General features: G+C 47.3%; 47 protein-coding genes and 2 tRNA genes (1 of these 49 running past the window's edge). 33 read left to right on the forward strand and 16 right to left on the reverse strand.

Annotated elements, in window-relative coordinates; all coding sequences use genetic code 11:
• The 9 genes from NTZ10_06660 to fmt form a co-directional block, all read left to right on the forward strand.
• Positions 1–428, forward strand: a 428-nt coding sequence (locus tag NTZ10_06660; protein MCX5749902.1) for an SUMF1/EgtB/PvdO family nonheme iron enzyme, incomplete at its 5' end; no start/stop codon positions are given.
• A 141-nt stretch (positions 429–569) separates the two neighbouring features.
• Entirely contained in the window at positions 570–1,193 is a 624-nt protein-coding gene (gmk, locus tag NTZ10_06665; protein MCX5749903.1) for a guanylate kinase, read from the forward strand.
• Positions 1,190–1,498: a DNA-directed RNA polymerase subunit omega gene (locus NTZ10_06670; GenBank protein ID MCX5749904.1), complete on the forward strand. Its 309-nt coding sequence runs from the start codon at positions 1,190–1,192 to the stop codon at positions 1,496–1,498. Before gmk ends, NTZ10_06670 begins: the two co-directional genes overlap by 4 nt.
• Before the next feature lie 27 nt (positions 1,499–1,525).
• Entirely contained in the window at positions 1,526–2,731 is a 1,206-nt protein-coding gene (gene coaBC / locus NTZ10_06675) for a bifunctional phosphopantothenoylcysteine decarboxylase/phosphopantothenate--cysteine ligase CoaBC (protein MCX5749905.1), read from the forward strand.
• A gap of 70 nt (positions 2,732–2,801) precedes the next feature.
• The gene (priA, locus tag NTZ10_06680) at positions 2,802–4,808 is read left to right on the forward strand and encodes a primosomal protein N' (protein MCX5749906.1); all 2,007 of its coding nucleotides are present in this window, start codon (positions 2,802–2,804) and stop codon (positions 4,806–4,808) included.
• A gap of 38 nt (positions 4,809–4,846) precedes the next feature.
• Positions 4,847–5,332, forward strand: a complete 486-nt coding sequence (gene def, locus NTZ10_06685) for a peptide deformylase (GenBank protein ID MCX5749907.1) — start codon at positions 4,847–4,849, stop codon at positions 5,330–5,332.
• 38 nt (positions 5,333–5,370) lie between these two features.
• Positions 5,371–5,712: a DUF5674 family protein gene (locus tag NTZ10_06690; GenBank protein ID MCX5749908.1), complete on the forward strand. Its 342-nt coding sequence runs from the start codon at positions 5,371–5,373 to the stop codon at positions 5,710–5,712.
• On the forward strand, positions 5,709–6,041 hold the full coding sequence (locus NTZ10_06695) for a hypothetical protein (protein MCX5749909.1): 333 nt from the start codon (positions 5,709–5,711) through the stop codon (positions 6,039–6,041). Before NTZ10_06690 ends, NTZ10_06695 begins: the two co-directional genes overlap by 4 nt.
• Positions 6,038–6,973: a methionyl-tRNA formyltransferase gene (fmt, locus tag NTZ10_06700; protein MCX5749910.1), complete on the forward strand. Its 936-nt coding sequence runs from the start codon at positions 6,038–6,040 to the stop codon at positions 6,971–6,973. The genes NTZ10_06695 and fmt overlap by 4 nt, the downstream gene beginning before the upstream one ends.
• Here fmt and NTZ10_06705 read toward each other — a convergent pair.
• Both NTZ10_06705 and ilvD read right to left on the reverse strand, forming a co-directional pair.
• The gene (locus NTZ10_06705; protein MCX5749911.1) at positions 6,960–8,423 is read right to left on the reverse strand and encodes a phosphodiester glycosidase family protein; all 1,464 of its coding nucleotides are present in this window, start codon (positions 8,421–8,423) and stop codon (positions 6,960–6,962) included. The two genes, fmt and NTZ10_06705, sit on opposite strands and share 14 nt — an antisense overlap.
• Positions 8,424–8,482: 59 nt before the next feature.
• Positions 8,483–10,141, reverse strand: coding sequence for a dihydroxy-acid dehydratase (gene ilvD, locus NTZ10_06710; protein MCX5749912.1), 1,659 nt, complete (start codon positions 10,139–10,141; stop codon positions 8,483–8,485).
• Positions 10,142–10,254: 113 nt separating this feature from the next.
• On the opposite strand from ilvD, the gene NTZ10_06715 reads away from it, so the two are divergent.
• The 8 genes from NTZ10_06715 (at position 10,255) to NTZ10_06750 (ending at position 19,302) form a co-directional block, all read left to right on the forward strand.
• Complete coding sequence (locus NTZ10_06715; protein MCX5749913.1) at positions 10,255–10,623, forward strand: YraN family protein; 369 nt, start codon at positions 10,255–10,257, stop codon at positions 10,621–10,623.
• A gap of 12 nt (positions 10,624–10,635) precedes the next feature.
• Entirely contained in the window at positions 10,636–12,168 is a 1,533-nt protein-coding gene (locus NTZ10_06720; protein MCX5749914.1) for a YifB family Mg chelatase-like AAA ATPase, read from the forward strand.
• 90 nt (positions 12,169–12,258) lie between these two features.
• Positions 12,259–12,714: a MarR family transcriptional regulator gene (locus NTZ10_06725; GenBank protein MCX5749915.1), complete on the forward strand. Its 456-nt coding sequence runs from the start codon at positions 12,259–12,261 to the stop codon at positions 12,712–12,714.
• A gap of 3 nt (positions 12,715–12,717) precedes the next feature.
• A complete protein-coding gene (locus NTZ10_06730; protein ID MCX5749916.1) occupies positions 12,718–13,617 on the forward strand; it encodes an efflux RND transporter periplasmic adaptor subunit in 900 nt (299 codons plus the stop codon).
• On the forward strand, positions 13,617–16,712 hold the full coding sequence (locus NTZ10_06735) for an efflux RND transporter permease subunit (protein ID MCX5749917.1): 3,096 nt from the start codon (positions 13,617–13,619) through the stop codon (positions 16,710–16,712). Before NTZ10_06730 ends, NTZ10_06735 begins: the two co-directional genes overlap by 1 nt.
• A 1-nt stretch (position 16,713) precedes the next feature.
• Complete coding sequence (locus tag NTZ10_06740) at positions 16,714–17,004, forward strand: hypothetical protein (GenBank protein ID MCX5749918.1); 291 nt, start codon at positions 16,714–16,716, stop codon at positions 17,002–17,004.
• Entirely contained in the window at positions 17,001–18,380 is a 1,380-nt protein-coding gene (locus NTZ10_06745) for a TolC family protein (GenBank protein MCX5749919.1), read from the forward strand. The genes NTZ10_06740 and NTZ10_06745 overlap by 4 nt, the downstream gene beginning before the upstream one ends.
• A 70-nt stretch (positions 18,381–18,450) precedes the next feature.
• Positions 18,451–19,302 carry a hypothetical protein gene (locus tag NTZ10_06750; GenBank protein ID MCX5749920.1) on the forward strand — a complete coding sequence of 284 codons (852 nt, stop codon included), beginning with the start codon at positions 18,451–18,453 and terminating at the stop codon, positions 19,300–19,302.
• Positions 19,303–19,306: 4 nt separating this feature from the next.
• Here NTZ10_06750 and NTZ10_06755 read toward each other — a convergent pair whose 3' ends face one another.
• The 6 genes from NTZ10_06755 to NTZ10_06780 are packed head-to-tail and all read right to left on the reverse strand — an operon-like array spanning position 19,307 to position 25,258.
• Entirely contained in the window at positions 19,307–20,614 is a 1,308-nt protein-coding gene (locus NTZ10_06755; protein ID MCX5749921.1) for a TolC family protein, read from the reverse strand.
• A 16-nt stretch (positions 20,615–20,630) separates the two neighbouring features.
• Entirely contained in the window at positions 20,631–21,764 is a 1,134-nt protein-coding gene (locus NTZ10_06760; GenBank protein MCX5749922.1) for an ABC transporter permease, read from the reverse strand.
• A complete protein-coding gene (locus NTZ10_06765; GenBank protein MCX5749923.1) occupies positions 21,764–22,813 on the reverse strand; it encodes an ABC transporter permease in 1,050 nt (349 codons plus the stop codon). The genes NTZ10_06760 and NTZ10_06765 overlap by 1 nt, the downstream gene beginning before the upstream one ends.
• Positions 22,810–23,763 (reverse strand): ABC transporter ATP-binding protein, encoded by a 954-nt coding sequence (locus NTZ10_06770; GenBank protein MCX5749924.1) that lies wholly within the window; start codon positions 23,761–23,763, stop codon positions 22,810–22,812. Before NTZ10_06770 ends, NTZ10_06765 begins: the two co-directional genes overlap by 4 nt.
• On the reverse strand, positions 23,760–24,482 hold the full coding sequence (locus NTZ10_06775) for an ABC transporter ATP-binding protein (protein ID MCX5749925.1): 723 nt from the start codon (positions 24,480–24,482) through the stop codon (positions 23,760–23,762). Before NTZ10_06775 ends, NTZ10_06770 begins: the two co-directional genes overlap by 4 nt.
• Complete coding sequence (locus tag NTZ10_06780) at positions 24,467–25,258, reverse strand: efflux RND transporter periplasmic adaptor subunit (protein MCX5749926.1); 792 nt, start codon at positions 25,256–25,258, stop codon at positions 24,467–24,469. The genes NTZ10_06775 and NTZ10_06780 overlap by 16 nt, the downstream gene beginning before the upstream one ends.
• A gap of 190 nt (positions 25,259–25,448) precedes the next feature.
• On the opposite strand from NTZ10_06780, the gene NTZ10_06785 reads away from it, so the two are divergent.
• The 15 genes from NTZ10_06785 (at position 25,449) to NTZ10_06855 (ending at position 46,800) form a co-directional block, all read left to right on the forward strand.
• The gene (locus NTZ10_06785; protein MCX5749927.1) at positions 25,449–27,005 is read left to right on the forward strand and encodes a sigma 54-interacting transcriptional regulator; all 1,557 of its coding nucleotides are present in this window, start codon (positions 25,449–25,451) and stop codon (positions 27,003–27,005) included.
• Positions 27,006–27,158: 153 nt separating this feature from the next.
• Entirely contained in the window at positions 27,159–27,845 is a 687-nt protein-coding gene (locus tag NTZ10_06790) for a hypothetical protein (GenBank protein ID MCX5749928.1), read from the forward strand.
• A 14-nt stretch (positions 27,846–27,859) separates the two neighbouring features.
• The gene (locus NTZ10_06795) at positions 27,860–29,080 is read left to right on the forward strand and encodes an ammonium transporter (protein MCX5749929.1); all 1,221 of its coding nucleotides are present in this window, start codon (positions 27,860–27,862) and stop codon (positions 29,078–29,080) included.
• 208 nt (positions 29,081–29,288) lie between these two features.
• Entirely contained in the window at positions 29,289–30,509 is a 1,221-nt protein-coding gene (locus NTZ10_06800) for an ammonium transporter (GenBank protein MCX5749930.1), read from the forward strand.
• A gap of 20 nt (positions 30,510–30,529) precedes the next feature.
• Positions 30,530–30,874, forward strand: coding sequence for a P-II family nitrogen regulator (locus NTZ10_06805; GenBank protein ID MCX5749931.1), 345 nt, complete (start codon positions 30,530–30,532; stop codon positions 30,872–30,874).
• A 49-nt stretch (positions 30,875–30,923) separates the two neighbouring features.
• Positions 30,924–32,258, forward strand: coding sequence for a glutamine synthetase family protein (locus NTZ10_06810; protein MCX5749932.1), 1,335 nt, complete (start codon positions 30,924–30,926; stop codon positions 32,256–32,258).
• A gap of 74 nt (positions 32,259–32,332) precedes the next feature.
• A complete protein-coding gene (locus NTZ10_06815) occupies positions 32,333–32,551 on the forward strand; it encodes a hypothetical protein (protein MCX5749933.1) in 219 nt (72 codons plus the stop codon).
• Positions 32,552–37,063, forward strand: a complete 4,512-nt coding sequence (gltB, locus tag NTZ10_06820) for a glutamate synthase large subunit (GenBank protein MCX5749934.1) — start codon at positions 32,552–32,554, stop codon at positions 37,061–37,063.
• Positions 37,064–37,075: 12 nt separating this feature from the next.
• Complete coding sequence (locus NTZ10_06825) at positions 37,076–38,506, forward strand: glutamate synthase subunit beta (GenBank protein MCX5749935.1); 1,431 nt, start codon at positions 37,076–37,078, stop codon at positions 38,504–38,506.
• Positions 38,503–41,055: a phosphoenolpyruvate synthase gene (locus tag NTZ10_06830; protein ID MCX5749936.1), complete on the forward strand. Its 2,553-nt coding sequence runs from the start codon at positions 38,503–38,505 to the stop codon at positions 41,053–41,055. Before NTZ10_06825 ends, NTZ10_06830 begins: the two co-directional genes overlap by 4 nt.
• A 75-nt stretch (positions 41,056–41,130) precedes the next feature.
• A tRNA-Ile gene (locus tag NTZ10_06835) sits at positions 41,131–41,202 on the forward strand.
• 9 nt (positions 41,203–41,211) lie between these two features.
• Positions 41,212–41,877 carry an RluA family pseudouridine synthase gene (locus tag NTZ10_06840; protein ID MCX5749937.1) on the forward strand — a complete coding sequence of 222 codons (666 nt, stop codon included), beginning with the start codon at positions 41,212–41,214 and terminating at the stop codon, positions 41,875–41,877.
• Between the two features lie 20 nt (positions 41,878–41,897).
• A complete protein-coding gene (locus NTZ10_06845; protein MCX5749938.1) occupies positions 41,898–42,494 on the forward strand; it encodes a flavin reductase family protein in 597 nt (198 codons plus the stop codon).
• Positions 42,495–42,547: 53 nt separating this feature from the next.
• Complete coding sequence (locus NTZ10_06850) at positions 42,548–45,259, forward strand: hypothetical protein (GenBank protein MCX5749939.1); 2,712 nt, start codon at positions 42,548–42,550, stop codon at positions 45,257–45,259.
• Between the two features lie 29 nt (positions 45,260–45,288).
• On the forward strand, positions 45,289–46,800 hold the full coding sequence (locus NTZ10_06855; GenBank protein ID MCX5749940.1) for an MBL fold metallo-hydrolase: 1,512 nt from the start codon (positions 45,289–45,291) through the stop codon (positions 46,798–46,800).
• A gap of 10 nt (positions 46,801–46,810) precedes the next feature.
• Here NTZ10_06855 and NTZ10_06860 read toward each other — a convergent pair whose 3' ends face one another.
• The 3 genes from NTZ10_06860 to NTZ10_06870 form a co-directional block, all read right to left on the reverse strand.
• Complete coding sequence (locus NTZ10_06860; GenBank protein MCX5749941.1) at positions 46,811–48,337, reverse strand: hypothetical protein; 1,527 nt, start codon at positions 48,335–48,337, stop codon at positions 46,811–46,813.
• A 14-nt stretch (positions 48,338–48,351) separates the two neighbouring features.
• The gene (locus NTZ10_06865; GenBank protein ID MCX5749942.1) at positions 48,352–49,719 is read right to left on the reverse strand and encodes a L,D-transpeptidase; all 1,368 of its coding nucleotides are present in this window, start codon (positions 49,717–49,719) and stop codon (positions 48,352–48,354) included.
• Between the two features lie 46 nt (positions 49,720–49,765).
• Positions 49,766–49,837, reverse strand: a tRNA-Glu gene (locus NTZ10_06870).
• Between the two features lie 90 nt (positions 49,838–49,927).
• Here NTZ10_06870 and NTZ10_06875 point away from each other — a divergent pair.
• Positions 49,928–51,412, forward strand: a complete 1,485-nt coding sequence (locus tag NTZ10_06875; protein ID MCX5749943.1) for an MBL fold metallo-hydrolase — start codon at positions 49,928–49,930, stop codon at positions 51,410–51,412.
• Positions 51,413–51,469: 57 nt separating this feature from the next.
• Here the strand turns inward: NTZ10_06875 and NTZ10_06880 are convergent, their stop codons facing one another.
• The 5 genes from NTZ10_06880 to ppdK all read right to left on the reverse strand — a co-directional run.
• Positions 51,470–52,579: a hypothetical protein gene (locus tag NTZ10_06880; protein ID MCX5749944.1), complete on the reverse strand. Its 1,110-nt coding sequence runs from the start codon at positions 52,577–52,579 to the stop codon at positions 51,470–51,472.
• A gap of 121 nt (positions 52,580–52,700) precedes the next feature.
• A complete protein-coding gene (rpoD, locus tag NTZ10_06885; protein MCX5749945.1) occupies positions 52,701–53,744 on the reverse strand; it encodes an RNA polymerase sigma factor RpoD in 1,044 nt (347 codons plus the stop codon).
• Positions 53,745–53,824: 80 nt separating this feature from the next.
• Positions 53,825–55,582, reverse strand: a complete 1,758-nt coding sequence (gene dnaG / locus NTZ10_06890) for a DNA primase (protein ID MCX5749946.1) — start codon at positions 55,580–55,582, stop codon at positions 53,825–53,827.
• Entirely contained in the window at positions 55,579–56,571 is a 993-nt protein-coding gene (locus NTZ10_06895; GenBank protein ID MCX5749947.1) for a deoxyguanosinetriphosphate triphosphohydrolase, read from the reverse strand. Before NTZ10_06895 ends, dnaG begins: the two co-directional genes overlap by 4 nt.
• A gap of 2 nt (positions 56,572–56,573) precedes the next feature.
• Positions 56,574–57,671, reverse strand: partial view of a pyruvate, phosphate dikinase gene (ppdK, locus tag NTZ10_06900; GenBank protein MCX5749948.1) — the 3' portion only. Its footprint extends 1,674 nt past the window's final position; only the last 1,098 of its 2,772 coding nucleotides appear in the window; its start codon lies beyond the right edge, outside the window; it ends in the stop codon at positions 56,574–56,576.

Raw genomic sequence — 57,671 nt, forward strand, 5'->3', positions numbered from 1 at the left:
GCAAATTTCTAATGGAAACAACTGGCAGGAAGTTCGGTCTGCTTACAGAAGCACAATGGGAATTCGCGGCAAGAGGGACTGAAGGAAGAATATATCCGTGGGGAAATGAGTCGTATGAAGGGCGCGTTAATTTCAATAACACAGGAACAACTCCTGTCAACAAATTTCCGACGGGCGCGACTCCTTCAGGGATATTTGATATGGCGGGTAATGTATGGGAATGGGTACAGAATTGGTATGCGAGTAGATATGATCCAAAAGATTTAACGAATCCTAAAGGGCCGGACAACGGTACTAATAGGGTGTTGCGCGGCGGTTCCTGGTATAGCAACAATTCTGATGAACTGATGGCCGCGTACCGGAGCATCGACAAACCGGGGAAACAGTGCGACAATATCGGCTTCCGCCTCGCCGAAGACTTAGGTTAACACCTTTTGTCCTTTGCCCCCTGCCTGCCGGCAGGCAGGCTTTACGCCTTTTCCGGCGCAAACAATTGGATGTGCATAAATGATTGAATCAATTAATTTGATCACGAAAAAATAAGTTCTCATTATGCTATAATTTCAATAATGCCGCATAAAAAAGCCAAAGTTAAACAGAAAAAAGGTCTACTGGTGGTCATTTCCGGACCTTCGGGGGTCGGGAAAAGCACTGTCGTGCGCAGGCTGATGAAGATAGCGCCCGAATACGAACTTTCTATCTCTTCCACGACAAGGCCGGCAAGACCTGGCGAAAAACACGGCAAGGACTACTTTTTCATACACGAAAAAGATTTCATTGACAGGGTAGAAAAAGATACTTTCTTTGAATGGGCCCAGGTGCACGGCGCGTACTACGGGACATCAAAAAAATTCATCCAGGAGCATCTTGATAAAGGCAATGCCGTCATTTTGGAAGTGGACGTGCAGGGAGCCTCGACCATAAAGGATTTTGTGACAAAGACGGGCGTGAAGCACGCCAATGCGGTCTTCATATTCCTTATACCGCCTTCGGTAGACATACTCGCCTTCAGGCTTAAGAGGCGCAAGACCGAAAAAGAGGAGCAGGTCAATTACAGGCTGAGGGCGGCGATAGCAGAACTGCAGGTGATGGAAAAGTACGATTATATAGTCGTGAACGACAAGGTCGAGTCCGCGGCCGACAAAATAAATGCTATAATTAAGGTAGAAAAAGAAAGGACATTCCTTAATTGAGCCAACCAACCATTGATTCATTAATAAAGGTGACAGATAATAAATATCTGCTTTCCAACGCGATCGCGACGCGGGCGAAAGAGATCAGCGAAGGTTCGATCCCGTATATCGACGATTTTAATCCGCTGAACCCGATCGACACGGCAATGAAAGAATTCGCGGCGGGTAAGCTGAAGATCAAGATACTCAGCGGACCGGTCGCAAAGCCGCTGAAGGTCATCGAGCAGAAGGCAAAGGATTTCTGGACGATAGACAACCTTGAAAAGAAAGAACATAAAAAGGCGAAAAAGACCAAGAGCAAATAGTCGCCCCTTTTTAAGCCCTGCATCAACATGGACCTAATAAACAGGCCTCTTCTCAATAAAAAGATAATCCTCGGAGTGACAGGCTGCATAGCAGCGTATAAATCCGCCGAGATAGTAAGGCGCCTTAAAAAACTCGGGGCTGATGTCTGGGTCGTGATGACAGCTTCGGCTCAGGAGTTCGTGACCCCGCTTACTTTCAGGACACTTTCAGAAAATCCCTGTATAGCAAAGATGTTCGACGAAAATACGGTATCGATGCCTATGCCTCATCTGGCCCTGTCCGATTCCGCAGATCTTCTTCTGGTCGCGCCGGCAACGGCAAATATTATCGGCAAAGCCGCGGGAGGGATAGCTGATGACGCCCTGTCCACGATAATCATGTCGGTGGAATGTCCAATCGTCATGGCGCCGGCAATGAACACGAAGATGTGGAAGAACGCGGCAGTTCAGGAAAATGTAAAAAAGCTCAGGAAACTCGGTTCGATCTTTATCGGTCCTGAAAAAGGCGAACTTGCCTGCGGCGATATAGGTGAAGGAAGGCTGGCAAATACTGATGATATTATAAAAGCGGTCGTCGATAAGATAGGGATCAAACAGGACCTTGCGGGGAAAAAGCTGCTGATAACCGCGGGCGGCACAAGAGAGGCGATAGACCCTGTCAGGTTCATCGGGAACCGCTCGTCCGGGAAAATGGGTTTTGCCATCGCTGAAGCGGCGCGCAACAGGGGAGCGGATGTCGTCCTTATAAGCGCAAATGCAAATATCAAAGCGCCTGACGGGATAGAACTTGTCAATGTCCAGAACGCAAGACAGATGAAAGACGAGGTGTCCAGGCACTTTAAAGACAGCGATATCCTGGTGATGTCGGCCGCGGTATCCGATTTTACACCACAAAAGGCTTCTTCCGAGAAGATAAAAAAGGGAAAAGAGAACGTCAATATAGGACTCAAGCCGACAGATGACATCCTTTTATCCGTCTCAAAACAAAAAGAGGGGAAAGTGATCGTCGGATTCTCCGTGGAAAGCAGGGATCTATTGAAGAATTCAAAAGATAAGCTCAGATCAAAAGACCTCGATATGATAGTTGCAAATGACGTGAGCGCTTTTGAAGATGACTCATCAAAGGTGACCATCATAAAGAGATCCGGAAAATCTATAGACCTGCCGAGACTTCCCAAGTCAAAATCTGCCGAGAAGATACTTGATGAGATAGCGCTAAGCTCTAAGCACTAAGTTATAAGTAAATTTGATTAACGGCTTAATCCTTAGCGCTTACAGCTTAGAGCTCAAGAAAGGCGTTCAAATGTATGCCCAGGTAGTTCTGTCCTATGTCTCCTCTTTTGTCGATAAGCCTTTCACATATTTAATACCAGACAGCCTGACCGGCAAGCTTCAGATCGGATCGCAGGTAATTATCCCGTTCGGAAAAAGAAAAGAGGTCGGATATATCGTTGGATTTCTAAAAGAACTTCCCGAAGAGATCAAAGGCATGAAAAGCATCGAGGATGTCAGGGGCAATGTTCCGTTCTTTTCAGCAGATACTGTAGAAGCGGCAAAATGGATGTCACAGTATTATGTCTCCTTTTTCGGTTCTGCCCTCAGGACCATGATGATACCAGGGGTTGAGAGTTTCGAAAATAAAAAAGGGAAAAAGAGACTGGAGATAACTCCTGGCCCCGAACCTAAACGGTTCAGCTCCTTTGACCATTCCGAAAAGACGGAGCCGACGCGTCTTGCCCCGAGCCTGCCGAGGGGTTTAGCGTCGGGCTATAGCATTGTCCTCTTATCCGGTCCCTCCGGTTCAGGCAAGACCGCGTTCTATATAAAGAGCATAAAAGAAGCATTATCAAAAGGCCTCGGGGCAATAATATTAGTGCCGGAGATCTCGTTTTCAAATCAGCTTGTTTCAGCGATGAAAGAAGAATTTGCCGGAAAGATCGCCGTGATCCACAGTTCTGTCCCGCAGAAAGAGCTGATCGAGGAATGGAAAAAAATATATTCGGGCGAATTTAAGGTCGTCCTTGGCACGAGAACGGCTCTTTTTACTCCGGTAAGGGATTTGGGCCTGATAATAATCGATGAAGAAGAAGAATTCACATACAAACAGGAACAAAACCCCAAATATCATGCGCGTGAAGCGGCATTGTTCATAGCAAAACAGAAAAATATCCCCGTGATCCTGGGTTCCGGCTGTCCGACAGTCGAGACTTTCTATAAGGCGGATGAAAAAAAATACAGGATCATCAAGTTAGAAAGGAAAAAAGACCTGCCGGCGTTCCCGTTAATTGATATCGTCAATATGAGGGAAGAGAATAAAAATAAGTTCGGGATACTGAGCAAAAAGCTTGTTGCAGAGATGAGGGCAGTTGTCGAAAAGAACCAAAAGATCATTCTTCTGATAAATAGGAGAGGGTTTGCGCCTTTTCTTTTGTGCGAGGAGTGCGGGAACACCATCGTCTGCCCGAACTGTTCCGTTTCTTTATCGTATCATGCGATGGACAAGAGCCTTCACTGCAGCCGCTGCGGTTTTACCAAGACGGTCCCAGTGGTCTGCCCGAACTGCATGAGCTCGGATGTCAGGTTCATTGGGACCGGTACTCAAAAGGTGGAAAGGGAAGTCGCAAGATATTTTCCGAAGCTGAAGACGCTGAGGCTCGATAAAGACATCACGGATGTCAAGAAGACCCAGGATGTCGTGATAAAGATGTTCGCGGAAGGGGACGCGAATATCCTGATAGGGACGCAGATGGCAGTGCGCACCATGGAGCTCACAAAAGTTTCCCTTGCTGGGATCGTCTCGGCGGACATGGCACTCGGGACCCCGGATTTCAGGGCGGCAGAAAGCACGTTCCAGATGATACTCGAGGTCGCGGGCGTGTCAAAGCGCCATAATATACCGGAAAAAGTGATAGTCCAGACCTATAACGCTGACCATTATGCCTTTGCCTGCGCGAAGGGATATGATTATGAAAGATTTTACGGTAAAGAGATACTGAACCGCAGGGAAAGCAAATATCCTCCTTACGGGCAGGTGATAAACCTGATGATCTATGGCAAGAAGCCCGCTTCGGGGCAAAGCGTCGCGGAAGATATCGCGGAAAGGCTCATCTCATTGAAAAAAGGGATAGAGATCCTGGGACCTGTCCAAACCTCCCTGGCGAAAGTGCGCGGCAGGTCAAGGTGGCAGATATTGATTAAGGGCAGGGATTTGGATATCATAAAAGATGAGTTGAGGGGTATAGTTTCCGACCCGAAATACCGGAAGGATTACAGCATAAGCGTCGATGTGGACCCGATAAATATAGGGTGAGTAGGGGGCGGGTTTGAAACCCGCCCGTACAGGCAAAAATGGCAATATTGAATATCCTGGTAAAAGGTAACCCGGTCCTGAAGAAGAAAGCGAAAGCCGTTAAAAAGGTGACGCTTACGCATGTGAGATTGATGGATGACATGGTGGAGACCATGCGGATCGCGCCGGGTATCGGTCTTGCCGCGCCCCAGGTGGGCGTTTCGGAGAGGATAATAGTCGTCGAGCTTGAAAATGAATTGTTCCGCCTTGCTAATCCAAAGATAGTAAAAAAATCAGGAAAACAGGTCTGCATGGAAGGCTGCCTGAGCGTTCCGGGACTGGAAGGGCCAGTCGAGCGTTATAAAAAGATCTGTGTTACTGGAATGGATAAAGGCGGCAAGCAGGTCAAAATAGACGCTGAAGGCCTTTTGGCCGTTGTGTTCCAGCACGAGATCGACCATCTTGACGGCATGTTGTTCGTTGAAAGAGTAAAAGACCCCTCCCTTATCAGGCCGAAAGAGCCGACTAAAGAAGAGACGATATAGTCGAGTTTTATATCTCATAATGCTATAATCTTTCCAAGATGAAAATCATTTCAGACAGCATCGATAACTCGGAGCTTATTGAAACATCCAAAAGGACTTTCGGTAATATGGTCAAAGCCGTTGTCGATATCGATAAAGGGATCATGGCCATAGACGGAGAGCTGCACTCGGACGAGGAATCACTTCTGATCGAAAACGGCTCAAAACAATCGTCCTTGTGGGGCATTAATATTTATCCCGAAGAAAAAGATGACGGGCGGATCGAGTTCGATTCCATGATAAATCTGAGGCCGTCCCAAGCGAACAGGTCTCGCTCAGTTGAAAGTCCCGCCATAAGGGATAAGATCATTGAAATAGTAGCCCGTCTGGTGAAAAGATGAATTATCAGCATAAAGAGCTTGCTTCAGGAAGATGGAACGCTTTGACATTTTTTGAACAGATGGCGAACATAGGCAGCGAGGTCGAGCGTTCGATAAAATGGCGCAACGAGGGAAGGCCCGACTATTACAGGCTTTCTTTTGACAGGGCGCTTGAACTTCTTGACCTGACGATATCTGACAAAAGGAACGTCCGCAGATTGAAAGAGCTGGCGCGTTTGAGGGAGGTCCTTGCGGATTATTTTGAATACGACAACCAGTACGGCTCGGACGACAAAAAATGGCAAAAGTATTTTTATTGTTTTAATTATGCCGCAAGATTAAATAAATGAAGATCATATTCTTCGGGACCCCGGCACAGTCCGCTTATGTTTTATTAGAGTTGATATCTTCCGGTCTTGATATTACAGCCGCAGTCACTTTCCCCGACAAGCCGAAGGGCAGGGGACTAAAATTATCTTCTTCTCCTGTCGCTGATACAGCAAACATGGATAAAATTGAGACTTTCAAACCATTGAAAGCCTCTGACCCGGGGTTTATTGAAAGCCTTAAAGATATCAAACCCGACCTGATAGTCGTAGTTGCCTACGGGAAAATACTGCCCAAATCGATCCTTGAAATACCAAAATACGGATGCATTAATCTTCACACTTCCCTTCTGCCGAAATACCGCGGGCCTTCTCCTATTCAAGCCGCGCTTCTGAACGGCGACAAAGAAACAGGCGTAACTATAATCAAACTTAACGAAAAAATGGACGAAGGCGATATTATTCTGCAGGAAACAGTCAAAATACCGGAAGATGATAATGCCCGGACATTATCGGACAGATTATTCAATGAAGGATCAAAACTACTTATTAAAGTGATCAAAGACATCGAAAGCGGGAAAGCAAAATTCACTCCACAGGACCATTCAAAAGCTGTTTACTGCAAGATGATAAAGAAGCAGGACGGGGCTATTGATTTCAATAAAAGCGCGGATGAGATCGTGAATATGATCAGAGCTTTTACCCCATGGCCGGGAGCGTTTGCTGTTTTTAAAGGAAAGAAAGTTAAAATATTAACAGGAGAAGCGGGGAAAACTGGAAATGGTGATGCCGGACAGGTGAAAGAGATCATTAAAAATAAAGGGATCATCATATCTGCCGGAGAAGGAGAAATATTGATCAAGAGTGTCCAGCCGGAAAACTCTAAACCGATGAGCGCTGACGATTTCATTAGTGGATATCACGTGCAGGCCGGGGACAGGTTCACTTCTTCCTGATCACGATCGCGTTGCTCACGGCTCTTTCCGACCCGCTGTTCATCTTTGCCCCGTTGACGACCATTGAGGAAGACCCTCCGCCGTCAAGGTTCATCGCTTCCACTGCGCCCAGCTCAATTAACAGCTGGGAAAGTTCCGCCAGCGTAGCACCTTTGTTCTTGCCGCTGCTCTCGACGACCACGAATAACAGGTTGTTATCTTTTGTTATCCCGACCGCGGTCCTTGCCGCTTTTCCGCTTGTGATGTCGCGCCTGAACTTTTCCTCTTTGGATGTGATATAGACTTTCCCGTCGTATACCAGCCTGGGGCCTCCCGCTATGACGTGGGTCATATCTTCCAGCGGCGGGGTCGCCATGAAGAACCATTTAACGGGGTCACCCTTTGAAAATCTTTCTTTTATCGCTTCTCCGGCTATGCCGTTGGCCGAGATCACAAAACCGTTCTTAGGAATAGAAGTCTCGCCGTAATTGATGTCCGTCACTTTTCCGTCGGAGACGATTATATTTGTCGAAGACCCGGAGGGATCGGTCCTCTGGTAGTCCGGAGTATAGACCATGATCTCGTTCTTGTTTATCGGCTGGTTGACCCCCGAGAATCCCAGCGTCTCGCCGTTCTTGAGCTTAAGGTACCCTTCCATTATCACGGAATCGATATTCGCCCTCCCGTCCCTGTATATGACCAGCGCAGTCCTGTTGTATAGAGGGGACGAGATTATCTGTCCGTTTATGATAAGCACACCCACGGGCGTGCTGCTGCCGAAGAAATAACTTCCGTTGATACCCGCAAAGGCGTTTGCCGCCTTGACAAATGCCGACACTCTTTTTTTTGCAAAATGCGAATACGGTTCGGGTTTTCCTCCGAACACTCCTGAGAAAGCGTCGAACAGCGCCCCGAATATAGGGCCCCCGTCGCGCCCCTTCAGCTCCCGGACAGAGATGACGGGGGTGACATCGACTTTCGAGGGGTCCACGAACAGGACACTTGCAGTTATCCTGTTTTTTTTATCATCCTGCGACACGGTCAGATAGTTGAGGCCGTCAGTTATCTTCTGGCAGTAATATAACCATTTGTTTTTTGACGGCGCGGCCGGAACAGCCTCTTCAAGAACGCTCTCTTCGGCGGCATCTTCGATCACCGCTTCAGGAGTCGCTTCCTGCCTGGGGATATCGATCACTATCCTGAAAGGGTCTTTCAACGGAAAGATGTTCTCTTTCACGGGATAGCTTGTCTCGATGAAAAGGTTCAAAGACGTTTTTGTTTTGCTGAAAGAAAAATCCTTGAACATCCCGTCCCATATCTTGAATTTTTCATGATACTCGTCTGTTGTAGTATTTGGCATCGATATGATGATGTCGTTGTCCTTCTTTAAAGCCGTGTACTCCACCGGGGCGTCAAGCTGGATCACGATCCTGAGGTTTTCCGATGACGTGCTGTAGCGTATATCGGTCATTTCTACGGCAAAGCATGTGCCGGTGATAATACAAAATATCAGCGCAGAGCAAACGGCCTTCATGACGGTATTTTTAAAACAGCTCCGGTATTTGCCGACGTGACAAAATGCGCGTAGCGGGCAAGGTAGCCCGTCAGTTCTTTCTTTTTCGGCTTCCAGACCTTTAAGCGCTCTTCGATCTCTTTCTGGCTGACCTTAAGCTCGAGTTTTCTTGCCGGGATATTTATTTCTATTTCATCACCGTCTTTTATAACGGCGATAGGTCCGCCTTCGGCCGCTTCCGGCGAAACATGTCCGATAGCCGGGCCTCTTGTACCGCCTGAAAATCTTCCATCGGTTATAAGCCCGACGGTATCTCCGAGTCCCATCCCGACGATAGCGGAAGTGGGGGACAGCATCTCCCTCATTCCCGGCCCGCCTTTAGGCCCTTCATATCTTATGACAACAATATCCCCGGCCTTTATCTTTCCGTCCATTATCGCTTTCATCGCGAGTTCTTCGCTGTCAAAGCATTTTGCTTTGCCTATGAGGACTTTCGCTCTTTCATTGACCGCGGTCTGCTTGACGACAGAACCGTGCGGCGCGAGATTTCCTTTCAGGACGGCGATGCCGCCTTCTTTGTGATAAGCTTTGTCGAGAGATCTGATGACATCGCTGTCATGGACTAAAGATGCTTTTGCTATCTCCTTGATGTTTTTCCCGCTGACCGTGATATTATCGTTCAAAAGATCGGCCAGGACGTGGAGCGCCGCAGGGACACCTCCGGCATACTCAAAATCCTCCATAAAATGCTCGCCGCTCGGCCGCAGGTTCGTTATGTGGGGGGTCTTTCTGCTTATCTCTTCGATCGTGTCAAGGTCGATATCTATCCCGACCTCGTGGGCTATCGCAGGTATATGAAGGGCCGCATTCGTCGAACCGCCTAGGGCCATGTCTATCCTGATGCCGTTCAATATGGCATTCTTTGTCATGATCTTTCTCGCGCTGATGTCTTTCCTGACGAGCTCGACTATCTGCTCCCCGCTTTCATAAGCTATCATCCTGCTCTTGCTTGAAGCTGCAAGTGAGGAGCCGCTGCCGGTCAGAGACATGCCGATAGCTTCGGTGACGCAGGCCATGGTGTTTGCCGTATAAAGGCCGGCGCAGGAACCGACGCCCGGGCAGGCGCATATCTCAAGCTCTTCAAGCTCCTTTTCGGATAATTGGCCTGCTTTGCAGGATGCAAGAGCTTCGAAAGTATCTTTAACAAGGTCCGTCCTTCTTCCCCTGTGCATGCCGCTCATCATCGGGCCGACTGTAACTACTATGCACGGTATATCAAGCCGGCCTGCTGCCATCAGCATTCCCGGGGTTATCTTGTCGCATGCTGTCAATAAAACAAGTCCGTCAAGAGCGTGAGCTTTAGCGACGGATTCGACTTCATCGGCTATAAGTTCCCTTGAAGGAAGACTGTAATACATTCCTTCGTGTCCCATCGCGATGCCGTCGCATATTGCCGGAACACCGAACTCAAAAGCGATACCTCCGCCTGAATGAATACCTTTTGCGATGACTGACGCGTAGTCTTTCATGCTGATATGTCCGGGCACAAGGTCCGTGAAGCTGTTCGCGATCCCGATGAAAGGTTTTTCAAGGCTCTTTTTTGTGACCCCGGTCGCATGCAGCAAAGAACGGTGAGGTGCGCGTTCTATGCCTTTTTTGATATTGTCGCTTTTCATTATATATTTTCCTCCATTGGGTAAATTATAGCATTTTGGAAAGCTGCAAGCTCTAAGCGGTAAAAGGGGAAGATCGAAGGCAGGATGGCGGACAAATTGCTGATGAGTATGATGTGGGTATAGAATCCAAAATACTCGGGAACATCGGAGAAGACCTTGCGTGCGGGCTCCTGATCGAAATGGGCTGGAAGGTCATTGAGCGGAATTTCAGGTCCAATCACGGAGAGATCGATATTATCGCAAAAGATGAAGATATCCTCGTGTTTGTCGAGGTAAAGAGCTATACATATAGAAGCTTCTACAAGCCCGTCTTTTCTATAACACAGTATAAGAAAAAATCTTTGATCCACGCGGCGCGCACATACATCATGTTGAACGGTGTAAAGGGCATAAACTGCAGGTTCGATGTGATCGCGACCTACAAAGACCGTAAAGGAGAACAGAAGACCGAGCATTTTAAGAATGCTTTCGAGATCAATTAAAGGAGGAATATTATGTTTGTCAAGATCAAAAGCGCAGCTTTCCTGGGATTAAAAAGTTATCTGGTAGATGTCGAAGTCGATTCAAGCCACGGACTGCCCGGACAGTCGATCGTCGGGCTTCCGGATGCGGCAGTAAAAGAGAGCCGCGACAGGGTCAAAGCGGCGATCAATAATTCCGGTTTTGAATTTCCCGGCGGTTATTTTACGATCAATCTTGCTCCTGCCGATATAAGAAAAGAAGGGCCGATGTATGACCTTCCGATCGCGCTCGGTGTCCTCCTTGCTTCAGAGCAGATAGGCTCAAAGATGCTCGAAGATACCGCTGTTTTCGGAGAACTTTCTTTGGACGGAAATGTCAGGCCGGTCGAGGGGATGCTTCCGATGTGCTGCGCCTTGAAAGAGGGAAACATCAAAAGAGCGATAGTCCCGAAAGAGAATGCAGATGAAGCAGCTCTTGTAGAACAACTTGAGGTCATTCCCGTTGACTGCGTCAATTCAGCCATTGATTTTTTGTCGGGCAATAAAGAGATAAAGGCACACAAGGTAGACCTTGAGGCTTTGTTTTCAAAACAAGCAGAATACGACTGTGATTTTTCAGAGGTCAAAGGCCAGTTCCATGCGAAAAGAGCGCTTGAGGTCGCGGCAGCCGGAGGCCATAACATCCTTTTATCCGGTCCTCCGGGCTCAGGCAAGACCATGCTTGCGAGAAGGCTTCCTTCCATACTTCCCCCGCTTTCGCTGGCAGAAGCACTCGAGGTAACTAAGATCTACAGTATCAGCGGCATGCTTCCATCAAGGAACTCCCTGATAACCAGAAGACCGTTCAGAAGCCCGCACCACACTACATCAGATATCGGGATAACCGGAGGCGGAAGGATACCACGTCCCGGGGAGATCACTCTGTCACATCACGGAATTTTGTTCATGGATGAGTTCCCGGAGTTCGGCAGGGAAGTACTTGAGGTCTTAAGGCAGCCGCTTGAGGACGGGGATATTTCTATCTGCAGGGCGGCTACGTCAATAACATATCCGGCGCAGTTCATGCTGGTCGCTGCGATGAACCCATGTCCCTGCGGCAATTTTGGGGACCCGACAACAGAGTGTACATGTCCTCCTTTTAAGATACAAAGATACCTTCAAAAACTGTCCGGACCGCTCCTGGACAGGATAGATATCCATGTGAATGTTCCGAGGTTGAAAAAGGAAGAGCTCATCTCTTACCCTTCGGGAGAAGCGTCTTCTTCGATCAGGGAAAGGGTGTCAATGGCCAGGAAAATCCAGCAGGAAAGATTCTCCGGCACAAAAATATCTTCGAACGCCAAGATGACGTCAAAATACGTGAAGAAATACTGCATCCTTGACGAAGAAGCTGAAGAATTGATGAAAAAGGCTATTTTGCATTTCAGATTGACAGGCAGGTCGTATGATAAGATCCTCAAGATTTCGCGGACAATAGCCGACCTCGAGACAAGCGAACAAATATCCGCCAGACATATTGCCGAAGCGGTGCAGTATAGGGATGGGAATTTCTCAGGGATATTGTAGAAAATATGAAAATCCCCCTAAAAAATCCCTGATCCAATATTGACAAAAATTACTTCATCATATAAACTATTTAATAGGTAAACATATTCCATGAACACAGGCGAACTGAACGACTTCATAGAAAAGTTCGAAAGCTGCATGTCAGTCATAACAAAGGGCTTCCACGGCGGTGGATTCTCGGAAATAAACGATATCGATATAACAATACCGCAGTTCGTTGCGCTGAACATTATCGCCAAAAAGGAATGTCCCAAGATGTCAGACCTCAGCGCCGAGCTCGGAGTGACGCTCGGCAACATGACCATGATGATAGACAGGCTGATAAAGGAGGACTTTGTCGAAAGAAAAGGGGACCCTGAGGACAGGCGCATCGTAAGGGTTTGTCTTAATCAGAAAGGGAAGAACCTTATAAAAAAAGCCAAAGAACATAAAATGGACAGTATGGCCAGAATTTTCGGCAAAATGTCCGAAGGCGACAGGAAATCCCTTCTGCACATCATAGAAAAATTGACCGGCGCGATAAGACAGGAACAAGAAAGGGGATAAAAGATGAAAACAAAAAGAATTGTCTGGATAATACTGGTACTGCTGGTTCTTCTTCTTTTTTACAGGGCATGCACAAGGATAAGGAGCGCGAAAAAGCTCGAGACCGGGCGCATCATTCCGGTAACCGTCACAACCCCCAAGATAGGTACCATAGAGAATATATTGACCCTGACAGGCGACATAAAAGGCGAGTCCGAGGTCAGCGTAAGGCCCAGGATCGCGGGCAGAGTGGAAGAGATCTTTGTAAAAGAGGGCGACCATGTCAGCAAAGGCGATGTTTTGCTCTCATTTCTGGCGGGGATAAAAGAGGACGATCCCATATATGAGGACATGGTAGTCCGTGCCCCTATATCGGGATTTATCGGAATGCAGCTCGTAAAGATAGGCGACCAGGTGATCAGCTCGGTAGGAACCAATAACCCTGTTTTTGTCATCTACGGCATTGATAATGTAAAGATATATGCCAATGTGCCGGAAAAATTCTATACTCTTGTTTCAAAAGGGACACCTGCCATGATATACCCTGATGCGCTTCCCGGAAAAGTGTTCAGAGGTTCGGTCAGCAGGATAAGACCGGTGATCGATCCAAGCACGCGGACCATCCAGGTTGAGATAATCATTCCCAATACTTCCTATATAATAAGGCCGGGAATGTTCGCGAAAGTGGACCTTATTCTCCAGAAAAAATCTAATGTGATGATAATCCCGTCGGATGCAGTCCTTAATAACGAGGAAGATTATGTTTTTACCGCCGATAACGGTCATGCCATGAAAAAAAATGTCGTCAAAGGGATCGAAAGCGAGAATGAATTAGAGATAAAAAGCGGTCTTTTACAGACCGACAAAGTGATCATAAACGGCCAGAGGATCGTTACGGAAGGATCGACCATCGAGGTCAAATAATGATAAAGAATTTTGTCACAAGGCCGCTTTTTACCTTCTCGATATTTATAGTCCTTATAATATTCGGGGTCTTAAGTTATTCCCGTCTGCCGCTTGATTTTCTCCCTAACATATCACTCCCGACGCTGACGATCATCACACCTTATCCCGGAGCAAGCGCGGACGATATTGAAATAACGGTCTCAAAGGTAATAGAGGATTCAGTTGCCACCGTTACGAACATCGACAAGATCACTTCCAACAGCATGGAGAACATCTCTATCGTGACGATCAATTTCAAATGGGGATCTGATATCGATGCGGCTGCGGCTGATGTAAGGGACAAGATGGACCTGATAAACGCAAAGCTCCCGAAAGATGTCCAGCCGTCAACAATATATAAATTCGATACATCACAGATCCCGATCCTGATCATGGGTGTTTCAGCGGATCAGTCATATAAAGGGTTGTACGACTTAGCGGACAAAAAAATCACAAACCTGATGAAAAGGGTGCAGGGTGTCGGCACCGTCACGATCCTCGGTGGTCTGCAGAGGCAGATCAACGTGGATGTCGACAGGACAAGACTGGAAGCCTACCACCTTTCTATCGGGCAGGTCAACCTGGCACTCCAGGCTGCGAACCTTTCCATGCCTGCCGGCAGCATCAAATCAACGGAACTCGAATACGGGATAAGGATCCCCGGAGAATATTCGAACATGGACGAGATATCGAAGACAGTGATCGGGAGTTACCAGGGCAAGAGTATTTTTATTTCCGACATAGCAAGAGTTACGGATTCATTCAAAGAGCCGGATAATATGACCGAGGTGGACCAAAAGCCGGGAATAATGCTGATGGTCCAGAAGCAATCCGGTGCAAATACCGTGCAGGTCACCCAGGCGCTCCGGAAAGAAATAGTCAGGATGCAGGATGAACTCCCGCCGGACATTAAATTCAGTTATGTGCAGGACACTTCCGAATATATTTCCAGGTCAATAAACGAATTGACCAAAACATTGTACTGGTCCTTCCTGTTTGTCGTGCTGACGGTCCTATTCTTCTTAAGGAACGTAAGAGGTTCCCTGATCGTATCACTGGCCATCCCGATGTCCATAATTGCCGCGTTCATTTATATGTTCTATACAGGAGCTTCAATAAATATAATTTCGCTTGCGTCCATCATCATTTCCATAGGTGTGGTGGTGGATGATGCGATCGTGGTCATGGAAAATATTTACAGGCACATGGAAAAAAAACATGAAGCTCCGGTCGAGGCTGCAATTTACGGCGGGGGAGAAGTGTCAGGCGCCGTTATCGCTTCCACAACGACCAACCTTGCCATATTCATCCCGTTACTCCTTGTCCAGGGTTTCATCGGGATATTTTTCAACCAATTATCCATTATCACGATAGTAGTGATATCGATGTCGCTTTTTACGGCAATGACTTTGACCCCGATGCTTTCGTCCAAGCTTCTTGAGATAAAAAAAGAAGGAGAGAACAAGAAGAACTTCTTTTCGGACATCCATGACAGAAGCGAAGAAGCCTTTAATTTTATCGAGGAACAATACAAAAAGATCCTTAGTTGGTCCCTCAACAACAGAAAAAGGGTCGTCATCATCTGCTCCCTGATATTTTTTCTGAGCATGCCGCTGTTCCTGGTGGTGGGGACTGAATTCTTTCCCGACCAGGATAACGGTCTTGCGACCGCGACAGTGGAGCTTGCCGCGGGTTCTAAGTTTGAGCGTACTGCTGAAATCATGAGAAAAATCGAGGCGGAGGTAAAACGCCAGGTGCCGGAACTCGAGTTCATTCTTATCACTGCCGGGTCAAGCCAGAGGGTCAGCCTCACGAACGATTCCGGACCCAATAAAGGCAAGATCTATCTTAAGCTGGTCCCGATGGACAAGAGAAAAAGATCGCTTAAAGAGATACAAAGACAGGTAGCCGGTATTGCCATGTCGATCCCCGGCCTCAAGAATATTACTTTTGCCGCAGCCGGGGCAAACGCGCTTGGCGGAGCGAATAAACCGGTCACAGTTGAAATATACGGGAATAATTTTGATGTAATGGACCAGGTTACTTCAGATCTCAAGCAAAAGTTCGATAGAATACCGGGTATTGTCGACCCGTCACTTTCAAGAGAAAAGACTAATCCGGAATACGCCCTGAAGATCGACCGGGAAAAAGCCTCGGATTTCGGGCTTACGATGTATGATGTGGCGATGGCAGCCAGGCAGTATATTTACGGGAACACCTCCACAAAATACCGTGAGCAGGGGGATGAATACGATATCTTTGTCAGGCTTGACGAGGACAGCAGAAAGTCGATCGACGATATAAAGAATGTTTATGTGACCAACAGGATGGGGCAGAATATTTCTTTGGGTAACATTGCGACTGTGGAGCTGCGCAACGGGCCTCAGGTGATCGAGAGGAAGAACCAGCAAAGATATGAAAGATATGAAGCGGATTATTTCGGCAGGCCTCTCGGAGATATAATAAGGGACGTCAGCAGGATAATATCAAAGACGAGTATTCCGGCCGATGTCACGGTAAAGATAACCGGCAATGCCGAACAAATGGCAGAAAGCTTTAAATCTCTGTTCATAGCCCTTATTTTAGGAATATCCCTGATCTACCTTGTCATGGTCGCGCAGTTTGAATCTTTCCTCGAACCTTTCATTATCATGTTCGCAATCCCGTTCGCGCTTGTCGGGGTCGTCTGGGCCCTCTTTTTGACGGGCTTGCCGTTCGGAGTGATGCCTTTTATAGGCCTGATAATGGTGGTCGGTGTCGCCGTAAAAAATTCAATAGTCCTTGTAGATTATACGAATATACTCAGGGAAAGAGGCATAGAAATAAAGGAATCGATCCTTGAAGCGGGAAAAACAAGGCTTCGTCCGATCCTGATGACCTCATGCACCGCAATATTAGGTCTGCTCCCAATTGTTTTCGGAACAGGAGAAGGTTCGGGCTTTTGGAAGAATATGTCAATCGCCGTTCTTGGAGGTCTGATTGTGTCGGCGACGATAAGTCTTGTTTTCGTTCCCACGTTCTACTTCATTGTAGAAAGCCGGTTCAAGGACAAAGGCGCTGGAGGAGGAAAATAAAATGAAAGGATTATTTATTGTTTATGCGCCGGCCATAGAGAACAATGTACTGGAAATAATGAATAAGTCAGGGATAAAGCATTACACGAAATTCCCTTACCTGCACGGCATCGGCGGTCATTCAGAGCGGCATCTTGATACGCATGTCTGGCCGGGCTCAAATTCCGCAGTGCTGGCGGTAGTTGATGAAACCGCTGCTTCAAATGTCCTGCCGGGATTAAAAAAGATAAAGGAAGAATTCCTCGACGAAGGGTTGAAAGTTTTTGTTGTCCCGATGGAGGTGGCGATATGAAGTCCGGATCAGGGAAAATCAAGGCATCAAATTTGCGGAGCGTAAAAACATTCCGGACTTCTATTTTGACCGCCTGTTTTATGCTTGGAGCGTGCAATATATCTTTTGCCGTCGAGCTCGACTTGCAACAATCAATAGATCTTGCATACTCGAAGAACCCGGCAATAATTAACGCCCAGGAAAAGGTCAATATCGCTTCCGCCAAAATGGGGCAGGCCGGTTCTTATCTTCTTCCGTCACTTAATCTAAGCGCGAGCAAAGGACAGAATTATGTCCAGCCTATGGTCATCCAGCTGCCTTCGCAGTTCGGAGGCGGGTCTATCACCGCAGGTCCTGACGAAGCCGCGAAAACCAGTTCGTACAGCCTGACAGCCCAGCAGGTCCTGTTCGCAGGCGGAAGGGTCGTCACAAACATGTCGATCGCAAAATCCCAGTACGATTCTGCAGGTCAGGACCTCAGGAAGGCGCAACAAGATACTTCATACAATGTCACATCCGCATATTTTGAAGTGCTTAAGGAAAAAAAATATTTAGAGATCATGACAAATTCCGTGGAGAACCTGAAAAGGAACTCAAGGATAACGGAGGTCCTTTATAATTCAGGCATAGCGCCCGTCTCAGACCTTATCAGGATGAAATCGGCGGTGGCTAACCAGGAGGTCATGAAGATGCAGGTCCAGATGCTCTATGACCTGTCAAAGCTTTCTTTCCAGGCCGCCATCGGCGAAAAGTTCGCGGAAGATTTCGACCTGAAGGAAGAAGCTCTTCCGGGTGTACAGGGACCTGTGCCGGCGCTGGATTCATTGCTGAACAAGGCTTATGTTAGCAGGCCGGATTTCAGGTCGTTCGAGATAGGGATCGATATTTCACGCAATGTGGTGGCTTTTTCCTACGGCACCTATTTGCCCAGCATACTATACCAGTATTCCTTCGGCAGATCAGCAAGCGAATATCAGACCAATAAGACATGGAGCAACGATCTGGCTAACTGGAGATCGATGTTCGTCACGCAATGGGAGATCTTTAACGGCTTCAATACCCAGAACAAGATAAGGGAAGCATATGCTACGCTCAATTCGATGAAAGCACAGGAACAATCGGTCAGGGACAGTGTGACGATAGACGTGACCGCGTCGCTCCTGACCCTGAACAGCACTATAGAGAAGGTAAAAGCAGCAAGGATCGCATCCGATTTGTCTGACAGGGCTCTGAAATCGGTCGAAGCCGCGTACAAGTCCAATATCACGACCCAGCAGGCATATCTTGACGCTCAGAACGCTTACTCGCTCTCGATGCTTAACTACTGGGCGGCGAGATATGAACTCGAGGTCTCAAAAGCCAGGCTGAACAAATCTGTCGGGGACAAGGTCATATAATCTCCGCGTCCGGTTGCGAAAAGAATGTTATACCCAGAAAAACAATATATATAATGTATAATATTTATATATGAGGACCATCATTCAGCTTCTTGTCAGCATTTCCATGTACACCTTTATCCTGACCAGCCTGTTCGGTGCCGGGCTCGGTCTGACAATAAAAGAGATCATTGAACCGATAAAAAATTTAAGGATCGTTTTTCTGGCGCTTCTTTCCAATTTTGCGCTTATCCCTCTGATGGCTTTCGCATTATCAGTTTTCTTAAAGGCTGATCCAGGATTGCATGCCGGGCTGATCATCATCGCATGCTGTGCAGGCGCTCCATTCCTACCAAAGCTGATAACTCTGGCAAAAGGAGATATTGCTCATGCTGTGGGCTTTATGGTCCTGATGATGATCTCAACAGTCGCTTTCGCTCCTTTTATATTGCCTCTTGCCATTCCGGGACTTTCCGTGAGCCCTTTTGCAATAGCCGCTCCTTTGATCGTCCTGATGCTGTTTCCTCTCATTTCCGGACTCCTTGTGACTGCTGGGAGCATCCGTATTGCTAATTTCCTAAAACCTGCGATGATGAGAATTTCGTCCGTCAGCCTTTTATTAGCCGGGGTCTTTATTATTTTGGTGGATCATAAGATAATAATTTCCGCCTATGGTACGGGCGTGTATAATCTCACATTCCTATTTACGGTCTTTGCTTTGGTTATAGGATTCTTCTTTATAGGTTTTGACAGGCCTAAAAGAGTTGTGTTTTCACTGGGATCCGGCGCGCGCAATATAGCGGCAGCCCTGATAATAGCGACTGCCAATTTTAATGAGCCGAGAGTAACAACGGTGGTCCTGATAGGCAGCCTGGTCCAGTTTATAATGCTGTTCTTGTTCGCATATATCTGCGGCAGGGTAGGAGCATCCAGAACAGTCTGAAGGGTTATAGCATCTTTTTACCGACAGCTTTATTTATTTTAGCCTTAGCTATCTCAACATTGAACAAAGCATTAAGATGATCTGTCCAGGCCTGCGTCAAAGACACCTGGGCGTCGAGCACATCAACATTCGTTCCCAGGCCGGAATTGTATAACGAGTTTGAGACTTGATAACTTTCTTCGGCCGAATCCACCGCCTGCTTCGTAGCAATGACTATATCCAGAGCACTTTTCAGGTTCAAATAAGAGCCGTGGACCTCCATGGCGATATTATTCTTGAACTGATCGACATTGGCCTTCTGGGCTGCCAGGTTCTCAAATGCTTCCTTAACACGGTTCTCTCTTGCAAAGCTGTCAAAGATGTTCCATGACCCGCTTCCCATCACTTTCCATGAATTGACGTTTGACTGGAAAGTAGGGAATTGGGTAAGCTGGTTACCTGAATTCGCCGACAGAACGATGCTCGGCAGGTAATCGGTCTGCGAAAGCCGGACCTGGTCCTCGCTGATGCCGGTAGCGAGCTGATACATTTTCCAGTCAGGGCGGTTATCATATGCGGCCTTAAGAAGCGTGTCATAATCCTGAAGACCGTCGGCTTTACCTGTAAAACCTTCGTCTTTGACATCGACCGGCTGTTTCATGTCATTTCCCAAAACATTATTAAAAGAATCTTTTGAAAGTTCAATATCATACTTGGACTGGATCAGCGACACATTGTCGTCAGCTTCCATGACCTTTGACTGCAAAAAGTCCGCTCTCCTGGCCAAACCGGCATTCATCATTGACTGCACTTGTTTACGGTGAGCAGTGGCCATATCAAGCGAATCGCTCATCAGCTTTTCCATCTTGATCGATTTTAATACCCCAAAATATGCCTGGGTCACATTGAATGATGTATCAATGACCGTTTGTTGATATTGCTGTGTTGCCGAATCAGCGCCTTTCTTGGCGATCCCCAGTTCCGGAAAAAGAGCGGTTACAAGGACCGGCTGTGAAAGTTGCGCCTGTAGTCCTGAACCGGTTGCTGTGGCATCCGTTCCAAAGGTAACATTCTGCGTCACGCCGGCGGTAGTGATCTGTACTGTTTGCGGCGAAGAATAAGCCTGGTTCAAATTCCCGTTTACATTAACCGCAGGGAAAAACGCGCTTATAGCCTGGTTCAACTTAGCGCCTGCTGCCGCGGCTTTTTTCTGCGACGCGATCACCGTAGGGTTGGTCTTTATCGCAAAATTGATGCTTTCGTCAAGGTCCATCGCGTTCGCCTGCGCCATGAACAGGATCAAAATGAACGGGACTAAAAGATATTTTCTCATTATGCCCTCCTTTATATTACACTAAACTTTTACGAAATTTTAATACGCTGACCGTCAGGATCGATATGCCGATCAGCAGCAGCGGCCAGATCTCAGGCCACAGATATGTGATCCCTGTTCCTTTAAGGAAAAGCTCCCTGACGATCGAAAGGAAATATCGCAACGGTACGAAATATGTGACGAACTGGATGAACAGAGGCATATTTTCGATCGGGAAAACAAAGCCGGATAAAAGAAGCTGGGGCGCGGTCACCAGCAGGTTGAGCATGCCCGCCTGCCTCTCATTAACGGCGAATGTAGAGATCAAAACTCCGGTCCCGAGCCCGGCCAGAAGATAGACCGCTCCTGTTACGAACAGAAGGAAAACGCTGCCGCGCATCGGCACTCCGAACCAGAGCGTGGAGATCAAAAAAACTATGGACATATCAAACATTGCAACACCGGCGAACGGGATCAATTTCCCCATGATGAGTTCCATCGGTTTAAGCGGGGTGACGGAAAGCATCTCTATCGTTCCGCGGGTCTTTTCTTTGACGATCGAGGAAACGGTCAGGATCATGCTTATCAGCATCAACAACTGCGCAAAGATCCCAGGAACATAGAAATAACGGCTTTCAATATCCCCGTTGTACCAGATCCTGGTACGCATATCGAACAGCGGGCTGGCGTACTTTGCCAGACCGTGCCGGAACAAACGTTCTTTAAAAATATCGGCCGAGGCCATGCTCCCGACCGCGCCGACATATGACTGTGTGATCATGGCGATCGAAGCATTGCTCCCGTCCATATCCACCTGAACATCCGCGGTCTGTTCATGGGCGATCTTTTGCCCGAATTTATGGGGAATGTATATCACCAGTTTTGCCCGGCCGTTGTCAAGGTAGCGAGAAATTTGTCCCCTGTTCTGCAGGCAGTAATTGAAATCAAAATACTCGGTCGCGTTGAACCGTCTTAAGAACTCGCGGCTTTCATATGTCTTGTCATCGTCCAGCACAGCTGTTGAAAGATGCTTGATGTCCATTGACGCCACATATCCCAAAAGAAAAAGCTGGACTATCGGCATGACGATAGCTATGAACAGCATCCTTTTGTCCCGCATCAGCTGCAGGACCTCTTTTTTCATAAAATGGAACAAACGGCTGTCAAACATCAGTCTAACCTCTTTTTAAATTTTGCAATACTGACCGCGATAAAGAACAGGCTTAAAATGGTCATCCCGACGAAATCCTGCCAGAAACAGGAAAGTCCGACGCCTTTAAGATAGATCGCCCGCAAAATATCAATAAGATACCGCGCCGGGACAAAGAGCGACAGCGCCTGCAGTGCCACAGGCATGTTCTCGATCGGGAATGTAAAACCGGACAGGAGCATCGCGGGGAGCAGTGTTGTGACCGCCGCCATCTGCATCGCCGCCTGGCTGGATGTGGCGGTGGTAGAGATAAAAAGGCCAAGGGCCATCGTTCCGACCATAAACATCACATAAGGAAGAATTTTACCCAGCATCAGTTCATACTTCCTGATGGGGCTGACGATGATGCTTTCTATGGTGCCCTGTTCTTTTTCCGAGATGATCGTCAGTGAAGTCAAAACAGCCGAGACCTGCATCAGGATGACGGCGATCAGGCCCGGTATATAAAAATCCATGGAACGCAAATCCTCGTTATACCAGATGCGCGGTATCAATTTGATGGGTGAGGTCACCGGCCTTACAAGGCCGAGTTGATTGACTTTTATCTGGATAAGGTCCTGATTGAACCCGGCAGATATAGTTTGCACATAACCGACAGCGGACTGGGCCCATGTCGAGTCAGAGCCGTCTATCAAAGCCTGGACAGTCGCTTTTTTGCCTCCCCTGATCGCCTGCCCGAACTTGTGCGGGATGCTGAGCACTACCTTGGCCTTGCCTTTATCAAGGATGACAGGGATCTCTTTGTCGGAATAAATGAAAGACTGGAGCTTGAAATACTTGTTCTTGACGAAGCGGTCGATAAAATTGCGGCTTTCGACCGTTTTGTCCTTGTCAAGGACCGCAGTCGGGATATGGTTGACGTCCAGCGTCGCGGCAAAACCATAAAGGACCAGCATGAAGACCGGCATGATGAGCATGACGGTGAGCGAGATCGGATCGCGGAATATGGTGATGAACTCTTTCTTGATCACCGAATACAGCCGTTTAGGATTGATAGCGCTTGATTTCATTTTTTTCCTTTTGCGAGTTCGGCCTGCTGTTTTTCCACAAGAAAAACGAACACATCTTCAAGTGACGGCAGTATTTTTTCTATTCTTTTGACCTGCAGGCTCTCTTTTGCCAGTGTATCCCGGATATCTTTTTCATATTTTGCGTCCTCGACAAGCACGTGAAGAAAAACCCCGTAAAGCGACACATCTTTACTGAAAGGCTGCACTCTTAATGCTTCCAGCCCTTTCATCACATGATCAACTTCGATCTCAAAGAGCGTGTTGGTCATCAGTTTGGACTTGAGGTTGGCCGGCGAATCGCAGGCTATCATCTGTCCCGCGCTGATCAGGGAGATTCTGTTGCACATCTCTGCCTCATCCATATAATGAGTGGTGACAAGGATCGTGACCCCGCTTGAAGCCAGCTCTCCGATCACTTTCCAGAATTTCTTGCGGGATATCGGATCGACCCCGCCAGTCGGCTCGTCCAAAAATAAGATCTTCGGCTCGTGTATGATGGAGCAGCCGAGCGCCAGGTGCTGCTTGACCGATAGTGAAAGAGTCCCGGTGATGATATCCCTGCACTCTGTGAGCTCCGCCTGCTGCAGTATTTTTTCCATCTGCTGCGCCCTGGTAGCTTTGCTGGTCTGGTACATCCCGGCGTAAAAATCAATGTTCTCTCCGATAGTAAGGTCATCATAAAGGGAGAACTTCTGGCACATGTAGCCAATATGCTGTTTTACTTTTTGAGATTCTTTTCCCAAAAGATATCCTCCGACCTTGCCGATGCCGGAAGTCGGCTCAAGCAGGCCGCACAGCATCCTGATCGTGGTGGTTTTACCGGCCCCGTTAGGTCCGAGAAAACCGAATATCTCGCCCCGCTTTACCGAAAAGTTTATATTATTCACTGCGGTAAAGCTTCCGAATTTCTTTACCAGGCCCTTGACCTCGATAGTTATATCTTCGCTCATTTTGCCGTTTCAATCGCCTTTATAAAGGCTTCCTCAAGACTTTTTGTTCCGTATAGATGTTTAATATTGTCCGGCGTATCGCAGTTGAGAAGATGTCCTTCCCGTATCAGCGCGATGCGGGTACATCTCTCGGCTTCGTCCATATAAGGGGTGGTGACTACGATCGTCACATCTGTCAGCCCGTAAAGGATCCGCCAGAACTCTCTTCGGGATATCGGATCTACCCCGAGCGTCGGCTCGTCAAGCATGATGATCTCGGGTTTGTGTATAAGGTTGGTGGCAAGGGCGAGTTTTTTTTGCATACCTCCGGAAAGGTTCTTTCCTCTTCTGTCAGCGAATTTAGACATGCCCGTGAACTCCAGCAGTTCCTTCTTTTTCGGGCCGATCTCGCTTTTGGAAAGTCCATAGATCTCCGCGAAAAAATTGATGTTCTCATCAACGGTCAGATCTCCATAAAGAGCAAAACGCTGGGGCATATAGCCGATCCGGTCGCGGATTTCCTCTTCCTGATTTTTGGTGTCAAACCCGAGGACAAACGCTTCTCCTGAAGTCGGGGTCATAGCTGTGGAGATAAGACGCATGGTCGTACTTTTTCCGGCACCGTCAGGGCCGACAAGGCCAAAGATCTCACCGGGACGGACCTGAAGGTCTAAGCTATTTACCGCCGTGTTATTGCCGAACTTTTTGGTGAGTTTTTTTGTCTCTATTGCGAATTGCATAAGAACTCGCCGTCTGCCGGCATTCCGGGTTTTAAGATATGGTCCGGATTTGGGACGATGACTTTGATCTTATAGACATATGTTGTTCTTTCTTCCTGTGTCTGGATCGGCTTTGGGGTGAACTCTTCTTTGTCGGATATATAGGAGACCCATCCCATAAAAGGTTTTTTTGGCTGTGAATCGATCGTTACCTTGACCTTATCACCCAATTTCAGCTTTCCGACAACCTTGTCCCCGACATATAAATACAGTTTGACCTGGTCAAGGTTTGCCATTGTCGCGATAGGCGACCCCGGCACAACAAGTTCTCCCATTTCAATCGCCTTTGAAAGTATTGAACCTTTGATAGGAGATGTGATCGTTGTATAGCCCAGCTGATTTTCGGCAAGAGTCAGAGCTGCTGCCATAGCTTCATAGTTATGCTGGGCCGTGTCAAGCTGGTCAGCGCTGATAGAGCGGGTCGCATACGCTTCTTTGTTGCGCTGCAGCTCTTTCTTGGCCAATTCGCATTTCGCCTTGGCGCTGTCAAGCTGGGCCTGATAATCCTGTCTTTCAACCTGACACAAAACTTCGTTTGTGACGACATCCGATCCCTCATCGATATTCAACTGGATGATACGGCCTGTAACCTTGCTACTGACCACGATCTCGGTCACCTCTATGGTCCCGCTCCCGTAGATCCCCTTGTTTAAAGAACGGAGCGCAAAGAAAGTCCCGTATCCGGCTACCATAATAACAACGAACACGATCCCGATGATGATCAAACGCTTATTCATTTCTTTCCCTCCTTATTGAACTTAATTGCTTAAGATTTTCATATTATAACAATATATTTTAGGTTTGCAAACAACTTACGGAAATGAAGGAATATATTATAAGCCAGTGTTTACTAGCTAGGTCAAATAATAATACAAAAATGTAGAATGCCGGGTTGATTATACCAAAATTGTATCGTATAATAATTATATGACCGAACTAAAAGGTGTGCTTTTACAAAGGAAAGTCCATGAACTTACAGCGTTGTATGAGATCAGCCAGGCGCTCGGGCTTACCCTTGACATGGAAAGATCCATGTATTCGATAATGGAGGTCCTGGATAAACATCTGGGCATGACGAGGGGAACGGTCACTCTCCTGCATTTGCATACGGGAGAGCTTTTTATCGAAGTCGCTCACGGTCTTACGGAATCGGAAAAGAAAAGAGGTATTTATAAGATCGGTGAAGGTATCACGGGAAAAGTAGTTGAGACCGGTGTGCCGGCAATCATCCCGAAAATAGGGGAAGAGCCGTTATTTTTGAATAAGACCAAAGCAAGAAAAAAAGATGTCGTTAAAAAGGACATCTCGTTCATCTGTGTCCCGATAAAGATCGGCAAGAACGTGATAGGAGCTTTTTCGGTCGACAAGATATTCAGCCCTGATATGCCGCTTGAAGAGGATGTCAGGTTTTTGACAATAGTCGCTTCGATGATCGCACAGTCGGTAAAGATACACCAGTTGATCCAGTCAGAAAAGGATAAATTGCTGGAGGAGAATATAAACCTGCGCGAGGAGTTGAAGCAGAAATACAGCTTCAAGAACATAATCGGCAACAGCAGCAGGATGAGCGAGGTCTTCATGATGATAGGCCGTGTGGCAAAGAGCGACGCGACGGTCCTTATTAGAGGGGAATCCGGGACAGGTAAAGAGCTGGTCGCGCACGCCATACATTATAATAGTCTCCGTGCGAAAAGGCCCTTCATAAAGGTCAACTGCGCGGCGCTTCCCGAGAACCTGATAGAGGCAGAGCTTTTTGGATACGAAAGAGGAGCTTTTACAGGGGCGTTCGAAAGAAAGGCCGGAAGGTTCGAGCTGGCAGAGGGCGGGACGATCTTCCTTGATGAGATAGGAGACCTCAGCCAGTCGACGCAGGTAAAACTTCTCCGGGTGATACAGGAAAGAGAGTTCGAACGTCTTGGCGGCACTGAAACGATAAAATGTAATGTCAGACTGATAACCGCGACCAACCAGAACCTGGAAAAACTGATAAGCGAACACAATTTCAGAGAAGACCTTTATTACAGATTGAACGTATTTCCGATATATATCCCTCCTTTGCGTGAAAGAAAGGACGATATCCTGCTTCTTTCGGAATATTTCCTGGAAAAATATGCCAAGGAGAACAAGAAGAACATAAAAAGAATATCAACCCCGGCAATAGATGCGCTAATGAGTTATCACTGGCCCGGCAACGTTAGGGAACTTGAGAACTGTATCGAAAGAGCGGTACTTATGTGCGAGGGAGAGGTGATATATGCGCATCACCTGCCCCCGACGCTCCAGACGGCTACCGATACAAAGACAGAGATAAAGCAGTCGCTCGAAATTCTTGTTTCCGGCTTTGAAAAAGATATTATCGTGGATGCTTTAAAAACCATGCGCGGGAACATATCAAGATCAGCAAAGCTGCTTCAGACCACCGAAAGAATATTCGGCTATAAACTTAGCCAGTATGATATCGATTACAAAAAATACCGCGCCTAATACCTCCAAAACTACAATAACGTAAAATATTCTGTAGGCATTCTACAAAATTGTTATCAGTTGCCGCGCTTTCCCTCTAATGTTCTCTTGATCTTCCCTCGGCAGGCAAATTGCTCATCTTTCTGTCAAACAGGCCGGAAAGGAGACGGAATCATGAGAAAAGAATATCTGATAAAGACCCTGCTGCTTTTGTTGCTATTAAGTGCAGCGTCCGAGGCGACCCCATCCACACAGATATGGAATCCGTCAACGGATATCCAGGCAAAAGGGGCCTGGCATTTTGGAATAGATAATTATTTCACGGTGCAGGGCCCTGCCGACGGAGGATACGCTTTTCCGACTGATGCCGGACTGGAATACGGCCTTACACCAAATATTGAATTAGGGCTCGATATTTTTGAGCCCCAGGCTAGTCCGTTGGCTTTCAACGCGAAGTTCGGGCTTCCGGAAAACGAAAGTATTCCGGCTTTTGCTGTGGGAGGATACGGTTTCGGGACTTCGGCAGGAGTGACGGACCAAAATGTTTTATACGGAGTGGTCGCCAAGACTTTCCCCGCGATAGGGCGTCTGACAGCCGGATATTTCTCTGGAAATTACAAAGTTCTTGTCGATCCCTCGGGGAATCCAGATAACAGCGGGATCATTCTTACCTGGGACAAGTATTTGACGGACAAGATCTGGGCATGCGTTGATTATGCGGGCACAAAATCAACCCTTGGCGCGCTGTTTTACGGATTTTCTTACGCGTTCTCACCGAATACTTCAATTATATTCGGATACGGTACATATAATAATGGGGCAAAGCCTGTCGTGACAACTCAGCTTGACATAAATATTTAGAAAGGAGAAATAAGATGATAAATTCAGGAGATACGGCCTGGGTCTTGATCTCGACGGCATTAGTCATATTGATGACCCCCGCGCTTGCATTTTTTTACGGGGGAATGGTGAGAAAAAAAAATATCCTGTCGACGATCATGCTTTCAGTGACGATCCTCGCACTTATATCGGTCCAGTGGGTATTATACGGGTATACTTTATCATTCGGTCCCGACAAGCATGGTCTGATAGGCGGTCTTAATTGGCTCGGACTGTCAGGGGTGGGCCAGCAGCCGTTTGCGGGTTATGCTCCTACAATACCGCATCTTGCTTTTATGGCGTTCCAGATGGCGTTCGCGATAATCACGCCGGCTTTAATAACCGGTGCTTTTGTTGAAAGGGTCAATTTTACGGGATTCCTTGTCTTCATCCTTATGTGGTCCACTTTTATATATGCGCCGGTCGCTCACTGGGTCTGGGGAATAGGGGGTTGGCTGAGAAATCTCGGCGCCCTGGATTTTGCGGGCGGAACGGTCGTTCATATCACTGCCGGGGTCTCGGCTTTGGCCATGGCCCTGGTCATAGGGAAAAGAAAAGGGTATAAAAAATTCCCGATGGAACCATCGAACATCCCTTTTACGATTCTCGGAGCATTTCTTTTGTGGTTCGGTTGGTTTGGCTTTAACGGGGGATCGGCGCTTTCGTCAGGCGGACTGGCAACATCCGCTTTTGTAGTCACTAACACTGCAGCAGCAGCGGCAGCCCTGACATGGATGATAGTGAGCTGGGTGCATAAAAGACCCAGTGCTCTTGGCCTTGCTACCGGAGCGGTTGTCGGGCTTGTCGCAATAACTCCGGCATCCGGGTATGTCAGTCCGTTATCATCAATAATAATCGGATCAGCAGCTGCAATTATCTCATATTATGCCATCCTGATAAGGATGAAAAGCAATCTTGACGATTCTCTTGACGTTTTTGCCTGTCACGGGATGGGAGGGATCACCGGAGCGCTTATGACGGGCTTGTTCGCGGAAAAGGTCATAAACCCGGCAGGAGCGAACGGTCTATTCTTTGGGAACCCCCATCAGTTCTACATACAGTTATTTACTGTCGTAGTTGTTGCTGTTTTCGCCTTTACAGTAAGTTTTATCCTTGCAAAGGTGGTTGATGCGGTTTTCTCGCTTAGGGCAACTGACAGCGAGGAAGATGTCGGGCTTGATATAAGTCAACATGGGGAAAGCGCATATTCTATCTAAAAAATGAGTATTTGCTGATTAAGGTGAAGATACAAAAATGTAGTATATATATAAATAAAGATACATTTATGTATTACAAATAATAAATAAAACCGAAGGGCATTAAAAATATTTGGCCTGAAATAGGCAAAAAGAATAAAAAGATAGATTTGGCGGTGAAATTGCTCAATATTGAATAGATAGACAGGAGATTTTTAAGGATATTAACATGATAAACAACGCAGATACGGCATGGGTCTTGATCTCGACAGCGTTGGTGATACTTATGACGCCGGCATTGGCATTATTTTATGGTGGAATGGTAAGAAAGAAAAATATTCTTTCGACTTTAATGTTATCAATCGCAATACTTGCGATGATATCGGTCACATGGGTTCTGTTCGGTTATTCTTTGGCATTCGGGCCTGATAAGCACGGAATAATCGGTGGGTTGGAGTGGGTAGGCCTAAGGGGGATCGGGGCAGCCCCCAATGCATCATATGCGGCAACTGTCCCTCATCTGGCTTTTATGGTATTTCAGATGGCATTTGCGATAATCACGCCGGCACTGATCACGGGGGCTTTCGTCGAAAGGATAAATTTTCCCGGATTCCTGCTGTATGCATTTTTGTGGTCAACATTTATCTATTGTCCGGTAACTCACTGGATCTGGGGGGCGGGCGGATGGCTGAAGAACATGGGAGTTCTTGATTTTGCCGGAGGTGCGGTCGTGCATATAACAGCAGGAATTTCGGCTCTGGCGGTAGCGTTAGTCGTTGGGAAAAGGATGGGATATAAAAAATATCCCATGGAACCATCTAGCATACCATTGACGGTAATAGGTGCTTTTCTTTTATGGTTCGGCTGGTTCGGCTTCAACGCAGGTTCGGCGCTTTCATCGGGCTGGATCGCCACATCAGCTTTTGTCGCTACAAATACATCCGGGGCTGCCGCAGCCTTTACCTGGATGATAATAAGTTGGATACATAAACGTCCAAGTGTTCTTGGAATTTGCACAGGAGCTATAGTAGGGCTGGCTGCAATAACACCGGCAGCGGGATTTGTAAGCCCGCTTTCGGCGATCGCTATAGGCTCGGTGGCAGCGATTATTTCGTATTATGCGATCATCATAAGGATGAAAACGAATCTGGACGATTCTCTCGATGTCTTTGCCTGCCACGGGATGGGAGGCATAACAGGGATGTTAGCTACAGGACTTTTAGCGGAAAAAGCAATAAACCCTAACGGAGCGAACGGTTTATTTTTCGGGAATCCCGGACAATTCTATATCCAGCTGCTGGCAGTCGCGGTTATCGCAGTATTCTCGTTCACAGTAAGTTTTACGCTCGCAAAGATCGTTGACGCGATGTTCTCCCTCAGGGCCACGGAGGATGAGGAAGAGATCGGCCTCGATCTTAGCCAGCACGGTGAAAGTGCTTATTCGATCTAAAAAAATAGGAGGTGTTTAAGATGGGATTTAAAAAAATTGAGGCGATAATAAGGCCTGAAAAACTCGAAGATGTCAGGGTGGCACTTGAGGCTGCGGGGTTCATTGGCATGACAGTTACCGAAGTTAAAGGAAGAGGCAGTCAAAAGGGAGTCGTCCTCGAATGGAGGGCGGGAGAGTACAGGGTCGAGTTCCTCTCAAAATTGAAGATAGAGATCGTAGTGGACGAATTTGACTCGGAAAGGGCGGTAAAAGCGATAGAAGAAGCGGCCAGGACGGGGAAAACAGGGGATGGCAAGATATTTTCATACGCGGTAGATAACATAGTCCGGGTCAGGACCGGGGAAAGGGGGAACAAAGCTCTGTAAAGATAAATATCCCGCGCCCTTACAAATAAATAATAGGAGGAGAATTGAAATGACGAGCAAAGAAGAGATATTAAAACAGGTTAAAGATAACAATATTGAATTTATTAGATTATGGTTCACTGATATCAACGGTATCCTTAAAAGTTTCGCGATCGGACCAGATGAACTCGAGGGTGCGCTGACGCAGGGAATGGGCTTTGATGGATCGTCAATAACAGGGTTCCAGGACATCGAGGAATCAGACATGATAGCGATGCCGGACACGGAGACATTCGCTATTCTTCCATGGAGACCGCAGGAAACCCCGGTTGCAAGGATGATCTGTGATATCTTCCAGCCTGCAGCCGGCAAGCACAAACCTTACGAAGGTGATCCGCGGTTTATTTTAAAAAGGGCATTGGAGAAGATGAATAAAATGGGTTTCGATCATTTTTATGTGGGACCCGAGCTCGAATATTTTTATTTCAAAAACTCCGAAGGTACCGAGATCCTGGACCAGGGCGGATATTTTGATCTTACTCCGCTTGATATGGCATCTGACCTGAGGCGTGATACCATCAAAGCGCTGAGAAGGCTTGGCGTGGTAATAGAATATTCCCACCATGAGGTCGCTCCTTCACAGCATGAGATAGATATGAGATATGCCGACGCGCTGAAGATGGCGGACAATACGGTCACATACAAGCTGACCGTAAAAGAGATCGCATCAATGCATGGAGTATACGCTACTTTCATGCCGAAACCGATCTTCGGGCAGAACGGGAGCGGCATGCATGTCCACCAGTCGCTGTTCAAGGGAAAATCAAATGCCTTTTATGATGCAAATGACAAGTACAATCTGTCAGATATAGCAAAATCATATATCGCCGGCATCTTGAAACACGCGCCTGAAATGATATCGATACTTGCTCCGGGGGTGAATTCATATAAAAGACTGGTGCCAGGGTTTGAAGCTCCTGTGTATATCGCCTGGTCAAGGCGCAACAGGTCGGCTCTTGTCAGGGTTCCCATGTACCAGCCGGGCAAAGAAGTGGCGACCAGGATGGAATTGAGATGTCCTGATCCATCGGGAAACCCATACCTTCAATTCGCGGTCATGTTACAGGCCGGCTTAAAAGGGATCCAAGAAGGTTATAAACTTCCTGAGCCGATGGAACTTAACCTGTATCATCTGAGCGATGAAGAAAGGGCGGAGCGCGGAATAAAATCTCTTCCTGCAAGCCTCGGCGAAGCCATCGCAATAACGGAAAAGAGCGAGCTTGTCAAAGAAGCTCTTGGCAAACACACATTTGAAAGATTCATAACTGTAAAAAAACAGGAATGGGATGATTTCAGGATCCAGGTCACGGAGTATGAAATAAAGAGGTATTTGCCGATATTATAAGTTAAAATAAGGCGGGGCGGCTGTCGTCCCGCCTATTTATTCAGTATCGATGCGTGAAAAATAGGCAAAAGAACATGAAAATCGACGAAATAAAAAAAGACCTTAATGAGATGTTCTTTATCGAATACAGGGGAAAAATATACAAAACTCTTGTGGAAGCGCTGGAAAAACAGATGTTTGAAGCGACGCTCGATTATACGAACGGGAACAAGCTCAAATCCGCGAGAGTTTTAGGGATAAACAGAAATACGCTTTCTGCAAAGCTGAAAAAGTTAGGGCTGTGGAGGATTTGAATGCCATACCCCATTAAACAAGCGGGACTTTATGACAGCTCTTTTGAGCATGACAGCTGCGGTGTCGGGTTTGTCTGCAATATCAAAGGGATAAAATCACACGAGATGATCGAAAAGGGCATCGAAGTCCTTGAAAGATTGAGCCACAGGGGCGCGGTAGGCGCGGACCCAAAGACAGGGGACGGTGCCGGCATACTGATCCAGCTGCCTTACGAATATTTCAAGGATGAGTTTGAAAAAGAGGGCAAAAAGATCCCGTCACACGAGAAGTTCGCTGCCGGGATAATATTTTTACCGGCCGGCAGTAACGACAGGTTATTCTGCGAAGAAAATATCGAGAGGCTTCTAAAAGAACAATCTCTGGATTTTTTGGGTTTTAAAGAAGTTCCTGTTGATGATTCAGCAATAGGCCGTACCGCAAAAAAAACACAACCGGTCATAAAATATCTGTTTACCGGTGCCGGAAGGGGCACTGCAAGCAGGCAGCATTTCGAGGTAAAACTCTATATTGCAAGAAAAAAGATAGAGAATTTCATAAGGAACAGCGGGATCACACAAAAAGATTCTTTCTACATAGTCAGCCTTTCCTCGAAGACCATCTGCTACAAAGGACTCCTGATGCCTAAGCAGATAAAGGATTTCTTTCCGGAATTAAAAGACAAGAGGATAAAATCCTGCCTGGCGCTGGTCCATTCAAGATACAGCACAAATACGTTCCCGACCTGGGACCTTGCGCAGCCGTTCAGGTTCCTTGCTCATAACGGCGAGATAAATACTCTGCGCGGGAATATAAACTGGATGAACACCAGGGAAAAGTTGTTCGAAAGCAGGGTATTCGGAGATGATATTAAAGAAATACTGCCGGCGGTCGTCCCTGGCGGCAGCGATTCGGCGTCTTTTGACAATGTGTTTGAGCTTTTGGTCGTTGCGGGGAGGTCTCTTCCTCACGTGATGATGATGCTAATCCCGGCGGTCTGGCAAAAGAACGAACTTATAAAAAAAGAACACAGGGACTTTTATAAATACCATTCCTGCATGATGGAGCCGTGGGACGGGCCGGCCGCGATCTGTTTTACGGACGGGGAAATAATCGGAGGAATACTGGACCGTAACGGTCTCAGGCCCTGCAGGTATGTGATAACAAAAGATGACTTTGTTGTGATGGCTTCGGAAGTCGGAGTGCTTGATATTCCGGCTGATAGAGTTGTGGAAAAAGGAAAGCTTTCTCCCGGGAAAATGTTCCTTGTGGACACGGTCGCGGGAAAGATAATCGATGACAAAAAAATAAAGGATGAAATATCGTCAAGAAAGCCTTACGGTAAATGGCTTGAAGAAAACCTGGTGCATTTGGATCAAATAAAAACTCCTTCAGATAACGGCAAAGAAAAAGCAACCGACCTGTTTAAACTCCAAAAAGCGGCAGGCTATACAAGGGAAGATCTTAAGTTCATTCTTAAGCCGATGATAGAAAAAGGTCAGGAGCCCATCGGCTCCATGGGGAATGACATCCCGTATGCGGTGCTTTCGGAAAGACCGCAGATGCTGTTCTCTTATTTCAAGCAGTTGTTCGCCCAGGTGACGAACCCCGCGATAGATCCGATCCGGGAAGAACTGGTCATGTCCCTTGAAAGTGCAATCGGACCGCAGCAGAACCTCCTTTCAGAGGGGCATCTTCATTGCAGAAAGTTGAACGTGATAAACCCGATCCTGACCGATGAAGAGCTTAGAAAGATAAAAAGTATCGATGTGAACGGCCTGAAGTCAAAGACAATATCTTTGCTCTTTGATCCGGAAATAGCCGGCTCGTTCAAATCGGCGATAGACCGCGTCTGCAACGAAGCGTTGCAGGTAATAGACGAAGGCTATTCTTTGCTGATATTGAGCGATAAAGGGGTCAATAAAAAGAAAGCGGCAATACCTTCTCTTCTTGCGATGGGTGCGGTGCAACACCATCTTATAAGGCAGGGAGCAAGATCAAAAGCTGCCATCATTATCGAAAGCATGGAGCCGAGGGAAGTGATGCATTTTGCTCTTCTGTTCGGCTTTGGCGCTGACTGTGTTAACCCATATCTGGCGTATGAGGTCGTCGATCAGATCGTAAACGAGGAAAAACTCGATGTCACGCTTGAGAACGCAAAAAAGAACTTCATAAAAGCGATCGAAAAAGGAATATTGAAAGTCCTTTCAAAGATGGGGATATCTTTGCTTGACAGTTACCGCGGGGCCCAGATATTTGAAGCGGTCGGTCTGGGCAGCGAGGTGATCTACAGATATTTTTTCGGTACCGTATCAAGGATAGGCGGCATAAACACGGATATTATCGAAAAAGAAACAGTCATGCGGCACAATTCTGCTTTTGGACAGGAAACGGAGATGCAGATCCTTCCCTCGGGCGGCATCTACCAGTGGCGGCAGGACGGGGAATTCCATTTGTTGAGTCCCGCGGCAATATGCAGCTTCCAGCAGGCTGTAAGGAATAATGATCCTGTAAAATACCGGGAGTTTGCCGATCTGGTAAACGACCAGAAAGGTCATCTTTGCACTTTAAGAAGCGCCCTGAAATTCAAAGAACAGGCTGCTGTAGCGATCAACGAAGTAGAGAGTGCGAGCGAGATCGTAAAAAGGTTTGTGACAGGCGCGATGAGCTATGGTTCCGTCAGCAAGGAAGTTCACGAAACGATAGCCATCGTGATGAACCGTCTCGGAGCAAGATCCAACAGCGGTGAGGGTGGAGAGGACCCCGCAAGATTCAAACCGCTTGCCAACGGTGACAGCAAAAGGAGCGCGATAAAACAGGTCGCTTCGGGCAGGTTCGGGGTTACGAGCAATTATCTTGTGAACGCGGATGAACTTCAGATCAAAATAGCACAGGGAGCAAAACCCGGGGAGGGAGGCCAGCTTCCCGGACATAAAGTCAATGCCGTTATCGCCAGGATACGGTATTCGGTCCCGGGGGTCACACTGATATCACCGCCTCCGCACCACGACATCTATTCAATAGAAGATCTGGCGCAGTTGATATTTGATCTTAAGAACGCAAATCCGGAGGCGAGGGTGAGCGTAAAACTTGTTTCAGAGACAGGAGTAGGGACGATCGCTGCCGGTGTCGCAAAAGGACATGCCGATATGATACTCATCTCCGGCGGTGACGGCGGCACGGGTGCGTCACCTCTAAGTTCCATAAAGCATGCCGGGCTGCCGTGGGAACTCGGGCTGGCAGAAACGCATCAGACGCTGGTGCTTAACAATCTCAGGAGCAGAGTAAAGCTGCAGACTGACGGCCAACTGCGCACGGGGCGCGATATTGTAATGGCTGCGATACTCGGAGCTGACGAGTTTGGTTTTGCTACACCTGCCCTTATGACGATGGGATGCGTGATGCTTAGGCATTGTCATCTTAACAATTGTTCGGTAGGTATAGCGACCCAGGATGAGGCCCTCAGAAAAAGGTTTGCGGGCAAACCGGAATATCTGGAGAACTATCTTAAGTTCGTTGCGGAAGAAGCAAGGGCGATAATGGCGCAGCTTGGGGTCAGAAAGATCGACGAGCTTGTCGGAAGGACGGACCTCCTGGAGATCGACGAAAATCTGCTTAACTGGAAAAGCAAAAATATCGACTATTCAAAGATCCTGTTCAAGCCGGACATGCAGATAAACGGGCCAAGGTTGCAGGACCACGGACTAAAAAATGTCATTGATAAAATACTCATAGAAAAATGCGATACGGCGATAGAAAAAAGGCAAAATATTACTTTAGAAATGACGCTAAAAAATCACAACAGGACGGTGGGTACGATGCTCAGCTCCAGGATCTCAAAAAAATGGGGGGAAGAAGGTCTCCCCGATGACACTATAAGACTTAAATTCAAGGGGAGTTCAGGACAGAGCTTTGGGGCTTTTCTCGCAAAGGGGGTCACGTTGGAGCTTGAGGGTGAATGCAATGATTATGTCGGCAAAGGACTTTCGGGCGGGAAGATCATCGTTTATCCTGACAGATCATCCAGGTTCGATGCCAAAGAAAATATCGTGATCGGCAACACGGCTTTTTACGGAGCCACGGGAGGAGATGCTTACATAAGAGGCATTGCTGGAGAAAGATTCTGTGTAAGGAATTCCGGTATTTATGCGGTAGTCGAAGGGATCGGGGACCACGGCTGTGAGTACATGACGGGCGGCCGCGTGGCGATACTCGGAAAGACGGGAAGGAATTTTGCCGCCGGGATGTCCGGCGGAATAGCTTATGTATATGATATCGACGGAAAATTCGCTCAAAGGTGCAATACAGCGATGGTAGAGCTCAGTATGCCGTCCGTCAGAGATGAATCGATCTTAATGTATCTTCTGGAAAACCATTACAAATATACCAGAAGTGATGTCGCGAAAAAGATCCTCGATAATTTTTCCGAGGAAATAAAAAGGATCATACGCGTCATACCGAAAGAATACAAATCCATACTTATAGCTGACGGCACTTATAAATATGAAGAAACACCGCCGGATCCGGAAGGGTAGGAGAAGATAAAAATGGGAGACCCCAAAGGTTTTTTAACGACAAAAAGGGAGAGCTGTTCTTTGCGGAGCGTGAAAGAGCGGGTTTCCGACTATAAAGAGGTCTTTCAGATGCGTGAAAGCGATTGCTCAAGATCTCAGGCTTCACGCTGCATGGACTGCGGGACGCCTTTTTGCCACGTATCCTGCCCGATATCAAACATAATTCCCGAGTGGAACGATCTTTTGTTCCGCGGGATGTCGGAAGAAGCATTCAAAATGCTTTCGGCTACTAACTGTCTGCCGGAAGTCACGGGCAGGGTATGCCCTGCGCCTTGTGAATACGGATGCGTACTCGGGATAAACGACGACCCCGTCACTATACGCGAGAACGAGCTGGCGATAATAGAAGAAGCTTTTTCAAACGGGATAATAAAGGCAGATCCTCCAAAGAAAAGAACAGGGAAGAAAGTTGCTGTCATAGGTTCCGGCCCGTCCGGACTTTCAGCCGCTTATCATCTGAACAAGTCCGGCCACACAGTTGTCGTCTTTGAGAGAGATGATAAGGCCGGAGGTATCATGAGATACGGAATTCCCGACTTCAAGCTATCAAAAGATATCCTGGACAGGAGGATCGGACTTTTTAAACAGGAAGGCATAGAGTTCAGGACAAATATAAATATAGGCGAGGACATCCCGGCGGCAAAACTGCTGAAAGAGTTTGATGCGGTATGCCTTGCCTGCGGGTCAAGGACTCCGCGGGACCTTAATGTCGAAGGAAGAGACCTCAAAAGCATATGTTTTGCGATGGATTATCTTATACAATCCAATAAAAAAGTCGAAGGTCATAGTATCGATGAAAAAGGAATTATCGATGCAAAAGGTAAGAATGTTATCGTTATCGGCGGCGGAGATACCGGTTCAGACTGTGTGGGAACAGCCAACAGGCAGGGCGCAAAAAGCGTGGTACAGATAGAACTTCTCCAAAAGCCGCTTCAGTGCAGGCTTGACAGCCAGCCGTGGCCGCAGTACCCGACATTATTAAAAACCACCTCGAGCCATGAAGAGGGATGCGAAAGGCAGTGGAGCGTCATGACAAAAAAATTATCAGGCAGCAACGGCATTGTCAAAAAGCTCCATGCCATGCTTGTTGATTTTTCGAATACCGATCAAAAGGGATGCAGAATAATGCAGGAAGTCCCAGGTTCGGATTTTGAAATAGATGCGGATATGGTCATTTTGGCCCTCGGGTTTCTCCATACTGAAAAGGGGAAACTGCTGGACGAGCTCGGTATCGAATTTGATCCTAGAGGTAACGTGAAGACAGACGCGGATAATATGACCTCCGTTAAAGGAATCTTTTCTGCGGGAGATATGAGGAGGGGGCAGTCGCTCGTTGTCTGGGCGATCGATGAAGGGAGAAGGGCCGCTGAAAGCATCAATTCTTTTCTAAAGGATAGAAAATGAAGACACTGACGGCGCATACAGGTCTTGACGGTTTGGATGCGGTCCTTAACGGACTGCTGATAGGGGACAATGTGGTCTGGCAGGTCGACGATGTTTCGGACTATAAAAAATTCGTTCTTCCTTTCGTAAAAAGAGCCCTCACCGATAAAAAGAAAGTCGTCTATATAAGGTTTGCCGATCATCCGCCGCTGCTCGAAAATACCGAAAAGATAACCGTCTACAAGATAGATCCTGAAAGCGGTTTTGAATCCTTCTCAACCCAGATACACAACATTGCCACAAAAGAAGGCGAAGGGACGTATTATGTCTTCGACTGCCTGTCCGATCTCCTTTCTTCATGGGCAACGGACCTCATGATCGGAAATTTCTTTCTTGTGACCTGCCCCTACCTTTACGAACTTGATACGATAGCGTACTTCAGCGTCCTGAGGAACAGCCTTTCTTTCGAGACGATAGCGCGCATAAGGGAGACCACCCAGCTTTTGCTGGACCTTTTCAATATCAGGAACACGTATTATGTCCACCCGTTAAAAGTGTTCAACCGTTATTCCCCGACAATGTATCTTCCGCACATCCAAAAAGGAGAAAAATTCATCCCCATCGTAAGCAGTGCAGATGCGGCGAACATATTTTCAGGAATATATAAAAAGGGCCCGGAAAGTGAAAAGAGAAAACTTGATTTCTGGGACAGGCTTTTTATCAGGGCGCAGGAATTATTCGAGAAAAAAGGCCCGAAAGAAGAACAGGAAAAGATGATCGACCAGCTTTGCAGGGTGATGATAGGCAAAGAAGAAAAGATGCTTGCTCTTGCAAAAAAGCATCTGGCGATCGACGACATTTTAAGTATCAAATCAAGGATGATAGGAACAGGATTTATCGGAGGCAAATCGGTCGGGATGCTGCTATCCAGAAGGATCCTTTTAAGCGATCCCTCGTGCGACTGGAGGTCCCAGCTTGAGCCGCACGATTCATTTTATGTGGGTTCCGATGTCTTTTATACATATATTGTCCAGAACGGCTGGTGGCGGCTTCTCATGGAACAGAAGACACAGGGGAAATATTTTGAGGCCGCGCAGGAACTTTCGGAAAAACTGCTCAAGGGGAGGTTCCCCCAGGAGATCAAGGAACAGTTCCAGGAGATGCTGGAATATTTTGGCCAGGCCCCGATAATCGTCAGGTCGTCGAGCCTGCTGGAAGACGGGTTCGGCAATGTTTTTGCCGGAAAATACGAAAGTATCTTTTGTGCCAACCAGGGGAGTCCCGAAGAACGTTATAAGAACTTTGAAAGCTCGGTAAAAAGGATATTTTCAAGCACGATGAACAAGGACGCGCTTTTCTACAGGATGCAGAAAGGTTTGACAGAACAGGAAGAACAGATGGCGCTCCTTGTGCAAAGGGTGTCAGGCTCGACAAAGAAACATTATTTCTTCCCGGACACCGCAGGGGTGGGCATCTCTCACAATATATTCATCTGGAACAAGGATATGGACCCGAAAGCGGGAATGCTGAGACTGGTTTTCGGCCTGGGGACCAGGGCGGTCAACAGGGTTGAAGATGATTATCCGAGGATAGTAGCGCTCGACGACCCCTTGTCGAGGCCGATAGCCGGCATAGAGGAGGCAAGAAAATACTCGCAGCACAAGATAGACCTTCTTGATATCTCAAAGAATTCACTTGAAACCCTTGAAATATCCGATGTGCTTTCGGAAGGGATAGATTTTGACATGGGGCTAATCGCGGAGCATGACGGTACTACGAACGGATCGTGGATATTGTCTTTTGATCCTTTTCTCAGGACAACGGAGTTTGCCGGTACAATGCAAAAGATGATGAAATTCCTTGAAGCCCAGTATAAGCATCCGGTAGATATAGAATTCACGGCAAATTTCACGAAAGACCGCGGTCTACAGATAAACCTTCTTCAATGCAGGCCTTTGCAGGCAAAAAGCGGGGAGGTGAAGATAGATATTCCGGAAGATATTGATAAATCCATGAAAGTCTTTTCTTCGGAGGGCGGTTTCATGGGCGGCAGCATATCAAGGTCTTTGAGAAGGCTTATATATGTAGATGCAAAGCTGTACAGCGAGCTTACACAGTCTGCAAGATACGATATTGCCCGCGCGATCGGGAAACTGAACCACCTGATAAACGCAAAGGAAGAACTTCCGACGATCATAATAGGGCCGGGACGATGGGGGACGACGACCCCTTCGATGGGAATACCCGTCAGTTTTTCAGAGATCAACAACGCAAGCTGCCTGGTCGAGGTGTCTTTCAGGACAGCGAACCTTATCCCGGAGGTGTCTTTCGGGACCCATTTTTTCCAGGACCTGGTAGAGGGCGATATCTTTTACTCCGCCCTGTTCACTGAAAATAAAGATGTTTTGTTGAATTCGGACCTGGTCATGTCTTTTTCAAACAAGCTTTCCGGATTGCTGCCTGAATACGGGAAATATCAGGACGTCATCAGGGTCTGTGATTTTGAGGATAATAAACTGATGCTGGCAGCGGATGTCATTTCACAGAAGGTCGTCTGTTTTATAAAATAAACGCAGCTCATCTTTTAAACTTAAATCATCAATTCTTGAAAGCGGTGCGCTTTCACGATATACTTAAAAATATCCGGGCCCATAGCTCAATGGTGGAGCAATCGGCTCATAACCGACAGGTTCTAGGTTCGAATCCTAGTGGGCCCATCTATTATTATGAATATCCCCATCTTATATGAAGACGAGCAGATCATTGCTGTCGATAAACCTCCGCGCGTTTCGACGATCCCTAATACTTCCACACCCAGGGAAGAATCACTTGTAGGCATGCTTGAGGAACGGTTTGAAAGGAAGTTTTTTGTAGTCCACCGGCTGGATAAGGATACTTCCGGTGTAATTGTCTTTGCTTTGGATCCAGCTACGCATAGGGACTTGAATATCCAGTTTGAACAGCAGAAAGTAGAAAAAAAATATATCGGTATTGTGGAAGGCAAAACGGATTTTGTTGAAAAGAAAATTTCGATCCCAATCTCAAAAAGCAAGATCGGATCAAAAAAGGTCGCTCTTTCAAGCAAGGGGTTCGAGGCGATAACTATCGTAAAGACATTAAAAAATCTAAAAGGTTATTCAATAGTTGAAATACGGCCTGTGACAGGCAAAAGGCACCAGATAAGGCTTCATCTGAAAGCTATCGGTCACCCGCTCGCGATAGACGAGCTTTACGGCAGGAAAGAACCCATCATTATAAACGGGAAGATCGTTTTAGACAGAATGCCTTTGCACGCGTCTGAAATATCGTTCGTCCATCCGGGCAGACAGGAAAAGATCACCATCAGCTCGGAAATTCCTCAGGATATGAACGGTTTTATAAGTTCGCTTTAAAAATGTTATTATAGAATATTATGACAAAAGATATCTGGAAACCAGGAACGATGGTCTATCCGCTGCCCGCGGTCATGGTAACCTGCGGCGAGTACAGGAAGGGCGGGACCACGGAGAACTCCAACATAATTACGCTTTCCTGGGTCGGGACCGTGTGTACTGATCCCGCAATGGTATCTATCTCAATAAGGCCCGAAAGATATTCGCATGCGATCATCGAAAAATCAGGCGAGTTCGTGATCAACCTGACAACAAGGGGGCTTGCTTTTGCGACTGACTATTGCGGGATGAGGTCCGGAAGGAACGAGGACAAGTTCCAGAAAATGAAACTGACGCCTCTCGAAGCAAGGACCGTGAGCGCGCCGCTGATAAAGGAAAGCCCGGTGAATATCGAGTGCAAGGTCACAGAGATCAAAAAACTCGGTAGCCACGATATGTTCCTTGCCGAAGTGATCTGCATACATGCCGACAGAAACTTCATCGACAAAAAAGGTGTCTTTGACATGGAAGAAGCGGACCTCATCTGCTACAGCCACGGAAAATATTTCGCAATGGGTAAATATCTCGGCCATTTCGGGTTCTCGGTGGGGAAGAAAAAAAGACTTAAAGACAAATAAGACATCAAGCGTGCAGGCGTTCTTCAGCATTCATAATGTTATAATCTATCCAAATGTCCCGGAAAATACTGATACCGGTCTTTATCTTCATTCTGTTAGTATCTTTCATCTCCGTATCCCACGCATGGTCTGACTGGAGAACATACAAAACAAAACATTTTACCGTGTTCTACAAGCCGGGGCTCGAAGACAAAGCGTGGAAAATACTTCAATCCCTTGAATATTACAGGACTAAAGTGGAAAGCCTGGCGGGGAACACCTGCCTGAACACAAATATTATAGTCCAGGACGTCGGGAACCTCGTCAACGGATATACCGAACCGGCATTGAACAGGATCGAACTCAATATCAAGTCACCGTCCGAAGGGCAGCTGCAGCTGAACCAGGACTGGTTCTCAACACTTACAGTGCATGAGTACACGCACATGGCTGAGATATCCAACGTCAGCGGATTATTCAAGATATTAACGGACGTATTCGGCCCGGCTTTATACCCTAACGCGATATTTCCCCTGTGGGGGCTTGAAGGCATAGCCGTGTACAGCGAATCAAATTACAGCCCGTATTCAGGGAGGCTGAACGACGGTTTTTTTGACGCCTATGTGATGTCGAGGGCAAAGGAAGGTGATTTTCCTTCGATCGAAGAAGCGACGTTCATGCCTGTCGATTATCCCTGGCACGGCGGTGCATATATGTACGGCAGCGAGTTCTACAGGTTTCTCTCACAAAAATACGGGCAGGACAGCCTGACAAAATTCTTTAAATATTACGGCGGCAGCATACCGGTCCTGCAGATCGGGACTACCGCAAGGGCGGCTTTCGGAAAGAACTTTCCGCACCTGTGGGAAGACTGGAAAGAATATGAAAAAGAAAAAGCAAAAAATTTCAAAGTCGACGGGGACCGGTTCACACAGCACGGCTGGATAATAAAAAACCCGGTCATCGAGAGCGGCAAACTTTATTTTTCACGCGGATACCCGGTAAAGACGGCTGCTTTTACAAGCTATTGGTTTTCCCAGATAATCGAAAAAGATCTGGACACGGGACAGGAAAAGGTGATTGCGAGCTCAGCACCATACAGAGGTATTCTTTCAAAAGTGATGATAGGAGACCTGCTCAAGATAAAAAACGGTATGCTCTATTATTCCGAGGAAGACAAGATGCCGGGGTTCAGCAACGAATCTCTCGGAGGAAAAGGGTTCGTCAACAAGATCCATGCCAAAGACCTGAAGACCGGCAAGACAAGCGTACTGTTCGAAGATGATATCAGGGACCTTGAAGTGCTTGAGGACGGCAATATTATATATTCTAAGGACAGGGAAGATCCTTTTGGTTCGCAATTGATCGTCTTTGACAGGAAAACCTTAAAAAATTCGGTCCTGATGCAGACAGATCTTTTGATTGACAGGATGATCGCTAAAAGCGGCGACCTATATGTCTGCGCGAGGAAGGACCTTGAGAACTTCGGCATCTACAAGATCGGTCTTGATTCAAAAAAGATATCAGAAATAGTGCAGACCCCTTATTTCGAGGGCGGGCATTCACTTAACGGTAATAATCTATTTTTCAGTTCAAATTATGGAGGGAAATATAACCTGTACAGCTACAATATAGGATCACAAATAATTTCTAAGGTCTCAAGCGGCGGATATGAAGAACATCCGGTCTATGATGAGAAGAACAACAAGTTATATTTTATCGGTGTTACCGGTGACGGCTACGACATTTTTAAAAAGAACATGGAAAGCTTCAAATTCGTTCCTCCCATGGCCGTCAGAGAAGACAAGGCCGATCTCACACTTAAGAAAGAAGATGTCAAACAGGGGGATTATTCAGACAATATCAATTCGCTGTTCCCGCCTTACACAAGAATTCCTATGCTCTTGTTTGACGGCTCTTCAGCGCAAAGCGGGCTTTTCTTCACCGGGCAGGACGCGATAGGCAATTTTCCATATAAAGCCCTGGCTCTTTATGACAGCGGAAAGAAAAAAATGGTATTAAGCACCAGTGTCCAGACCAACTTTTTCTCGCCTGCGATCGCTTCGATAGGATACGCTGACGACACGACCTCCCAGATCAGCGGCCAGGTCGTTTATCCTTTGATAGATAAAATAGCAATGGGTCTGTCTTCGTTTGATCTCGGCCTTTACGGCAGCTCTTTCGATAACTATTCAAGAAAGATGGTCGAGCCTTTTTTATCAGCCGGATTTAACCTTCCGAACACGATATTTAATGTTTCATCCGGTATCATGTTTGAACGCCTCAGGTTAGGGTCCTCTATTTCCAGGACAGGCTATATCGGAAGGCTTGATATCTCGGCATTTTTCCTGCACAACGGCCTGGACGCGTCCGCGGTCGCCATTTATGATCCCGATAACCCGTCCGACGTGTTCCCGCAGATAAGGGGTTATCAGGCGGCGCTTACGGACAAGAGCGGCATGATCTTGTCGGCAGAGATAAACAGGCGGCTGTTGAAAATAAGGCAGGGCTGGTGGTCGAAAGGCCTGTATTTTGAGGACCTGTGCGGGCTTGTTTTCATTGACGGAGCTTCATCCACAGCCGGCAATTCCCAGCTTTCGGCAGGGGCGGAACTGCATCTTGAAATGAAGTCTATCGTGAACGTGGATCTCGGGCTCAGGTATTCCTATAACAAAGAGAACCAGTCGGGGTGGGCGGCGCTGATAAAAGTATACCTGCCGTTCAATATTGATATGGACGGCAAGAGGCCTGTTTCTGACAGATTGATCAGCCGGAACCGTTTTTAATCGCGAATATTTATGATAACATAATCGGTATGGAACTTGATGTAGAGAGACCGGAGACCTGGCCTAACCTGAAAAAGTTCTCGCGGTTCGAGAGAAAGACCTGGATCATTTCAAAGATGCCGCTGATACTTCGCACGATCGAAAGATACATTTCCGCTTCCGTCGATTACAGGGACAACTCCCCGTGGGATACTATCGGCTTCATCTGCCTTGACGACGGGCTTTACAAAGAAGCCGAGCATATCTATGACGATATGATAAAAAGGTCCCATCACAGGGAGACTGTCCTGAACCATCTTCTTTATTGCCGCGGGATATCCAAATTCCTGCAGGGAAAGTTCAAGAACGCGCTAGAGGATTTCAAGCAGTCAAATCACATGGCGCACATTTACAAGCAGAAAGACCTTGGCGCTGCAAGGGCTTTGATGTATATGGAAGATACTATTTTCCCGATGATAGACATGGTCTCAAGATCAAAGGAAAAACTGCGCAATGACCTCAACGTGGTGCCTTTTCTGGATAAAGCAGTCGGCGCAAATATCCTGAAGACCCTCCATAAATGGAATTCCTGCTCGCCGTTGTTTTCAACGGGAGTGAGCCAGGGCGGCGGTTACCTTCTGACGCTCAAGAACCATCTCGGAGCCGTAAAGTCGATAGCCATAGACCCGGGATACGAGTTTTTGGAGATATTTAAAGACCTTGACCTGTCTATCGTGGACCTTGACGCGATAATCGCGACGCATGACCACGACGACCATACCGAGTCGATAGAAGCGATCCTTTCCCTTCTGGCAAAGCACAATGACCATGTTCCGCAGAGCAGGGCGAAGACCCTTGATGTATTCGGCTCTCCCGGGGTGATGCTCAAATATCAGGGACTTTTCAATGCGCTTGACCCCTGGGGTAACAGGGAGATAAATTTCAAACTGTTAGTTCCCGGGGCGACGATCGACCATGTCGGGACCGTATCGCTCAAGGAAAAATACGGGTGCACGGTCCATGTCAAGCAGGCTTTCCACGAGGAGCTCTGGACTCACGAGGAATCAGCGGTAGGCCTCGTGATCGAAACGAATATCGAGGATAAAGCAGGTCATCCGGTATGCGTGGGCGTGACGGGCGATTCGCGATATGAAAAAGGACTCGGAGAACAGTATAAAGGCTGCCAGGTGCTTTTGTTCAACATCGGCTCGCTTGAAAAAGAGGAAGGAAAACTTCTGGACCAGCATCTGGGCCTCATAGGTTCAATTAACGTTATTAAAGAAGCAAAACCAAAGGTCGCCGTCCTGACCGAGTTCGGTGAGGAGTTCAGCGGGAAACGCGCCACGGTCGCTTCGGTCATAGAGGAATGGGCAGCTCCGATGGAGGGAGTGATCGCAGAAGACGAATTTAAAGTGATCCCCGCAGACATGCATTTTGAGATAAGATTGACGGACCTGTACGTGAAAGAGACCTCGTCCCATGTATTCCTGCCGTACAAGATGATAGAAGTGGAAGAGTCAGGATCTGACAGTATCATGTACAATATGAAAGAAAAAAGATAGCCGATACCGGTCAGTATTTGAACTTGAATTCGATCGCCTTTGTCCTATCTGTTACGTTATAGATATCGGTAACGCTGTCCTGCGTCAGTTTTTTAAGCTTGGACCTTTCTACCAACAGCTTTATCCCAAAGTTAGTAATGAAAATCTTTTCCGGAGAGCCGGTATTGACACAGTCATCTGCAATGTTCCTACGGATATTTATAAGGTCCCCCCAATTATCTTTCACCGTCCGGTAGAAATTTGCGAACTTGTCTACCCCAACCGCGCACTGATGTGTATATTGCTGCATGCCAAGGATCTTTTTTGTGTCGGGGAAGAACTTGCCGCCGGTCCTTTTTGCCATCCTGCTGCTTATCAGGATGTCTTCTTCGCTTGGCGAAAGAGGCGCTATTGCCTTGACGAATTTATTGGCGACGATCGCGTCTTTAGGCATCAAAGAAAGCTCTTTATCGTCAAGGGGTATGTCGAAATATAATTTATAATAAGCGCTTTCAATATCTTGTAACAGATCGTCTCTTGAGGGGTCTTTTGTAAAATCATAGTAAGCCTTATATTTCCAGAAGCCTTCGCTTGACGCTACGCACGAGTCGAAATCTTCGCCGGGCTGCACGAGAAGACCGACCGTCTCTTTTATGAACTTCAGCTCTTCCATCATAAGGTCGCCGCTGGTGTGGATCAGTTCGGGGAACATGGTCTTTTTATCTTTAGAGATCATTAGCGCGTATTTTCCGAAAGTGTTGCTTCCCCATCCTGCTTCAATGATCTTTCCTGAATCATCCTTTTTGACCTTAAAATACTCGAAATTCCTGTCGTCGCTTTTTTTACTTAAGTCCTGCTCAACCGCTTCCGGTACCGGGATAAAAACACCTTTTGGATTTCTATACACATATTCACCGTCTTTAAAGATTATCAAAGAGCCCATGGGGATTTCCGTGGTGTCACGGTAAGTAGGGGAGTGGTAATCAATGACTTTCTTGAAGACATAGAAAGTTCCTGTTGTTGTAGGATATGCCTGATTATCGTCAAAATATGGCAGACCTTTTTCGTCCCTTCCCTGCATCGGATACATCTTATTTTCCGGGCCGGGCACAAAATACATTTTACCAAAAGGGGAACCTTTATATCTTATTAACAAAATTTCGGAACCCGGATATAACTCTACGGTGCAAGCATTCTTCTCGGACAGTTTCTTTGCTATATCTTCAACGTCCGACTCGTATTGTATAAGTTCCACAAGATAGGGAGTCGAAGAAAAAATGCCGTTGTCGATCTTTTGCGGGTAAGGCTTTATCGTTATTCTGCTTCCGACTGGCAGCAATTTATAAAGCATCCAGCTGTTATACGGCGACAAATGCATGCAGCCATGGCTCTTGTAAAGATACCCGAGCATATTATTGAAAAGGATATGAAAATTATAATTATTCAGAGAGGCAGTGCAAGTAAAAATGTATTCATCGTCATCAGCGGTTACGACACGGCACAATATAAAGGAACTTACGATCAGCAACAGGGATATTGTTGCGATCATTTTTTTCATCATTATCGGTCTCCTCATTTTATTGTCTTGAACTCCAGTCTTGAGTTTATCCATTTCTCTACGATCTTTTTCCTTGACTTTTGAGGGACACCGTTCTTTTCAAAGTCGTTTATCAGCTTTTCCCTGAGACCGACCCAGAACCCCCAGTCAGCTTTCATCTTACCGTACCACCCGGCGTTCTTTTCAATCACTTTGTTATAGATCCTGAGATAATTATACAGGCTCAGAGTATCGCGCCTCACTTTTTTGTCTTGCGGCAGATCTCGCGATTTGAAAGCAAGGTATGCTTTTTCAAGCCGCGGATCAAGGACCGCCCTGTCCTTGTTGGTCAGGGGCATATCGTGGAACAATCTGTAAAAAGCCGCTTCTTCGGGGATCATTTTATTTTCCCTGCCTGATGTTGAAATGAAGTCGTATGCATTCTTGTAAGAACTAAAGTCAAGATTATTTACAGCCAGCCCTTCGATATCTAAAGGCCCGTCCATCGTAAGTATATTTGCTATGCTGCCTACCAGCTTGTATTGTTCGAAAAGGAGCTCGCCCGAGCAATAGCCGATCTCGGGATACCTTGCCCTGCCGTCCCTGGTCCAGTAGATCACATATTTCCCGAAATCATGCCCGGCCCATCTTAATGAGAGGATATTGCCGTAATTATCGCGGGAAATGTCGTAATAATTATATCTCCAGCCGCTTTCCTGCTGTAAAAGGTCTTCCTGTATGAAACGCGGGGCCGGGATATAGCCCGGGAATCTTTTAACGGTCCAGATGCCGGAATTATATTTTATTTCCGTGCCGAACGCAAGTTTTGTGATCTCAGGATAGGTCGGACTGATATAATGGTCTGTTTTGCCGAGTATCTTGTATCTGCCGGTGTCCGTCGGCGTCGCCGTCATGAAATCCCTGTCCAAAGGTTTGTTCTTTACGACGTCCTCAAGCATGGTGAAATCATACGGAGGCCCGGCTTGGACCGGGACTTTGACATACGGCCTGTTATCAAGGAAAATATATAATCTTGAAAATGAAGGAAATACCACTAAAGATGTCCTGCTGCTGCTGAACAGCGAAGCATAATAATCTATATCTTTTTCATCCATCACAACGTCGTCGAAAAATGCGATGCTTTTATCCTGGAACGGCAGGGCTTTATCGGAATAAGACCTTATTATAAGAGGCGTCCCCTTTTTTACTGTCCTGTAAAGGAGATAGATATCTGACGGAGTGAAATGCAGGCATCCGTGGCTGTCGTAAAGAAAACCGAGGTAATCGCGGAAATATGATGCGAAATTAGTCTTGTTCAGAAGGTCTTTGCTTCCATAGTCCGCGGCGGAACAAAATGTTATCAATATAGCGGTCATGATAGCCGCGCATATTAAACGTTTCATTAATGGATATTATAACGCAATAAGGCAAGGGGTGCGAATAATCAACTAGCCCCACGGGGAATCGAACCCCGACCGTCAGCTTGAAAAGCTGATGTCCTAACCGTTAGACGATGGGGCCACATTTGTAATTTTATCAAAAAACCGTAAAACTTACCATACGATCAGAAATACTGAAACTTTACGATTTTTTTATCGATTAATATTCAAGATGGGACACGCATCTGTAAACTTCACAAACAGGGGATGTTCAAGGCAATGGACTGTTCAGGATGTCGGATTCCGACTCCCTGTACAGAACAGGCTGGTTTTACAGCGGCCGAATGATCGTATCGTGATCGCGGGGCTTGCTCCGAACGCGGGAAAAGCCCTGGCAGCGGAGGGACTGAGGCCGGATGTTGCGATTGTGCCGTCAAGACAACATTTAAATGAAATGTTTTTCCCGTTATCGATTTCAAGCGCTCAGACCGGCGATCGGGTGAAAATTATAGTCCCTGACAGCGATACAGCGGAAGCGGTCAGACAATATCTTGCGCAGGCATACAGGCCCTATGCCAAGGACGAGAACCCTTTTTCAGCTTTTATTTTTGACAGGGCAAAACTTGATCACTGGGGTGTTGCGACATTATCCTCAGACGAACTTGCGCAGGAAATCCAATATTATAGCGGAAGATGCGAAAGAGATGCCGGTAGGATGGCGGACATAATCATATTAAGACGGGGAGAAGCTTTTGATATGAGGGTCAGAGAGAATCCAGTCAGGGTTATGACTCCGGACGGAAAGACATATATCTTCGACGAAGAACGGATATGTTCCGATGATTTTTCGCCGGTAGTCTTTGAAAGGGAAAATATCCCCACATTAGAAGAATGGGATCCGCGATTTGGCGTGTTCATGCTGGGTGTAAATTCCGGAGGCTATCCAAAAGGTTTTTCAGTTTCAATGCTTGTGAGGTCCCGCGGCAGAAATGTCGTCATCGATTGCGGGCCTCAGGTTCCGGCCGTGCTGAAAGAAACGGGAATAAATCTGAACACAATATCCTGGGTGCTAACCCATGTCCATCCGGACCATGACAGCGGATTATTTGACCTTCTCGCGGATCCAAATGTCAGAAGAATAGACCTATACACACATATATTCGCGGCAATATCACTGCTCAAAAAATGCAGGGCCATGGGTTTGTATGAAAAAGCGGTCCAAAAGATCTCATTTATGGGAGGTGCAAACTTTAACGACGTCAACTTCATCGCTTCATCCCGGAATCTAACCCCGTGGCCGGGGGCTCTGAGCACTTTCCGTGAAAATATGATGTTCATGGGTTCAAACCATCTTAATATCAGAACAGAATGGACCCTGCACGGGATACCCACGATCATGCTGAAAATTGATGACGGAAGGAACGCACTTCTTTATACAGGAGACGGCGCTTTTTCACAGGACAGGATAATCGAGATCACGGAGGCAGGAGCTCTGTCAGGACAAAGATTATCAAGGATGGCGACTTTTCTGCGTGATTTTAAGCATCAAAATACATTATTGGTCGAAGAGATCGGAAGAGGAATCAATCACAGCACGAAACCCATGGATATGCTTGATGCGGTTCCATGGATGAGACGGTTCGTTCACTGGGCAAAGGCAGATGATCTTCCGCAGGAGCAAGTCGCGCAAACATTTGAAGTGGTTAATCTGGAATAGAGCAATATCTATAATAAAAGGGCCGCAGGATGCGGCCCTTTATAATGAACAGGGATATCAGAAGCCGATGTGCACGTCGACCATTGTCTTATTGTTCGTCGAATTATTATTATCGCTGACGAACGCGAGGTTGACAGTATCGGCAAGCACTCCGATACCATATGTCATCATGTTCACAGGGGCCGCGCTGTTACCTCCCGATATCGAACCGATCCTGAGCGCGACCAATTTCATCAGGATAGGATATTCAAGACCAATGTGCGTGACCGAATAACCGGACGAAACGCTGTCAAGGTCGACAGCAAGCTTCGCTCCGATGAGAGGTATCTCGGTGGCGGCGCCGATGACCAGGGTCGTCGGCACGGAAACATCAGCGAGAGGAGATGGCGTAAGATTCTGCATCGGACCGCTCTGACTTCCATCCGAGTTATTAAACGTTCCTTTTGTCTTTGCCTGAGTGCCTTTCAAATTGGCGAAAAGGTCCTTATAAACGAGCGCGAAAGATATCGGCATAGTAGGGACGACATTTGTCTTTCCCTGCATTCCTATATCAAGGCCGAATCCCGAATAACTGTTGACGGTATTCGTTATGTCGGTCGTGGATACTCCCGCGGCAACACTGGCGTCGGCCGTAGCGTTATAAATATACTTCGCGTTGAAACCGATATTTATGTCACCAAGATATGGAACGCCGACCCCATATCCCATCGTGAGCGCGCTGTCCGAATTAAGATTCGCGATTGCTCCGGCGCCGAACTCGTTCTTGTTCTTGTTAAGTTCGAGATAGGTCACAGGGATCACGCTGATGCCGGTCTTTGCAACATCAAAACCGACGATCGCGTTTACGCTGCCTTTCACGTTTATCTGCTGTGAAAAATTATCCGCTAAAAACTTAGCGGGGTTTGATATATTGCCCAATACATTCATGAGCTTATCGGATCCCTGCGAAGTGTATGCCGCGCCGAGCTTGAGTGCGACTGCCTGAGCTCTCGCCATGCCTGCAGGGTTGTAATAAGCGGCTGCGATGTCATCGACAATAGCGGACCCGGCTCCGCCCATCCCTGCGATCTTGGCGCTTGCCCCGTAAGGCAGTACACCCGACGGCATAGCAATTGCAGCCGAAGCTATCAGACAGACCGACAGACAAGCTAAAACGATTTTCTTCATACCAGTCCTCCTTATAAAAAAATATTAGATAAATTGTACATATACGAGGGGGTGAATGTCAAGGACGAAAAACTCACCCCCGTCCCCTCTCTTATCAAGAGAGGGGACGGGGGTGAGTTGATTATTTCAGATATTCTCTTAACTTTCTGCTTCGCGTCGGATGCTTGAACTTGCGCAGCGCCTTTGCTTCGATCTGGCGGATGCGTTCTCTTGTGACCTTGTAGATCTGGCCCACTTCTTCAAGTGTCCGCGGCCTGCCGTCCTCAAGCCCGAAACGGAGCTTTATAACGGTCCTCTCTCTTTCAGATAGAGAGCTCATCACTTCTTCCAGGTCATCGCGCAGCATGCCGTGAAGGACCGTCTCGTCGGGATGCGCTATTGTCGAGTCTTCCACAAAATCACCGAGATGCGAGCTTTCCTCGTCCCCGATGGGTATCTCCAGAGACAGCGGGAGCTGCGAGACTTTTATGATCTCTCTGACCTTGTCGACGGACACTCTTGCTCTTCTGGCTATTTCTGTCTCGGTCGGTTTCCTTCCCAGCTTTTGAAGAAGGCCTCTTGTGACCTTCCTCATCTTGTTTATGGTCTCGACCATATGCACGGGGATCCTGATAGTGCGGGCCTGATCGGCTATGGACCTCGTGATCGCCTGCCTGATCCACCAGGTAGCGTATGTGGAAAATTTATACCCTTTGCGGTGATCGAATTTCTCGACCGCGCGGATAAGGCCAAGATTTCCTTCCTGTATCAGGTCGAGGAAAAGCATCCCGCGGCCGGTGTATTTCTTTGCTATGCTCACCACGAGGCGCAGGTTGGAATTTACCAGTTTATGCTTTGCTTTCATATCGCCCCGCTTCATTCTTTTAGCGATCGAGACCTCCTCCGCGAAAGTTAGGAGAGGGAATTTTCCGATCTCCCTGAGGTACATCTTGACCGTGTCGTCGACGCCGGGCCCCTTGAAGTCGGAAGCGTCGTGAGGGTTTACCTCATCTTCCACGACGGGGATCTTTTTCATTTTGTCCTCGGCAACATCAGCGTTCTTAAGAAGATATTCTATATCCTCTGAGCTTTTTGAATGGTCGGGAAAAACCGAGACATAGTCCTCGTGGCTGTGGAACGGCTTTTTCCCCCTTGTCCGGGGCTGTTCTTCACTTGTTTGAGTCATCACAGGCCTCCTTTTTGCCTGAGCAGTCACAGGCCAAGACTACTCATAAATATATCGCCATTAATGCGCATGAATTTCACTTAAAATGACCTTATCTCGTTATGGCACTTCTTGAACTCTTCCTGAAGCGCCGCCAAGCCGGCAAGGTCGTTCGCTTTTTCAGCCTCAGACATCCTGCGTTTAAGGCCGTCTATCCTTATCTTAAGCGCGTTGGATTTCAGCGTGTTTATGCAATCCTGAAGCGTCTTCTCCCTGTCCATGATCTCATGATCGTCAAATATAATAGCTGAAAAGGCCTTTTTAGCCTCTTCAGTTGCGAGCGCGTCAACAATGACCGGCAATCTATCTTCTCCCATGTCTGCTCCGGCAGGAGGCAGTTTTTCAAATATCTCCCTGTTCACGGAACAGGAAAAATCATCCGCGGTCAGATCTTTCATGGCATTATCACGGCCGGCGGTGTCTTCCAGGCACAGCTTTATTATCGTCTTTTCAGCCTCATCTATCTTTGAAAGCGGTTTTTTTATCGGGCCCCGCCTGCCCCTGAAGTCACCAGTGCTGTAATACCCCGAGTCTTTTATTGCGGAAAGCACGTGGTCTTCGTCAACATTCAATCTTCTGCTCAGGTTTTTGGAGTATTCACTCCGTATCACATTGTCCTTTTCTTTTGAAAGGATCGCGGCGGCTTCTTTCAGGGCTTTTGATTTTCCTTCCGGAGAAGATATATCATTTTTTTTCAGAACAGCCCCGAGCTTATAAGCTAACCACGGCACAGCTTTATTTAACAGTTCAGAAAACTTTTCCTTGCCCTCTTTTGTTATTATCTCATCCGGATCTTTTCCGCCGGACAGCACGGCGACTTTCGGGTATATCCCGATCTCTTTAAGAATGTCTATGCTTCTTTCCGTCGCCTGGGAGCCGGCTGCATCGCTGTCAAAGACGAGCGTTATATTATCGGTAAGCCTCTGCAGTGATTTCACCTGATTTATCGTGACAGAAGTGCCCGAACTTGCGACGACATTGTCAAAACCGGCGGAAAAAGCGGATATCACGTCCATATAGCCTTCCATTATAAGAGCGCAGCGCTTTTCCCTGATGTGTTCTTTGGAAAAATTGAGACCGAAAAGAACGTTCCCCTTGTTATAAACAGGGGAGTCCGGCGAATTGAGATATTTAGGATCGCCCCCGTCCATGGACCTTGCACCGAAACCGAGCGCCCTGCCTTTCGCGTCAAAGATAGGGAACATCAGCCGGTTCCTGAAACGGTCGTAATAGGAATTAGAACCTTCTTTCTTGAGGATAAGGCCGGCAAGTTCGATGTCTTTTGGAAGATAGCCTTTTGATGTCAGGAACCTGTAAGTCTTATCCCACGAGTCGGGTGAGTAACCGATCCTGAAAGTCGAAAGCGCCTGCTTGTCCAGCCCCCTTTTTTGAACATAAGCAAGAGCGGTCTCCGATATTTTAAGCTCCAGCTCATAGAATTCCAGGGCCGAAGATATTATCTCAAATATCTTTTGGTCTTTGGTACCCTGTGGATCCTGAGGCCGCGCGTCGATCTCGAGCGGTATCCCGAGCTTATCGGCGAGCAGTTTTGCCGCTTCCTTGAAAGAGATGTTCTCTATCTTCATGATGAAAGAAAAAACATTCCCGCCCTCGCTGCAGCCGAAGCAGTGAAAGAGCTGTTTTTCCTGGCTGACGGTAAATGAGGCCGTTTTTTCGCTGTGGAAAGGGCAGAGCGCGAGATAATTCTTACCCCTCTTCTTCAAGGCGACATAATCTGATACGATACTTACGATATCAGCCTTGCTCCGGATGTCTTCGATAATATTTTTATCTATCATTTGTTCCACTGCGACGGGACAAATATCGTCTCAAAAGCGGACAGGGCATACCTGTCGGTCATGCCGGCGATAAAATCCCTGACAGCTCCGGCAAGAGTTTTTTTGTTTCCGGCGCGCTTAAAGTCCGGTATGCCTGAAGGTTCAGACATGTAATGGCCAAAAAGAGCGGAGAGCACGTGATAGATCTTTTTTTCTTCATTTTTTGAGCGCGGTCCGGTATAGACGGTCCTGTACATGAAGCCGTAAAGGCCATTAAGAACGGAAAGGCCTTTTCTGCCCATGCATATTTTATCTCTTCCGCTACTGTTATTTACCACGTCTTTCACGAATACGTCTACCGGGCTTCTGCCGATGAAATCCTGGAATTTTTCCGGTATCTGCTCTCTTTTTAAAACTCCTGAACGTATCGAATCATCGATATCATGATTGATATACGCGATCCTGTCCGCGAACCTGACGATCTGGCCTTCGAGGGTCTTTGCCAAAGGAAAAGTCCACGGGTGGTTAAGTATTCCGTCCCTGACTTCCCGCGTCAGGTTCAATCTTTCTATATCGTCTATCACGTGCAGGCTCTGCTCGTTATGGAAAAATCTCAAGCCGTATTTTTTCAGGAGGCTGTCAAGGACAGCTTCTCCGGCGTGGCCGAATGGAGTATGTCCGAGATCATGTCCGAGCGCGATCGCTTCGGTCAGGTCCTCGTTAAGTCCGAGCGCTCTGGCAATGGTCCGTCCTATCTGCGAGACTTCCAGAGTGTGGGTCAGTCTAGTCCTGTAATGGTCCCCGGAGGGCGCGATGAAGACCTGCGTCTTGTGCTTGAGCCTTCTGAAAGCTTTTGAATGGATGATGCGGTCCCTGTCATGCTGGAAAGCAGTGCGGATATCGCATTCTTTTTCACCGCGCAGCCTGCCCCTGCTTTTGCAAGACAAAGCGGCTCTTTTAGAAAGAGCCTGGCTTTCTTTTTTTTCAACCGCTTCGCGGATCGTTTGCATATCTATTTTGATTTATATGCTCTGCTGGACTTTTCTTTCAACACCGCCTGTGCAGCCGCGAGTCTCGCGATAGGCACCCTGAAAGGAGAACAACTTACATAGTTAAGCCCGATATTATGGCAGAATTCAACAGATGCGGGATCTCCGCCGTGCTCTCCGCAGATGCCGATCTTCAGGTCCGCCCTTGCGGACCTGCCTTTTAAAACGCCCATCTTGACGAGCTCTCCTACGCCGCTCTGATCGAGAGTTACGAACGGGTCAACATTTATGATCTTCTTCTCGATATACTCCGGAAGGAACGAGCCGATGTCGTCCCTGCTGAAACCGAAGCTCATCTGCGTAAGGTCATTGGTCCCGAAAGAGAAGAAATGGGCCGATTTTGCGATCTTATCCGCCACAAGAGCGGCTCTCGGGATCTCTATCATCGTTCCGACAGTATAAGGGATATTCACTTTGTATTTAGCTTTTACCTCTTCATAGATCCTCTTTATCACAACGATCTGGTCATCGATCTCTCTTACCATGGCTACGACCGGCACCATAATTTCCGGATGCGCCTTTTTCCCCGTCTTAATAAGTTCCGCCGCGGATTCGAATATCGCCCTGGCTTCGATCTCCGTTATTTCCGGGTAGGTGATGCCGAGCCTGACCCCGCGGTGGCCCATCATCGGATTGCTTTCTCTGAGCACGCTTGCCCGTTTTTCAAGCTCTTCCATGCTGATGTTCAGTGCTTTTGCAAGTTCTTCGAGCTTTGCTGCTTCATGCGGGACGAATTCGTGGAGCGGCGGGTCGATCAGCCTGATCGTCACGGGCAGGCCGTTCATCGCCTCAAGAGTCGCCTTGATATCCGACTTCATGTAAGGATAAAGCTCTTTCAGGGCTTCCTTTCTTTCGCTCTCCGTCTTTGAAAGGATCATCTTTCTCAGGATGAAAAGCGGCTTTTCGGTCCCTTCACCGTAGAACATATGTTCTATCCTGAAAAGCCCGATGCCCTCGGCCCCGAACTGTCTTGCTTTTTTTGCGTCAGCAGGAGTATCGGCGTTGGTCCTTACTTTCAATCTTCTGATCCCGTCGCACAAGACAAGGAATGAATCCAAAAG

Source organism: Candidatus Saganbacteria bacterium, assembly GCA_026387835.1.
In the GTDB taxonomy this organism is placed as follows: domain Bacteria; phylum Margulisbacteria; class WOR-1; order JAKLHX01; family JAKLHX01; genus JAPLKZ01.

Bases quoted from the DNA above. Each gene is read 5' to 3' on its own strand.
- gmk (MCX5749903.1), top strand. From the start codon at position 570: ATGCCGCATAAAAAAGCCAAAGTTAAACAGAAAAAAGGTCTACTGGTG.
- coaBC (MCX5749905.1), top strand. From the start codon at position 1,526: ATGGACCTAATAAACAGGCCTCTTCTCAATAAAAAGATAATCCTCGGA.
- priA (MCX5749906.1), top strand. From the start codon at position 2,802: ATGTATGCCCAGGTAGTTCTGTCCTATGTCTCCTCTTTTGTCGATAAG.
- def (MCX5749907.1), top strand. From the start codon at position 4,847: ATGGCAATATTGAATATCCTGGTAAAAGGTAACCCGGTCCTGAAGAAG.
- NTZ10_06690 (MCX5749908.1), top strand. From the start codon at position 5,371: ATGAAAATCATTTCAGACAGCATCGATAACTCGGAGCTTATTGAAACA.
- NTZ10_06695 (MCX5749909.1), top strand. From the start codon at position 5,709: ATGAATTATCAGCATAAAGAGCTTGCTTCAGGAAGATGGAACGCTTTG.
- fmt (MCX5749910.1), top strand. From the start codon at position 6,038: ATGAAGATCATATTCTTCGGGACCCCGGCACAGTCCGCTTATGTTTTA.
- NTZ10_06705 (MCX5749911.1), bottom strand. From the start codon at position 8,423: ATGACCGATATACGCTACAGCACGTCATCGGAAAACCTCAGGATCGTG.
- ilvD (MCX5749912.1), bottom strand. From the start codon at position 10,141: ATGAAAAGCGACAATATCAAAAAAGGCATAGAACGCGCACCTCACCGT.
- NTZ10_06720 (MCX5749914.1), top strand. From the start codon at position 10,636: ATGTTTGTCAAGATCAAAAGCGCAGCTTTCCTGGGATTAAAAAGTTAT.
- NTZ10_06725 (MCX5749915.1), top strand. From the start codon at position 12,259: ATGAACACAGGCGAACTGAACGACTTCATAGAAAAGTTCGAAAGCTGC.
- NTZ10_06730 (MCX5749916.1), top strand. From the start codon at position 12,718: ATGAAAACAAAAAGAATTGTCTGGATAATACTGGTACTGCTGGTTCTT.
- NTZ10_06735 (MCX5749917.1), top strand. From the start codon at position 13,617: ATGATAAAGAATTTTGTCACAAGGCCGCTTTTTACCTTCTCGATATTT.
- NTZ10_06740 (MCX5749918.1), top strand. From the start codon at position 16,714: ATGAAAGGATTATTTATTGTTTATGCGCCGGCCATAGAGAACAATGTA.
- NTZ10_06745 (MCX5749919.1), top strand. From the start codon at position 17,001: ATGAAGTCCGGATCAGGGAAAATCAAGGCATCAAATTTGCGGAGCGTA.
- NTZ10_06750 (MCX5749920.1), top strand. From the start codon at position 18,451: ATGAGGACCATCATTCAGCTTCTTGTCAGCATTTCCATGTACACCTTT.
- NTZ10_06755 (MCX5749921.1), bottom strand. From the start codon at position 20,614: ATGAGAAAATATCTTTTAGTCCCGTTCATTTTGATCCTGTTCATGGCG.
- NTZ10_06760 (MCX5749922.1), bottom strand. From the start codon at position 21,764: ATGTTTGACAGCCGTTTGTTCCATTTTATGAAAAAAGAGGTCCTGCAG.
- NTZ10_06765 (MCX5749923.1), bottom strand. From the start codon at position 22,813: ATGAAATCAAGCGCTATCAATCCTAAACGGCTGTATTCGGTGATCAAG.
- NTZ10_06770 (MCX5749924.1), bottom strand. From the start codon at position 23,763: ATGAGCGAAGATATAACTATCGAGGTCAAGGGCCTGGTAAAGAAATTC.
- NTZ10_06775 (MCX5749925.1), bottom strand. From the start codon at position 24,482: ATGCAATTCGCAATAGAGACAAAAAAACTCACCAAAAAGTTCGGCAAT.
- NTZ10_06780 (MCX5749926.1), bottom strand. From the start codon at position 25,258: ATGAATAAGCGTTTGATCATCATCGGGATCGTGTTCGTTGTTATTATG.
- NTZ10_06785 (MCX5749927.1), top strand. From the start codon at position 25,449: ATGACCGAACTAAAAGGTGTGCTTTTACAAAGGAAAGTCCATGAACTT.
- NTZ10_06790 (MCX5749928.1), top strand. From the start codon at position 27,159: ATGAGAAAAGAATATCTGATAAAGACCCTGCTGCTTTTGTTGCTATTA.
- NTZ10_06795 (MCX5749929.1), top strand. From the start codon at position 27,860: ATGATAAATTCAGGAGATACGGCCTGGGTCTTGATCTCGACGGCATTA.
- NTZ10_06800 (MCX5749930.1), top strand. From the start codon at position 29,289: ATGATAAACAACGCAGATACGGCATGGGTCTTGATCTCGACAGCGTTG.
- NTZ10_06805 (MCX5749931.1), top strand. From the start codon at position 30,530: ATGGGATTTAAAAAAATTGAGGCGATAATAAGGCCTGAAAAACTCGAA.
- NTZ10_06810 (MCX5749932.1), top strand. From the start codon at position 30,924: ATGACGAGCAAAGAAGAGATATTAAAACAGGTTAAAGATAACAATATT.
- NTZ10_06815 (MCX5749933.1), top strand. From the start codon at position 32,333: ATGAAAATCGACGAAATAAAAAAAGACCTTAATGAGATGTTCTTTATC.
- gltB (MCX5749934.1), top strand. From the start codon at position 32,552: ATGCCATACCCCATTAAACAAGCGGGACTTTATGACAGCTCTTTTGAG.
- NTZ10_06825 (MCX5749935.1), top strand. From the start codon at position 37,076: ATGGGAGACCCCAAAGGTTTTTTAACGACAAAAAGGGAGAGCTGTTCT.
- NTZ10_06830 (MCX5749936.1), top strand. From the start codon at position 38,503: ATGAAGACACTGACGGCGCATACAGGTCTTGACGGTTTGGATGCGGTC.
- NTZ10_06840 (MCX5749937.1), top strand. From the start codon at position 41,212: ATGAATATCCCCATCTTATATGAAGACGAGCAGATCATTGCTGTCGAT.
- NTZ10_06845 (MCX5749938.1), top strand. From the start codon at position 41,898: ATGACAAAAGATATCTGGAAACCAGGAACGATGGTCTATCCGCTGCCC.
- NTZ10_06850 (MCX5749939.1), top strand. From the start codon at position 42,548: ATGTCCCGGAAAATACTGATACCGGTCTTTATCTTCATTCTGTTAGTA.
- NTZ10_06855 (MCX5749940.1), top strand. From the start codon at position 45,289: ATGGAACTTGATGTAGAGAGACCGGAGACCTGGCCTAACCTGAAAAAG.
- NTZ10_06860 (MCX5749941.1), bottom strand. From the start codon at position 48,337: ATGAAAAAAATGATCGCAACAATATCCCTGTTGCTGATCGTAAGTTCC.
- NTZ10_06865 (MCX5749942.1), bottom strand. From the start codon at position 49,719: ATGAAACGTTTAATATGCGCGGCTATCATGACCGCTATATTGATAACA.
- NTZ10_06875 (MCX5749943.1), top strand. From the start codon at position 49,928: ATGGGACACGCATCTGTAAACTTCACAAACAGGGGATGTTCAAGGCAA.
- NTZ10_06880 (MCX5749944.1), bottom strand. From the start codon at position 52,579: ATGAAGAAAATCGTTTTAGCTTGTCTGTCGGTCTGTCTGATAGCTTCG.
- rpoD (MCX5749945.1), bottom strand. From the start codon at position 53,744: ATGACTCAAACAAGTGAAGAACAGCCCCGGACAAGGGGGAAAAAGCCG.
- dnaG (MCX5749946.1), bottom strand. From the start codon at position 55,582: ATGATAGATAAAAATATTATCGAAGACATCCGGAGCAAGGCTGATATC.
- NTZ10_06895 (MCX5749947.1), bottom strand. From the start codon at position 56,571: ATGCAAACGATCCGCGAAGCGGTTGAAAAAAAAGAAAGCCAGGCTCTT.